Raw genomic sequence first — 56455 nt, forward strand, 5'->3', positions numbered from 1 at the left:
GCGACAGGATTTTTGGCCTGCTGGAAGAGCATCTGCAAGGCCGTGACTGGCTGGCTGGCAAGGCTCCGACAATCGCCGATGTCGCGATCTACAGCTACACAGCCCACGCTCCGGAAGGGAACGTTTCCCTTGAACCCTACAACAACATCCGCAGTTGGCTGCAACGTGTCGAAGCCTTGCCCGGCTTTGTTGGCATGACCGCAAGCAAGGTTGGACTCGCAGCCGAATAAAGCCGCAACACCCCTGTCACAGAGGAGCCGAACCATGAGTGATCGTCACGACAACATCAATCCGGATGTAAAGGCATCCCATCCCTTCCACAGAGGGGAAATCGCCGTCCAGAACAAACTGGGTGTTGACGAGATCCGGCAGTGGGTCGGCGACTTTGTTTATGAAACCATGCCCGAACAACACCATATTTTCTACGGCGGGCTTCCCTTTCTGATCGCGGCCCTGCGGGACCAGAAAGGCCTGCCGTGGGTTACAATGCTGAGCGGACCTCCCGGCTTTGCGGCCACACCTGATCCGAAGCATCTCTCCATTCAAAGCCTTCCCAATGAGGGAGATGCTCTGGGGCAGGCCTTTTTTGAAGGCAATCCGGTCGGCCTGCTGGGCATTGAACCGGCCACACGGCGACGCAACCGCGTGAACGGTGTCATTGCGCGGAACCTGAAAGACAGCTTCCTTTTTGAGGTCACACAGGCCTTTGGTAACTGCCCCAAGTATATCCGTCCCAGAAACTGGACCTTCACAGCCGATCATGCCCCACACCCTGCCCAGCGTGAGACACGGTTAAACGACAAACAGGCCCGGTGGATTTCCGAGGCAGACACCTTCTTTATCGGGACCGGGACGCCTCCGGCCGAAGAGGAAGCTTTTGGCGGAATGGATGCTTCCCACAGAGGTGGGCCAAAAGGATTTGTCGAGGTCATGTCCGACAAGCTGATCCGCTTTCCCGACTATAGCGGCAACAATTTCTACAACACCATCGGCAACCTGATGCTCGACAACAGGGCCGGGCTGCTGTTTGCGGACTTTGAGACCGGCAGTCTTCTGCAGCTGTCCGGTCGCGTGTCCATTGACTGGGATTCCCCCGCCGTGGAGAAAACACCCGGTGCACTGAAGCTCCTGATCTTTCACATTGACCATGTCGTGGAACAGCCCGGTGCCGTTGCCCTGCGCTGGAAAGAGGAAGAGGAGGCACTTCTGTCCCTGAAACTTCTCGCCAAAAGGAAAGAAAGCGAGCAGGTCACATCCTTTTATCTCGGGTCACAGAGCGGCGCGCCCCTGCCACCGTTCAAGCCGGGACAGCACCTGCCGCTGGAACTGAAAATTCCCGGGACAACCCTGTCCCTTTCCCGCGAGTACAGCCTCTCCGGCCCGCAGGATCTCGGATGCTATCGCATTTCTGTCAAACGCGAGGAAGGCGGGGTTGGGTCAAACTATCTGCATGACCATTTCGAGCCCGGACAGAGCCTGCAAAGCTACAAACCCTCAGGCGATTTCACCCTGCCGGAAACAGGCCCTGTTACACTGATCTCGGCCGGGGTCGGAATCACACCGATGATGGCCGCGCTCCATACACTGATCCGCGATCCTCTCCAGCGCCCGGTCCACTTTATCCACATTGCACGAAACGGACGGTCCTACCCCTTCAGGGAAGAAATTGAAAAGCTCGCCACACTGCGTGATGATGTTCGCACAACAACAGTCCTGACCCGGCCGGACGAGGAAGACACGGCCACAGCAAAGCATGATTTCAGCGGACGCCTCAGCGCCCCGGAACTGGCAGACCTTGTCGGGAACAGAAACTCGAAAATCATGCTCTGCGGACCAGCAGCTTTCATGCAACAGCTCCGCGCAGCCCTTCAGAACAGGGGCTTTGCGGACAGCGCTGTCCTGACAGAAAACTTCGGTTCCTCCTGAAGCTCCGGGAGGAACCCCACGGAACCAGCAGGTCTAGTACTCGATCCCGCGCTGGGCCTTGATGTTCTGCTCACGGAACGGGTGCTTGATCAGCGTCATCTCGGTCACAAGATCAGCGATTTCGATCATTTCATCCTTGGCATTTCGTCCTGTCACAATGATGTGAAGATCATGAGGCTTGTTTTTGAAGGTCTCGATCACTTCATCCAGCGGCAGGTGTTCATAGCGCAGTGAGATATTCAATTCATCCAGAACCAGCACATCAAAGGCAGGGTCTTCACCGCGACAGGATTCGATCATGGCCTTGGTTTGGCTCCAGGCCCGTTCCGCAGCAGCGATATCGCGAGCACGGTCCTGCGTTTCCCAGGTAAAACCCTCACCCAGAGTATGGATCTCGCACAGCTCCGGGAACTTCTCCAGTACGTAGCGTTCACCCGTCTCCCAGGCTCCCTTGACATACTGGACAACGCCCACGCGCATCCCGTTGCCAATGGCCCGGACAGCAACGCCGAACGCAGCAGTGGATTTGCCCTTGCCCTTGCCGGTGTGCACCATGATCAGGCCCTTGCCGGTGGTCTTTTCAGCCAGCATTTTGTCGCGTGCAGCCTTGCGTTTCTTGGATTTTTCGTTGGCTTTCGCGAACTCTTCACCATCCTGCGCTGTCACATTGTTTGTCTCTTCAGACATGCCGGGCCTCCTTGTTGTGTCCTGTAATCGTCTTGATGAATTATGTCTGTGGTTTTGCCATCATTTCAAGCTGATAACGTGCGGAATTCGATCGGGCACGCCACATATCACGTTCCTGCGCCTCGATCAGACGCTCTGCGATCTCCCTGGCAGCAGCCGGATTGTTCTCCTCCAGAAACTCACGCACCCTGTCATCCTCGATGAAGGCTTCATAAACAGCATCGAAATGATGGTCCTGCACCACCTTTGCCGTGGCGGAAAAGGCGAAGAGATAATCGACCGTTGCCGCCATCTCGAAAGCCCCCTTGTAACCGTGTCGCATAACCCCTGCGATCCACTTCGGATTGACCACGCGCGCCCGTACAACCCGCCCGATTTCCTCTTCCAAAGTCCGGATTTGCGGACTTTCAGGGCGGGAATGGTCATTGTGATAGATCGTTGGCTGTTCACCGGACAGATGGCGAACGGCAGCCGTTATACCGCCTTCAAACTGATAGTAGTCATCTGAATCCAGCAGGTCATGCTCGCGATTGTCCTGATTGTGCAAGACAACCTGAACATCCTTGAGGCGGGTCTCGAACAGACCGTGCTGGGCCTCTCCGCCACTGCCAGCGCCATAGGCATAGCCCCCCCAGGCAACATAGGCACGGGCAAGATCGCTTTCGTTTTCCCAGCCCTTTTCATCAATCAGTGCCTGCAAACCGGCACCATAGGCCCCCGGCTTCGAGCCAAAGACGCGGAAGCCCGAGCGTTTCTTCGCATCAGCCTCACTGACACCGCCATCAACGAGCATCCGGGTTTCCTCTTTCACCCGCGCCGCAAGCGGGTTCATTTTCTCCGGTTCATCCAGTTCAGCCACAGCACGCACAGCAGAATCAAACAGATCAATCTGGGCGGGGAAAGCATCCCGGAAAAAGCCTGAAACGCGCAGGGTCACATCAACACGGGGACGGTCCAGCACGGAAAGCGGCAGAATCTCAAACCCGACGACGCGCCGGGATGTCGGCTCCCACTTGGGCTGCACCCCCATCAGGGCCAGCCCCTGCGCGAGATCATCTCCACCGGTTCGCATGTTCGCAGTACCCCAGGCAGAAAGCGCCATACGCTTCGGCCAACCCCCGTTTTCCTGACGATAGCGTTCAATCAGAAGGTTTGCGGATTTCCAGCCCAGCGACCAGGCCGCCGGCGTCGGAACCGTCCTGCTGTCCACAGAATAGAAGTTCCGTCCGGTTGGCAGGGTGTCAAGACGCCCACGCGTCGGCGCACCGGAAGACCCCGGCTCGACAAAGCGACCGGCCAGACCTTTCAGTGCGCCCTCGATTTCACCAGCCCCACAGGCAACAACAGTCGGGCGGACACTCTGCTCAATCCTTTCAAGAACGGCTCTCGTCGCGGTCCATTCCCGCTCGGGCTCCCTCTCGCCCGAAACGAGGGCAGCAGCCAGTTCTTCCAGACGCTCGACCGTATCCCCGCAGGACCGCCAGCGCCCCTCGGAAGAGACAGAACCTGAGGCATCCTCTCGATCTGCACCAAAGCCTCTGAGTGCTTCCGGTTTTGGCCCCTCCCAGAGATCGCCAAACCGGCAGTCCAGCGGATCAAAACCGGTTCCGATTCCAAGATCAGCGGCAAGCGAGCGAATGAGCGAGGCATCTCCTTCCTTGCCTTCCCCTCTTGGGAGACGCGTCAGAGCCACCAGCAAATCGGTCAGCAGACGATCGCGGGGAGACTGCCCGAAAATGTGCAGTCCATCCCTGATCTGCATTTCCTTCAGTTCGCAAAGATAATTGTCCAGCTTTGACAGCGCTGTGTCTTCGTCATCGTCCTGTCCGATACCGCAGTCCTTATCCAGTCCGATGCGCTGCGTCAGTTTCAGGATGTCATCCCGCAGAACTTTCAAACGGCGCGGGTCAACTCCTGCGGCCTCGTAGTATTCATCACAGAGCTGTTCCAGATCAGCAAGGGAACCATAGCTCTCCGCACGTGTCAGAGGAGGCGTCAGGTGATCAATGATAACAGCCTGGGCCCGCCGCTTGGCCTGCGTCCCCTCACCGGGATCATTCACAATAAAGGGATAGAGATGCGGCATCGGACCGAAGACAGCTTCCGGGTAGCATTCTTCGGACAGTGCAATGGATTTGCCCGGCAGCCATTCCATGTTGCCATGCTTGCCCATGTGAACAATGACATGAACCTTCTGCACCTCGCGCAACCAGGCATAGAAGGCAAGATAGCCATGAGGCGGCACCAGATCGGGACTGTGGTAGGTCTCGGTCGGATCGATGTTGTATCCCCGCGCCGGTTGCAGGCCAATAACAGCCGTGCCACAGCGATAGGCCGAAACCGCAAAGGCTTCGCGTTCCGGCATGAAGAAGGGATCGCTTTGAGGCGCACCCCAGCGTTCTGTAATCCCTGTCCGGACCGCTTCCGGAAGCCTGTCCCAGAAGTCCATGTAGTCAGACAGGGAAATGGTTTCCCGAATGACACGACCATCGACAGCCGCATTGGTCGGACCTTCCATGATCCGGTCAACAAGCGCGTTGCCATCGGCGGGAAGATCATTCAGGGCATAGCCTTCAGACCTCATGGCCTGCAGAAGCTCGATTGTTCCTGCAGGCGTATCCAGACCGACGCCATTGCCCATCCGTCCATCGCGGTTCGGATAGTTCGCCAGAACCAGTGCCACACGGCGTTCATTAACAGGGGTCTGCTGCAGCGCCAGCCATCTGGCTGTCAGGGCCGCGACAAAATCAACCCGGTCCGGAACCGGTTCATAGGTCACCAGCGAGCACTGGGCCGCTTCATCATAGAGCGCTTCCGACTTGAAAGAGACAGCGCGGGACAGCACACGGCCATCAACTTCCGGCAAGGCGACGTTCATGGCAATGTCACGCGCGGAAAGCCCGTTCAGCCCCTCGCGCCAGCCCGCCTCGTTCCCGCCAGAGAAGATCACCTGCAAAACCGGACCATCCACACCGTCAAAAGGTGTTTCCTTGCGTTCTGCCCCCGGTGTGGAAATCGCAAAACCTGTCGCATTGAGCACCAGTCCCGCTTTTGATTCAGACAGGAACTGTCGCACCAGAGAGGCCGAAAGCTCTTCTTTCAGGGAGGCACAATAAAGTGGCAGGGCATTCACACCCTGCGCCTGCAGCGATTTGATCAGCGCATCAACCGGCGCAAGATTGGCGGCCTGCACCAGTGCTCTGTAAAAGACAATTGCCGCAACGGGAGCCCCCTCGATCCATTGCCCTCTCAGAGCATCAAGGTCGGGCTGGTTCAACCCCGGCCAATAGAGCCCGGCTCTCAACAGGGGTTTTGGCTCAATCCACCGGGTCTCATAGCCAATCGTCTCTGCCAGAAAGGCCAGCAGGTTGCGGGAATTGTCCGGACCACCCTGGATCAGATATTGCCAGATCCTGTGATAGGCCTCCTGCGAGACTGTGCTGTGTGCAGCAAGCTCTGCATCCGGCTGGTCATCACCGGGCAGGAGAATCAGGGGAATTCCCCTGGACTTGCAGGTCGCGGCAATCTGTTCAACACCGTAGGGCCAGTAGCCCGCACCACCCAGAATGCGGGCCACGACAATGCGCGCTTCTGAAACAATATCATCGACATAAAGATCGACAGACATGTTGTGGGACAGCTGCATCAGGTTCGCCAGCCGCAGACTTGGACCACCCTCATCCCCGAACAGAGCCTGTCTGGCCTGGGCCAGAGACGCAATTTCCGTATCCGCAGCACTCAGAACAACGATCTCACCGGGGGTTTGCCCCAGATCAATCGCTTCCGATCCATCCGCAATCGCACCGGGTTGGGCCTGAAGGAGGTGCATGGTCTTGTCCTGTTCTGCAAAAACGTTTGAAAGGCGGGGCACTTCCCAGCACGCCCGCCTTTTTCAAAAGAGTCGATACCTCAGGCAGCAACCGCCTGACGAATAGCCGCCTGATCCATGTGATGATCCCCGATGATCACCAGACGTGTCGAACGGAACGAACCTTCATCCCACTCCTGATCGTAATACTGCTGGAACCGGCTTCCGACACCCTGGATCACCAGACGCATGTCCTTTTCGGCAACAGCGGCAAAACCCTTGATGCGGAAAACAGGGTGCTGAGCAACAACGGCCTGAAGCTTTTCAATCAGGGCATTCGGGTCCGTGATTTCCCCCAGTTCGACAGCAAAGGAATCAAAATCGTCATGATCGTGGTCATGCGGCGTGTCGTGGTGGGACGGACGCGCATCCAGATCATCCTCTGCTGCAGCTTCCAGGCCCAGCAAGACAGACGGATCAATCTCACCATGGGAAGCACGGACAATTTTGACTTCGCGTTTCAGATGCGCACGAACGTCTGCTTCAACCTTTTCGATCTCGTCTGCGCCCAGAAGATCGGACTTGTTCATAACAACCATATCCGCACAGAGCAGTTGCTCTTCAAAGAGCTCCTCCAGCGCAGATTCATGATCCAGATTTTCATCCGCCGCACGTTGCGCTTCGACAGCATGGGGATCGTGTGCAAAAAGGCCATCCGCCACGGCGCGACCATCGATCAGGGTCACAACACCGTCGACTGTGACACGGGTGCGGATTTCCGGCCAGTTGAAAGCCTTGACCAGAGGCTTTGGCAGCGCCAGCCCGGATGTTTCGATGACAATGTGATCCGGAGGCGTTTCGCGATTCAGCAGAGCCTCCATGGTCGGCACGAAATCGTCAGCGACAGTACAACAGATACAGCCGTTTGCCAGCTCCATCACGTCGTCATCGTTGCAGCCCTCGATACCGCAACCCTTAACAATGTCGCTGTCGACACCAAGATCGCCAAATTCGTTGATAATCAGGGCAATGCGCTTGCCGTTTGCAGATTTCAGCAGATGCTGAATTGTGCTGGTTTTACCCGCACCGAGAAACCCAGTGATAACTGTGGCAGGAATCTTGCTCATTTTCGTTCTCTTCTTGAAGGCGTTGTAGACAGAATACGATGGGATTCTCTCTTCTCTGTTTCAAGTCATAGCTATTTTTGCGGGTACTGGAAATAGCAATAGCGCCACTTTTTGCTCTCGGAGAACATCTTGTCGCGCTCACACCTGAAAAGGCGCCTTCAGGATCATCGGCAAACCGGCTGCCACAAAACTCACAGTCGGCACCGCCTCACCCAGCATCTGGTGCAGACGACCGGCATGATCCCTGAAATCACGGGACATTCTGTCCATGGGCACGATACCCAGACCGACCTCGTTGGACACGAAGACAACCGGCCCGGAAAGCTCCTGCAAAACCTCAACCAGACGCCGACTTTCCTGCAGGACATCCCTCTCAGCCATCATCAGATTGGTAACCCAGAGCGTCAGGCAATCAACCAGCACAGCAGCATCCGGACGGGCTGTGTTCCGAAGCAGGTCAACAAGCTCAAGCGGTTCCTCAAAGGTTGTCCAGCGCTCTCCACGCCTTTGCTGATGGTGCAGGATCCGCTCGTCCATCTCACCATCCCTGCTGCTCCATTCCGGATTGGCCGTCGCCACATAAAGACAATCGCCACCCTGTCTTTCAACCAGGGCCTCTGCCAGAGATGATTTGCCGGATCGCGCGCCCCCGAGAATCAGACTGTGTGTCAGGGGAGCGGACAGAAGTTTCTCTCGAACCATAATTGTGCATTTCCCTGTTATCTGTTGCTTCGGAGAGTGGGGATTTCAGGCGCGTCAATCAAGCTTATTATTGAACTCGACAGAAACCGGTCTCCGTGCCATGAATCTTCCCCAGGGTCTATCGACAGCGAATCAGGCGACACAAAGCGAAATGAACGATATCCAGAAACCAGACTTTGACCAGAGCTTTCAGGACAAACTTCAGCAACTGCTGGAATGGCGCCGGGATGTCCGTCACTTCAAAACCGATGCCCTGCCGGACGGTTTGCTGGACCACCTGCTGGACCTGACCTGTCTTTCCCCCTCTGTCGGCAATTCACAGCCCTGGCGCTTTGTCTCTGTTGACGATCCCGAACGCAGAGCCGCCATCCGCAGCAATTTTGAAACGGCCAACACTGATGCGCTACAGGGATATGATGGAGAAAAAGCCCAGCTTTATGCAAAGCTGAAGCTCTCCGGAATGGATCGCGCTCCCGTTCAGATGGCTGTTTTCTGTCACGAGGAAACCTCGCAGGGACATGGTCTGGGGCACAAAACCATGCCGGAGATGCTGCGTTATTCCTCGGTACTTGCCGTTCACACACTCTGGCTCGCAGCCCGCGCTCACGGTGTCGGACTGGGATGGGTGTCCATCATTGATCCGGAAAAGGCCGCCGCCACACTGGAGGTTCCGGAGGACTGGCGTCTGGTTGCCTACCTTTGCATTGGCTATCCGGAAGAGGAACAGGTGACACCCGAACTGGTCCAGCTTGGCTGGCAGGACCGGCAGGATGATTGCCGCAAGGTTCTCAGGAGATAACAAAAAAGCCCGCTTCAGATGCGGGCTTTTCCTTTCGACGCAGGGAAGAGCAATCAGTCCCGGCCAAGGGCCTTTGAGGCCACCTCATAAACATCGCGGGACAGGTTTTCACGCTCCAGAATGCGTTCCAGCTCCTGCTTCATCAAACCCTGACGCTCTGTGTCCACACGACGCCAGGTTCCCAAAGGTGCCAGAATACGTGCCGCCACCTGCGGGTTGATGTCATTGAGCTTCAGCACCGCATCAGCAAGTATCCTGTATCCCCTGCCGGACAGGTCGTGGAAATAGCGCGGGTTGTTCATGGCAAAGGCCCCGATCAACGAACGCACGCGGTTCGGATTCGTCCAGCTGAAAGCCGGATGTTGCTGCAGTTCCTCCACCTGATCCAGAACAGCAGGGTGCTGCGACATGGCCTGCAGGGCCAGCCATTTGTCCATGACCAACAGGTTGTCGGAGAACCGCTGCTCAAAACGATCCAGCATCTGCTGCCTTTCAGGGCAGTCCTCATCGATCACTGCTGTCAGAGCCGCCATTCGATCCGTCATGTTACCGGCATCCCCGTAAAGGTCCGCGGCCAGTTTCCTGCCATCTGCAAGACCCGAAAGATACCCCAGGGCAACAGCACGCAAGGCCCGGGACCCCGCCTGATGCCCCGAAGCCGGATCAAAGCTCTCCTCCAGCGCAGCCGATCGGTAAAGCGCCTGCCATTCCGTTTCCAGCACGCCTGCCAGACAATCCTTCACGCCCTTGCGAACCATTGAAAGACACTCGTAATCGGCAACGATCATCTGGTCTGCCACATAGGACAGCGCCGGCAAGGTCAGAAGCAGAGCCTTGAAGGCAGGATCAATCGCTCTATCCTGCATGTTCACCCTGAAGGCTTCGATCAGGTCGGCAGGAATATCGTCCCGGGTCACATCGGATTTCCTCTGCTCAACAAGTTTGAGCAGCACCCGCGTGAGGTAACTCTGTGAAGCCTCCCAACGGTTAAAGGCATCGCTGTCATACGCCATGAGGAAAGCCAGGTCGGCCTCGCTGTGATGGGCCTCCAGCTTGACAGGGACAGAGAACCCCCGATTGATGGATGGCACCACGGCCTCGGAAATATTTTCAAACCTGAAGGTCTTGCTGGCCTTGTCCAGAATCAGGAAATCCTGTTCCTGCCCTGTCAGAACATCCTGACCGGACGCATTCAGGAGGCCGAAACGCACAGGCATCTGCAAGGAGCGCTTTTCTGTCTGCCCCGGTGTTGCGCGGGTGTGCTGGCTCAGAGTGATTTCGAAGGACCCCGCTTCAGGATTCTGTGTCCAGCTGGCCATCAAAACCGGCGTTCCTGACTGGGAATACCACAGGCGGAAATGTGAAAGATCGGCCCCGTTGGCCTCTTCCATCGCCCGGATCCAGTCTTCACAGGTCACAGCCTGCCCGTCGTGGCGTTCGAAATAAAGATCTGCCCCCTTTCGGAACCCTTCCCAGCCCAGAAGTGTCTTGAGCATGCGGATGATCTCTGCGCCCTTTTCATAAACAGTCGCAGTGTAGAAATTGTTGATCTCGATGTAGGATTCCGGGCGGATCGGATGCGCAAGCGGCCCCGCATCCTCGGGGAACTGACGTGCCCGAAGCATTTTGACATCCTGAATGCGCTTCACCGCTTCAGAACGCATGTCCGCTGAAAACTCCTGATCCCTGAAAACAGTCAATCCTTCCTTGAGGCTCAACTGGAACCAGTCGCGACAGGTCACCCTGTTGCCCGACCAGTTGTGGAAATATTCATGCGCCACAATGGCTTCAATAAAGCCGAAATCCGCGTCGGTTGCAGTGTCTGCATCCGCCAGAATGTACTTGGAGTTGAAGATATTCAGCCCCTTGTTTTCCATCGCGCCCATGTTGAAGTCTCCAACGGCAACGATGTTGAAACAATCCAGGTCATAGTTCAGACCGAAACGCTCCTCATCCCAGCGCATGGAGCGCTTCAGGGCATCCATGGCATAGCTGCAGCGCTCGACATTGCCGGGCTCGACGTAGATCCGCAGCTTGACAGCGCGTCCGGAGGCTGTTGTGTAATCCGCTTCCAGATGTTCCAGCTTGCCGGCAACCAGAGCAAAGAGATAACAGGGCTTGGGGTGGGGATCTTCCCATTCCGCCCAGTGCGTGCCATCAGGATTGCTTCCCTCTTCCAGCAGATTTCCGTTGGAGAGCAGAACCGGACAGTCCTCCTGCGTGGCTGTCATCCGGACACGATAGGTCGCCATCACATCCGGACGGTCTAGATAATAGGTGATCCGTCTGAAACCTTCAGCCTCACACTGCGTACAGAAAATTCCGGAAGACCTGTACAGCCCCTCAAGCCGGGTGTTGGCAGAAGGATTAACCTCCGTTTCAATCTCCAGAACCCCGCTTTCAGGCAGATCGAAAACGTGGAGATGATCCGCCGTGACCTGATAGCGGTCCTCACGCAAGGGAGCCCCGTCAAGCGCAAGCCCCCGCAGGATCAGGTCCTCCCCATCCAGAATCAGCGTTGACTGCTCCTGATCTTCTGAAGGGAGGTTTTCATTTTTTCGAAAATGCAGCTGGCTTTTGACGAAGGTCTTTTCAGCCTGCAACTCAAAGTCAAGATTAACGTGGTCGATCCAGTAAAGGGGTTCTTTGTAATCCCGCAAATAAATCGTGTTCGGGAATTTCTTCGATGCAGTTTGTGACATCCATCAATCCAGCAATGAGGCATGAGGCGAAACAGGTGACATCCTCTCAACACACGGCAAGTCTTTGGATTCAGTAATCGAACGTCCCTGTTTTTTATGTTGTGAAGATTATCGCAAAAACACTCCACTGCACAAGTCACTGCACAGCAAAGAAAGTCCGGTTCATGATTTCAGAAGAAAAGCTATTCCGCCGCCAGCTTGAAGTCGACCTCTTCAAGAGCGCTTTTTTCCAGCACCGAGCGGATGTCACATTTGCATTTCCCGCATTGCGGCTTGCAGTTCATAGCCTTGTAGACAGAACCAACAGTTCTGGCACCATTGTCATAGGCCGTGCGCACGTCACGCTGATTGAAAGCATTGCAAATACAAACGTACATTGGTCCAAACCTGTAAAATACCGGTCCGGACAAAACCGAACGAACCGATAGAATGCGACTTAATCGCAATGTAGTTTCGTTGAGAATGAATTTCAATATATTTTGCGCTTGAAGTTCAACCAGCCAGTCGCAATCTTAGTAACCAGAACTTCCATCAGGCCCAGTGCTGCCTCTGCAAGGCAGAAGCCGGGCTTTCTTCCTCCCGCCAAAAGGAGTGCTGCTACAGTGTCTTACCTGCTTTCCCGCAAATCCATTGTTCCCCAATGGCTCATCGCACCTGGTCCAGATGATGAAGATCTTGATTACATGTTGCAGGCCGCTGTACGCGCTCCGGATCACGGCTGGATTCGGCCATGGCGCTTTATTGTGATCCAGGGCGAAGCCAAGGAGAAAATGGCTGACCTCTTTGAAAAGGCCCTGCTTGCACGCAAACCGGATGCAACTGCGGAAGAGATCGAGAAAGAGCGCGGCAAGCCCCTTCGTGCCCCGCTGCTGGTCACAGTCGCAGTCAAAAAGACAGATGACAAACCGGACATTCCGATGAATGAACGCGTACTTTCCGGAGGAGCCGCCGCGCAAAACATCCTGCTGGCCGCCCATGAAAAGGGCTACGGCGCCATGTGGGTCACGGGCACACCGGCCTATGACCCCGTTATCAAGGCCGGATTAAACCTCGGGGAAGAAGATCAGATTGTCGGCTTCATCTACATCGGCACTCCCGACCGTGAAGGCAAGGAGCGCAACCGGCCAGATCCGGCCGAGTACACAATCCACTGGAACGGATAATAAAAGGGGGCCTTCAAGGGCCCCTTTTTCTGTTTCATCAAGACAGCAGCACTCACATATAGCTCATGCCAAAAATACCGGCGACCCCGACAGCAATCATCACAACAATAGTCACGACAAGAAGGGTAAAAAGAGACATCTCTTTCTTGGGTGGAGGAGCCGGGCGCTTTCTGAGCGGGCGCCGTTCCGAACGCTGGGACAGGGCTTCCCTTTTGTTTTTCAGATCCCGTTTCTGGGCATCAGCGTTGCTCTTCTCAACATTCGAGCATTTGTGAACGACGCGTTCGACACTTTCCATGGTCTCCGGATTGTAACTCTCCTGAAGAACCCGCACGGCCGAAAACCGTTTTGTGGCAAAAAGGCGCTCGGCTGTCGCAATCGCCATTTCCCTGTCGTCAAAAACGCTTTCCAGAATCCAGCGATTGTTTTGATAGCTGTCAACCTCGTAGGAGACTTCCCTGGCCATCTAACCACTCTCCCCGTCGCTTGCGCGAAAACGAAAATTAACTCCGCCCCAAAGAGCATCCATAAACACACCATCAGAACTGATCGGCATCAGGGTGCTTCTGTACAGAATCCCCTGACCATCCAGCTCTGCCTCTCCACCTTTGGAAACAGGCACTCCTGTCTCCATCACCTTGTCCAGATGCCTCAGCGCAAGCGCAACAAGGCTCTCATCTGCGAGAGTCCCCAAAGCATCACCGATCTGCGGACAGCCCGTACTGCCTGCAAGCTCTTCACCAATATAAAGAAACTCTGACTGCTCCAGGTCTTCCTTGACCTTGAAAACAAAGCAGTGCCTGAAATCCTCGGAATCCTTTTGGGCCATGACCTCGAAAAGCTGGGGATAACGCTCCCCCTCTTTCAGGTCATGCCATTGATCCAGCAGGCGGAAAGCAAGGCGACGTTCTATTCCCTTATGTGGCATGCGCGCAATCTTCCTGAAAAAATGATACTGGAATCATACAGTTAGATTGGTAAACAAAAAGATAACCATTTCAGAAAATGGTTAAGCCACAGAAAGACAATCCTTGCCTGTAAAAACCAGCTCGGAATCACTGTAGATGGTCAGGCCGCTCGAAAGAGCGTAAACCTTCAGCCCCGTAACATCGAAGCCACCTGCTGTTGTATAGCTTCCGGCAACCCCTGTTTGCACAGGTTCTGTCGCTCCGCCGATCATCAGCGCGGTTTCACCGCCGCCATGCAGGACCACCTCTCCCCTTTCATCAGGCAGCAGATCCTGCAGATGAAGGCAGACAGGTTCAGCCCAGACCGAATCAACCGGTTCATCCGGGAGGAACACGCGCACTTCAGGTTCATCATGAAGCGACGCAGCAACAGGAAGATCTTTTAGGGCACAGGAAAAATCTGTCTTTGCCATAGGTCGTTTTTTCCACTCCATCTAACGCACGATACAGTGATATATCGTTTTTTGAATGTATGGCAAATAACAATTCAAGAAGCTTGCCAACAAAGGCAAAGAAAAAGCCCCTTCCACCAGGAAGGGGCTTTTTTCAAGGAATTTCTAAAGCGCGATTGCTTACTGGAACAGACCCTCGGCCCAGCCATGGTCCTCAAAGGCAGCCTGATCAGGGGCTGCAACATCAAGAGTCCCCAGCAGGTCACCGGACAGAGCCAGAACACGATAGGCAGCAAGCTGCTCGTTGACCATTGCTGTAACCAGCTGACCACGGTTCACGAAGAGTTCGTTTTCCGCATCCAGAACATCCAGAAGCGTCCGTTGGGCAACTTCAAACTGCTCACGGTAGGCATCACGTGTTTCTGTGTTGAACTGAACCGCTGCAGCCAGATCGCTGACAGACTGGCGTGCTGCTTCAAGAGCAAACCAGGACTGACGCATTTCACGCTGGGCGTTTACAACAGAAGCGTAACGGTTGTTCTTGCTTTCAGCCAGACGGGCCAGAGCTTCCTGACGGTTGGCTGTATCAATACCACCGCGGAACAGGTTCCAGTTCAGTTCCAGACCAACAGAGTAGTTCTCTGTGTAGTTGCCACGTGTAGAGGACACCTGATCTTCATAGTCGGAACGCGCCACGATATCCACGCTTGGGTAGAACGGAACGTCTGTCAGCTCCACTTCAGCCTCGGCTGTTTCAACGTTTGCCTTGGAAATCTGGACAGTCGGGTTGTCGTTTACAGCCGCATCAACCGCTGCATCCAGGGTGTCCGGAAGCGTTGTCACAACGGTTTCCGGCTGAACAAGCTCGTCCGGGAAGTGACCAATGATACGTGCATAGTCCGCTTCGGCATCGCGAAGGGCGTTGTATGTTTCTGTCAGGGTATTGCGCGCGCTTGCGGCACGGGCTTCGGCCTGGGCAACATCGGCAGTGCTACCGCCGCCGGCTTCCAGACGCTCCTGAAGGGAGTTGATGATTTCAACGTGAATTGCAACGTTTTCCTGCGCAAGGGCCAGAAGGTCGCGCTGACGCAGCACTTCAACGTAGGCGCCAATGGCATCAAGGCTCAGGAACTCGGCATTTTCACGAACAGTGTTTGCAGCAGCTTTCACACGCGCCAGTTCACGGTCAGTTGTGGAGCTTGCTTCAAAGCCGTCAAACAGACGTTGCTGAACAACCAGAGAAGCGTTGCTTGGCTCAAAACCTTCACTGCCGCTGCTACGTGCGCGGGTCGTGGAATCGTCTGTTCGCTCCAGACCGATACCTGCGTTGATATCAATCTGGGGAAGATAGAGACCTCGAGCCTGACGCAGTTCCTGGTCGATGGCTTCACGGTTGTTGGCAATCGCACCGATATCCGGGTTGGTTGCAAGTGCCTGTTGAACAGCTTCCTGAAGCGTCTCTGCATGAGCCTGAAGGCTCAAAGGCAGGGCAACAACTGAACCGAGCAGAAACGTTTTCAATGCTCCGGCAACTTTGTTTTTCTTCAGACCCATGGAATTAAATTCCCCCAATTCAGAACTCTATATAGCGTTAACTTTATAAAACCACGCTATCATTACAGAAACAGGCGCTCTACCTGCTTCACTATTAGACTTGCGATGAGTTTTACCTTTTTTAGCCGCAATGGTCAAACCCCAAAACACTAAAAAAGCGACGTTTTCCCTAACCGGAGATCATTTTTCCATACGCTCCCCGTATGAAAAGCCTTTCAAGCCATCGCCACAATCGTTAACAAAAATTAACCTTTGGTCGTGTTTTGATGCTACGCGAAAAAAGTTAAGAAATTATCGCCGGGCAAAACAGGGCAGGGAATCGCTTTTTCCGAAAGGTTTCTCGCCTTTGCCGAGACAGAATAAAATCATACAGATCAATTAATTAGATAGAAAAAACTGATCAGGGCGAATTCAACAAAACAGAGTTATATTTATAATTTTCTACTTTAAGATGGAAAAGTTCCCAAAAAGAACCCATGCTCTCCCCCTGCGAAAAGCAGAAGAAATCGCAGGTGCTTTTCGCAACAGTCCATTAGTGTTTTTTCTCTTCCTGTTCTCTATCCTCAGTAAGTAAAAAGAGAGAATCGATGACAACTCAATACATTGACTCGACACATCGTATGAGCAGAATCGTCAAGAACAATGGCACAGTCTACCTCTGTGGACAGACTGCCGGCGACCCATCCTGGGACATTCAGGAGCAAACCCGGAGATGTCTGGAAAAGGTCGACGGTCTTCTCGCCGAAGCAGGCAGCAGCCGTAACGAGATCCTCTCAACAACAATCTATGTTCGCGACATGAAAGACTTCGCTGGCATGAACGAAGTCTGGGATGCCTGGATTGCCGACCACAACAAACCGGCACGCGCCTGCGTTGAAGCCCGCATGGCCCGCGATGATATCCTCGTCGAATTGACTGTTGTTGCCTCCTACAACGACTGACCGGAAAACCGGGAAAAGGCGTAGCAGAAAAGAACCGGCTACGCCTTTTTTCTGTCTTCAACGGTCTGCGGTCCGGACAGGTCAGTCTGAAATCGCCGGCAGGACAAAGTCCAGAACAACCCGCACCGGGATCTTCCAGTCTTCAGGAGCATTGTAGTTTCCTGCAAAAATCACCACGACCAGCTCGTTTGCGGGATCGATGCTCAAGCGCTGTCCGCCATTTCCGAACGCCGCTGCCCAGCGCGGCTTTTCAGACATGCCATCAAGCCACCAGAGGTATCCATAACGGATACCGTCAAAGGCATCCGCGCGGGGTGCGAAAGACTCAGCAAGCCACGCCTCCGAAACAATCCGTTGCCCTTTGTATTGTCCGCCGTCCAGGATCATGCGGCCAATTCTGGCAAGCCCGGGTGCCGTCAGACGCAGCCCGGAAGCCGGAGAATCCACACTATCTCCGCCCTTGAGCCAGCCAAAATCCCGAATGGCAAGAGGCTCAAAAAGCCTTTCCTGTGCATAGGCTTCCAGTGTCCGGCCTGTGCCGTCCTCAATCAGCTTGCCGATCAGCGCAACAGCCCCGCCATTGTAGCGCCAGACCTCACCAGGAGCCTCCAGCATGTCCTTTTCCAGGACATAGCGATAGCGATCATTGGCAAACTCCATCCCGACCTCGTCATTGCTCCTGTCGACATAGCCTCCGGCTTCGTTCCACTCAATGCCCATTTTCATTGTCAGAAGATCCGCAACAGTGATCGTCTTCTTGCGCGCGTCTTTGGAAAAAACATCCGCATAATCCGGAAGATGCCTGTAGATGGGCGCTGAAAGCGGAGGAACCTTCCCCTCCTCCAGCGCAATACCGTAAAGCAAACCGGCAATGGACTTGGTCACAGAACGCAAGTCATGAAGTTCTTCCGGACCGAACTGTCTTACACCGAGGTCCTCCGCCCAGCTCCAGTCCTGCCCCTCAAAGTAAAGCTCTGCAATACGCTCCCCTCTGTGTTCGACCAGAACCGCGTGAAGACCGGGCAATTCGCCCTGGTCAAAGGCAGACCGGAGCCTTTCCTCCAAAGCCGTTCCACCAGCCCCTGCCTGCACTGTCATCATGGAAAACACCCCCGCAGCCAAAAGGCCTTTCAATGCCTGTCTCAAAATCTTTCTCCAACGCTGAAGTCCACTGAACCACACTCCTTTCGGGCGCAGCATCCTGTGAAATGAAGAAAGTTTCAAGTCCCGCATCCCCTGTTCAGCCCTTGCAATACCAGCAATCATACATACCTCAAGTTCTGGGGCTTCACGAGCCGACAACACGATTGAAGGAACTTTTGCCATGGATGTGAACGCGATACTGAACAGTTTGATGGGGTCTGCAGGCGGCGGCATTGACAAGGTCACCAAAGAGGTCAAATCCGGTGGCTTTGGATCCGGCATGGTCGGCGGAGCCGCGGCTGGAGGTCTCGCAGCGCTGTTGCTGAGCAACAAGAAAGCCCGCAAGATGGGCAAGAAGGCCTTCACCTATGGCGGCATGGCGGCAATCGGTGGTCTGGCCTACAAGGCCTGGAACGATCACAACGCCAAAAAACAGACCAGTCCGCAAGCAGCACCTGCATCTGCTGCATCGGCCAGCCCCTCTGCCACGATTGCCATGCCTCCCTCAGGCAGCATCTTTGATCTGGCCCAGCCACAGGCCGATCCGGCCCTTCCCGACATGCGCCTTGTGCTTGTGCGCGCCATGATCAGCGCTGCGAAGGCAGACGGTCACATTGACGGTGATGAACGCGGACGTATTGAAAGCCAGATCACCACACTGCAAATCGGTCAGGAAGAACAGCATTTCCTTGTCGATCAGCTCAATGCCCCAAGCGATCCGATCGCCATAGCCCGCCTCTCCACAGGCCCCGAGCAGGCCGCAGAAATCTATGCAGCATCACTGCTGGCTGTAGACCTTGATACCGATGAGGAACGTCGCTATCTGGATCGCCTCGCGGATGCCCTGCACCTGCCGGATGACCTGCGCACCCGACTGGAAACGGAAACTGCAGGCTGGTAATCGCGAACGGCAGAGTGTCTGAAGCCCTCTGGCCCTCTGGCCATCCGGGATGAACGAGCCGGACAGGGTTCATCCCCCGTCCACAGACTCCGGGGCACAAACTCCGGCGCACAGCCTCAAGGCATCATTCAAAACCCCGGACACAGAGCCCCCCAAACCGGCAAAAGGAAAACCGGCAGGCGTCGCATTCTCCCGGCAGAAGCTGTCGACGTCTCTCTCTTCCTTGCCCAGAGCAAATCGGGCAAAAACTGCAAAACAGCCCTCCAAGCCTATTCCTGCAATTCGACGTCGGGTCTTGAAGCTTTGCCGGCGGGCACGACCAACTGGATCAAAAAACAGAGGCCCATCCCGGAAATCGAGAAAATCAGCACCGCCTGAATGCCATAGGCCTCCCAGACATAACCGAGCAATGCAAGTCCTGCGGCCAGACAGATCGCGTGCAGAAGATAGAAGGCTCCGAAAGCCGCTCCCTTCTCGCGGGCATCCTTGCTGATCTTCGCCCGGATAGCGTTCAGAAGGACAACATCACTGATACCGAACAGCAGGAAAGCCAAAACCAATGTGTAAGCAGATGAGTCCAGCAAGGCGATCAGGGCCAGTAACCCGAACCCGTAACCAGTGTTCAACAGAAGGGTACTGTCGTATTTGTCCACCAGCTTTCCAACCCGGTAACTCAGCAAAAGCTGAACAGCACGCATGAGAATCAACACCATCAGGATCGAAGTCATTTTGAAATCGCGCTCATTCGCCAGAACGACGTAAAAGGCTTCACTGAACATGAAGAGTGACATGCCACAGTAAACGATGACCGGTTTGCGAAGTTCGCGATCAAGATGAAACCGGACGGAAGGCTTCTTTTTGAGAGGGGACGATCTGTCACGAACAAAGACGGCCAAAATCAAAACGGCAAGAATTCCGGGAATGAGAGCCGCCAGAAAAACGCCGCGAAAGACACTTTCCGAAGTCCCCAGAGCAAACAGGACAATCAGCAGAACAAAAAGACCACAGAACTCACCTGCAACATCAAAGGTTTTGTGAAGACCAAAACTCTTTCCCTCACTCCCCTTCTTTCCCGACAACCCGATGAGCCTGTCTTTCGGCGCAGCGCGCAAGGCCTTGCCCAGCCGTTCTGCTGAGCGGACAAGCGCAACGCCCTGCCACCCGCCAACAAAGGCCAGCAGGGGCTTTGTCAGGGCCGACAGACCGTATCCCGTGATCAGCAAGGGCTTGCTGCTGTCGAACCGGTCACTCAGAGCACCACAGACAAAGCGCAGACCGTAGGAAATCATCGAGGTAATCGCCAAAATCAGGCCGACCTTGTCCACACCTTCCTGCAACACAATCACGAGGAAGAGCGGCACAACGGGATTGATCATCGCACTGGCCAGATCGGTGAAAAAGCTGACCAGACCAAGGTACAGCACATTTTGGGAGGAACCTTCAGGCGAATGCTGCATTTTCAATCCACAAACATGAATAAATATAAATGTTTAAGTCAGAGATAATACAATCCGGTCCTGTCGGCAAAGGGAATAGCAAAAGCAGCCTTCCGGACTTCGGGCTGACCAACAACACAGTCCCGAAACAAAGCGCCTGACGTCCTCTCGGCACCCTGCCATTTCCCGGTGTCAGGACACAAAAAAAGCCGACACCATCCGGTATCGACTGGAACCATTCGGAAGGAATGGTGCCCGGGGGCGGATTTGAACCACCGACACGCGGATTTTCAATCCGCTGCTCTACCAACTGAGCTACCCGGGCCTGTCATTTTTCGCGGTGCAGTCTGTGTTGCCGCGTTGCGATGAGAGGCTTATAGAAAATCGTTCCGGTCCTGTCCAGCCCTTTCACAACAAAAATGCAAAAAAGTTTTCAGGGCTAAAAATCAAGGACTTGCCAGAGGATCATCCGCCCTATTGCAGGGTAGAATCCCCTTCCCCGTCCAGGGCGGCAATAACCTCTTCCAGCTCTTCCGGATCCGCTTCATGCAAAGGCTTTGGAATCCTGTAACTTTCGCTCAGCCAGCGATTCAGATCCACATCCGCACAACGGCTCGAACAGAAGGGTTTGTATTTCGCCTGAACAGGCTTTCCGCACAGCGTGCAGCCCGGCACCGCGGAGTCATTCTTTTTGGCGTCTGCGTTCATTTCAATCCTTCCACAGTCTACAGCGTCAATCTCAGGCCTGTACGGACTTGCAGAGCCTCCCCCAGAGGCGAGTCCAGAATGGCCTTCTTTTTTTCCTCCGGCAAAGCCTGCCATGCCGGGAGGCCTTCGCGCAAGACAGCACGACAGGACCGGTAGTTCAGCGATTCTCCCGACAGTCTGGCGCCCATGCCATCGAGTCCGGCCGGAACAGCCATAAGGTCCCGCAACGCATGTCCCTTGCGGTGACGGGTCAGTTCCAGAAGCCCGGAAAGGTGCAAGGGCAAGAGCTTGACAGAAACGGGATCACAAAGTGCCCAGCGTTTAAGACTGGAAAAGAGTTCACCGATTTCCGCCTTGCCTTTCAAGACCGGGAGATCCACAACAACACGCCCGCCAATATTGCGCAGGCGCAACTGGCGCATCAATTCCCCGACGGCTTCAAGCGAGAGCCTGAGCGCTGCCTTCTTTGCAGAACCTCCCGCAGCCAGTCCCTGCGCGGCGTTCACATCAACGGCACAAAGAGTCCGCGTCTGCTCAATCAGCAGGGAGCCACCGGATGGCAAGGGAACCTCCGGCATCAGCAAGGCATCCAGCTCCTCTTCAATCCTCGCGCGCTCGAACAGTGCTGTCTCCTGCGGACAGTGCTCCGGAACAAGTGTTCCCAGCCCTCCGGGCAGCCCCCTGAAACGCGCAAGCTGATCCGACTGCGTGAAATAAAAAGGCAACCCGGTTTTACGATAGGGCTCCAGCCAGTGCTCCAGAGGATCAGGGCGGGAGATCAGACCTGCCTTTCCATTTTCCCTGATCCGACTCTGAACACTTTCCCGTTCTGCATTGGACAGGCGAGCTGTCAGACGAGGCCCCTTGTTTTCAAAAGCCTCTCTTTGAACCCGGCAGGCCAGCCACTGACCTTCTGCCACTGTTCCGTTCTGGCTGAGGTCCTTTTCCTCGACCTGATTCAAAGGCAGGAGACCATCCGGAACACCCCTGCCAAGATCGACAAAGGCTGCATCCAGCTCCGCCTGCACCTTGCGAACACGCCCGGCAAAGAGTGCGCCATTGAGGACAGGACGGGAGGAACGCTCCAGACAATAATCCTCCAGCCGTCCGTTCTTCATCAGGGCCAGGCGAAGTTCGCCGGGCCAGCTGTCCAGATAGAGACCGTCTCCGTAATCACGCTGCGTCATCTTTCCAGCCCCCTTCTCAGAAGCCATTGCCCTTCAAAAGCGCCAGGATTTCCGGCAGGGACAGACCAACCACATTGCTGTAGGAACCATTGATTGCCGGGATGAAGCCAACGGCATTGCCCTGAATGGCATAGCCCCCGGCCTTGCCTTCCCAGTCGCGGCTGTCGATATAGGCGTCGATCTCGATTTTTTCGAGGCGCTTGAAGCGCACAACAGTCTGCACCAGTCGTTCACAGATACGACCATCCGGCAAGACAAGCGCATGCCCGCCCATAACGCGATGACGACGGCCGGACAACATTTCCAGACAGTGACGCGCTGTCCTTTCGTCCTCGGCCTTGGGCAGAATGCGACGCCCGAGCGCCACAACAGTATCCGCCGCCAGCACAAAGGAACCCGGATGTCGCGCAGCCACAGCTTCAGCCTTTTCCCGCGCCATGCGCTTCGCATAGGGGATTGGCTGCTCGAGCCTGCCCGGCGTTTCGTCAATATCAGCAGGATCGATGACATCGGCTGCAATCCCCACCTGTCCCAGCAGCTCCTTGCGGCGCGGAGAAGCAGAGGCCAGCACGAAAGGTACTGAGGAATGACGGGTAAAAGTCATGGTCATGAAAAGGGTCCTTCGCATTCAGACCTTCTCTTTAACAGCAGGAACGCGCTTGCGAAAGCCGCAAAACCCTATTTGTCAAAAAGCATAAAGCGTTCACGCAGCTTCAAATGCAGGGAGTCCCGCACCTGCCTGAAGGCCGCAAGCCGTGTCTCGCGGCTTCCCTCCACATAGGTCGGATCAAAAGTCATCCAGAATTCCAGTTCGCAGGCCATGGTCCGCGTCATCTCGACAGCCGAGTGCTGGGCTTCCGGAGAAAGGGAAATGATCAGATCGAAATAGCTGTCATCAAGTTCTTCAAAGGTTTTGGCCTCGTGAGCCGACATATCGATCCCGATTTCTGCCATAACCTCAATCATGAAGCCGTCCGGATCACCTGCGCGCACCCCGACAGATTCAACATAGACGCGGTTGTCCGTCAGCTGACGCAACAGGGCAGCCGCCATCGGAGAGCGGACAGAGTTAAAGCTGCAGGCAAAAAGTATGGCCTCGGGCATGAAGAGCATGGAGATCAGGTCCTCACATGCAGGGCGCAAATCAGGGTAAAGAGACGCCGGGCCGTATCGAAATCCATCTCCAGCTTGCCTTGCAGGCGCTGCTTGAGAATATCAGCCCCGTCATTGTGCAAACCGCGCCGTCCCATATCAATGGCCTCGATCATCGAGGGTGAAGCCGTCTTGATCGCCTCGTAATAGCTGTCACAGACCTCGAAATATTCCCGCATGACCCGGCGAAGGGGAGACAGGGAAAAGATATGCTCGCACAAGGGGGCTCCATCCTCGCGCTGGACATTGAAGCGCAGGCGGCGTTCGATCAGTGACAGGGTCAGCAAATAGGGCCCATGATCCGATCCGACAGGCAGGAAGGAATTTTCCTCCAGAAGATCATAGGTCGCAATGGCCCGTTCCTTTTCGATATCAGGATTACGCCGCCCCACTGTTGTTTCATCCAGAACAACGTGCGCCAGATAATGATGGCGATCAGGCGGAATGACGATGTCATCCTGTCCATGAGGCTTGGTTTCGTCTTTTTCTTCTGACATCTCGGCAGCTTGAGGTTCCTGGCAACAGAAAGTCCGGATCGGTAACAACAGAATACAAAAAGGGCTGCCACAATCAATCCCGGAGGATCACTATGGCAGCCCTTTGGATTTCAGAAAAGGCCTTGCTGAAAAATCAGCACCTTAATCTTCGGCATCCAGACTGTCGAGACGCAGGGACACAGACAGGGCGTGCGCCGTCAGGCTTTCAGCCTTTGCCAGTGTTACAGCCGCCGGACCGATGGCCCGCAAACCCTGTTCGGAACAGGACATCATGGAAGACCGCTTCATGAAATCAAGCACGGACAGGCCGGAAGAGAAACGCGCTGATCGCGCTGTCGGAAGAACGTGGTTGGGACCGGCAACATAATCACCAATGGCTTCCGCCGTATGACGCCCCAGGAAAATGGCCCCGGCGTTGCGGATCTTTCCGGCCAGTTCATCCGGATCGTCAACAGCCAGCTCAAGGTGCTCCGGTGCCAGACGATCTGTCAGACGCGCCGCCTCGTCCATGTCCTCGACAAGGATAACCGCTCCGTTGTCTTTCCAGGACTGCCCTGCAATCTCGCTGCGCGAAAGGCTCTGCAAATGCACCTGGACAGCCCGCTCAACCTCTTCGGCAAAGGCTGCATCATCCGTGATCAGAATGGACTGCGCAGAGGCATCATGCTCGGCCTGGGCCAGAAGATCGGCAGCCACCCAGCGCGGATCGTTCTTGCCATCAGCCACCACCAGCACCTCGGACGGCCCCGCAATCATGTCGATACCAACCGTTCCGAAAACCTGGCGCTTGGCAGCAGCAACATAGGCATTACCCGGGCCAACAATCACATCGACAGGTGCAATGGTCTCTGTCCCGTAGGCCAGTGCCGCCACAGCCTGCGCGCCACCAACACGGTAAATCTCGGTCACACCTGCTTCACGCGCTGCAGCCAGAACCAGCGGGTTCAAAATCCCGTCGGGAGCAGGCACAACCATCACAATGCGATCCACCCCTGCCACTCTGGCGGGAAGTGCGTTCATGAGAACAGAGGACGGGTAGTTCGCCAGCCCGCCCGGCACATAGATGCCCGCGGCCTGGACAGCTGTCCAGCGGTGCCCCAGACGCACACCAACCTCGTCCGTGTAGGACAAATCTTCGGGTTTCTGACGCGCATGGAAGGCCGCAATACGCTCTGCCGCAAGGCGCAGGGCTGCAAGGTCTTCTTCCCTGCACTCGGCAACAGCACGGTCAATCTCCTCTGCCGTAATCCGCAGGGTTTGAGGCGTCAGATCGATGCGATCGAACTTCTTGCTGAGTTCGATCAGGGCTGCATCACCCTGTTCCCGAACCTGCGTGAGGATCGCTTCAACGGCTTCGTTTACGTCAACGGAACTCTCGCGCTTGGCATTCATGAGCCGGCCAAAATCCTGCTCGAAGCCCTGATCGCGGGTAGAAAGCTGCATGGTCATAACGGTCGCATCCTCCCCCTAGGCGTTTTTCTTGGCATCAACAGCCGACTGGAAGCGGGCAATCCATTCATTGATCACTTCAGGCTGGGTTTTCTGGGTTGCACGGTTGACGATAAAGCGCGAGGAAATCTCGGCAATGTTTTCGATCTCGACCAGATCATTGGCCTTCAGGGTTGCACCGGAAGACACCAGATCAACAATGCGACGGCACAGCCCCAGATTGGGGGCCAGTTCCATCGCACCGTTCAGCTTGATGCATTCGGCCTGAACTCCCCGCGCCTCGAAATGGGTCTGCGTGATATGCGGATACTTTGTCGCCACACGGATATGGCTCCACTGACTCGGGTCATCCTTCTCGGCCAGCTTGCGCGGGGCGGCAACCGCAATGCGGCAATGCCCGATATCCAGATCGACCGGGGCATAGATTTCCGGGTAGTCGAACTCCATGATCACATCGCTGCCAGCCACGCCGAAATGTGCTGCGCCAAAGGCAACAAAGGTCGCAACATCAAAGCTGCGCACACGGATGATTTCCACATCCGCATGGTTTGTTGCAAAGCGAAGCTGACGACACTTGTCATCAAAGAAAGCATCTTCCGGGATCAGATCAGCCGCCTTCATCAAGGGCAGAAGCTCCTTGAGAATGCGACCTTTGGGAACGGCAAGAATCAGAGGATCGCTGTTGGGCATAACATCAAGTCTTTGTTCGAGGTGGCATTCCTCCCGCGCCTGCAGGAGGGTTTCATGAAAGGCTTGTAGGACAGTTCAGGGAAAATGAACAGTCTTGCGCGCCAAAAAAACGGGAAAAAACGCTCTGTGCTTCAGGATGAAGCAGGGTCCTGTTCGGCCTCGCCAGAGCCCTTCACATCATGTCGTGGCTGATTGAGGGAGGGCCAGGGCTCGGAAATATCGTCCAGATGGCAATGAATGCCCGAGGTTTTAAGGCGCACGGCACCGCCACCGGAAAAATGCAGAACAACAGTGCTCTTGCTGTCAGGATCACTCGCAATGGTCAGAAGATTGAGGATCTGATCCTTGTCGGACAGGTCAATATCCTTCGCCTGCACCCCGACAACCCGGTCAAAACAGATCCCCGTGTTCACGCGATAGAAATTCGGCAGATCCTCAACATCGGTAAAGCTGGCGTCCTCTCCGCCCTGATCGGGCGCAGTGGATGCACGCTCGCGGATTTCAGCAGGCAGTTTTTCCCAGCAGAAACGATTGACCACCATCACAAAACGGCGTTCGGTCGGCAGCCAGGCAACATCACGCAACGGCACAAGGGCATCCTGAAGCAGACTTGCCATGGAACGCAGATCCTCGTGATCGCCCACCCGGATTTTCAAACCTTTGACTTCGCCGTTCATGCTCTGCTGATCGTTCACAGGATTATTCTCCGTTCTGCTGAACCCTTATAATTTCCGCACCGCACGCTGCAAGTTTCTCTTCGACGCGTTCATAACCGCGGTCCAGATGATAGACACGATTTAACACGGTCTCGCCTTTTGCCACAAGCCCGGCAAGGATCAGGCTGAAGCTCGCGCGCAGATCGGTTGCCATGACTTCGGCCCCCATCAGCTCCGGCTGGCCACGCACCAGGGCAGAGGAACCGTGCACCGTAATGTTTGCGCCCATGCGGCAAAGCTCGGGAACGTGCATGAAACGGTTTTCAAAGATTGTTTCCGTGATCATGGACGCGCCCTGGGCCGTCGTCATCAGTGCCATGGTCTGGGCTTGCAGGTCGGTCGGATAACCCGGGAAGGGCTCTGTCATGATATCGACACCCTCGATAATCCCGTTGGCCCGGCTGGCCCGCAGGCCGCCCTCGATCTCCTCGATACGCAGACCACAGGGTGCAAGCTGGTCGATCATCGCCCGCAGGTGATCCGCCCGCGCGCCCATCAGTTCAAGCGTACCCCCCGTTGCAGCGGCAGCCATTGCATAGGTTCCCGCCTCGATACGATCCGCAACGACCGTGTGAGTGTGACCGTGAAGCCTGTCGACACCCTCGATGGTGATAACGTCCTGCCCGGCGCCCTCGATCTGCGCGCCCATACCGATCAGACACTCTGCAAGATCGACGACCTCGGGTTCGCGCGCAGCATTGGCCAGCGTCGTTTTGCCCTTCGCAAGGCAGGCCGCCATCATCAGATTTTCCGTCGCTCCGACAGAGACCTTCGGGAAAAGCACATGGCCACCGACAAGTCCCCCGGGAGCACGCGCGTGGACATAGCCTTCCTTCAACTCGATTTCCGCACCAAGCGCCTGAAGGCCCTGCAGGTGAAGATCCACAGGACGCGTTCCAATCGCGCAGCCGCCCGGCAGGGAAACCTCGGCATGGCCTTCGCGGGCAAGCAGTGGTCCCAGCACAAGAACGGATGCACGCATCTTGCGCACCAGATCATAGGGGGCACGTGTCGAGGTAATGGTTCCCGCCTTCATCTCCATCACACGTCCACTGCAGGCTTCAGCAGAATCATGTCCGTTCAGGTGCAGATCGACCCCGTGCTGAACCAGAAGGTTGGCCAGGGTTGTAATATCCGCCAGATGGGGAAGATTGCGCAGGGTCAGTGTTTCGTCCGTCAGGAGGCTCGCTGTCATCAGGGGCAGCGCAGCATTCTTGGCACCGCTGATGTGAATTTTACCGTTCAGCGGATTGCCACCGCGAATTCGAATTTGATCCATAATAGTTTCCCGAAAAAGCAAGATCACTGCGCTGGGACAGAACGAAGGCCCAAAATAGTCGTTCTTTTTTTAACAGGCAGCGGCCTTAGTGCAAGGAGAGAATTCGGCCACCAAACAGGCCGATCCCCTGCAGTCTCTCCGCAAAATGCGTTCGAAGCAGGTCCGGACTTTGGCAAAAGGGACCCATTTTCTGCAAGGTTTGCCCACAAAGGAAAACAGGCCTCCCGATCAGGTAAGGCCTGTTTTTGATTACATGTGGAACAGTCTAGAGACGCGGCAGGGTAACACCGCGCTGTCCCATGTACTTTCCGGAGCGATCCGCATAGGAAACATCGCAGGGCTGATCGCCTTTCAGGAAGAGGAATTGACAGACACCTTCATTGGCATAGATCTTGGCTGGCAACGGGGTTGTGTTGGAGAACTCAAGCGTTACATGTCCCTCCCACTCCGGCTCCAGCGGAGTGACGTTCACAATGATACCGCAGCGGGCATAGGTGGATTTGCCGAGGCAGATCACCAGCACATCCCGCGGGATACGGAAATATTCAACCGTGCGCGCCAGGGCAAAGGAGTTCGGTGGGATAATACAGACGTCCCCCTTGTGTTCAACAAAGCTGCGATCATCGAAATTCTTCGGATCCACAATGGCATTGTGAACATTGGTGAAGATCTTGAACTCGTCGGCAACCCGGGCATCATAGCCATAGGAGCTTACACCGTAGGAAATCACCCCTTCGCGACGCTGCCCCTCGACATAGGGTTCAATCATCTGATGATTTTCAGCCTGCTTACGAATCCATTTGTCCGAAAGAATAGACATACTTCCGTTTCTCCGCTTTCCCTAATAGTCCACCAGCCCTGTGGCCAGCCGTCCCCCCTTGCGGGACCTTATTCCTTATCCATCCGCTCGCGCATCTGGGATTTTCTTCGTTTCAGATTGGCGCGCAAGGCCTGCGCCTGTCGCTCCATTCGCTCCTCCTGGCTGCTTTTGCCATTCGGTCCCTTTTTTTCACCCGGTTTCTGAAGGGGAGCGCGTTCTTTTTCACTCACAGCCCGTATCTCCTGCATCCGGTAAATTCATCTGTGACTTTTATGCCTGATGCCCGGCCTCACCAAAAGGTTTTTTCTTGTCTTTTTTGCATTTTGATCTTGCAATGAAACCATCAACGGGGCATATACGGCCCCGTCAGATGTGCCGCGGTAGCTCAGTGGTAGAGCACGTCATTGGTAATGACGGGGTCGACAGTTCAATTCTGTCTCGCGGCACCATTTTCCCCGACGCTTCATTCCGGGGAAGCGGCTCTCCAAGATTGACACAGAACGCATGTCCTCAAAGAGCCAGTCCGACGCGCCGCGGTAGCTCAGTGGTAGAGCACGTCATTGGTAATGACGGGGTCGACAGTTCAATTCTGTCTCGCGGCACCATCTTCCTGACAGTCTTTCACCTTGAAACAGATCAGCCCCGAAAAGCTTTCTTCTCGTCATTCGAGCCCAATGGAAACGCGACACAGGCTCCGCGCATCAAATCCGGACCCGGAACGTCGCATACCGTTGCCATTCCCGGGAACTGCGCGCACTGCCATCAGCCATTCTGCTCCTGTTCCCGGATCCGACATGCCCTGGCAACAATCACCGTTCTGACCTGCACAACAGTTGACGCTGCCATAACGCTGCCTCTTTATTGTCCGCTCCATTACGGGGTATCCTTCCCCTGTTCCCTCTCAAAACACCGGATTTCTTTCATGCAGCTGGAAAACCTCTGGAAAGACCATCAGAACAGCATCAGGGGATTCCTGCATGCCAGGATATCCAATCCTTCCGACGTTGAGGACCTGCTGCAGGAAATCCTGATCAAGGCTTACAAAAATCTGGACAGCCTGTCTGACTCCGACAAGGTCAAACCCTGGCTGTTCAGAATAGCCAGCAACACCGTCATTGATTTTTACAGACGCAGGAAAGCGGTTCATGAACCACTGAATCCGGATCAGCTTCAGATTTCCGAAGAGGTTTTGACACAGGCAGAGCTGAGCCATTGCATCACGCCCTTTATCAGGGCACTGCCCCGCGAGAACGCGGAACTGCTGCTTGCCACTGATATAGAGGGCCAGAGCCAGAAAGAGTTCGCAGAACGCAGGGGCATCCCCTACAGCACCCTGAAATCCCGCCTCGGGAAAAGCCGCCGTATGCTGCGCAAGCTCTACGAAGACTGTTGCCAGTTTTCCCTTGATCGCTTTGGCCAGGTCATCGATTACCAGCCCAAAGATCCTCAGCGCTACAAGTGCTGAAACTTTTTTTCGTCTTTTTTGGCACCTCCACGTCTTAGGGGATGAACCCGTTGGAACAGACTGGAGACCAAACAAGATGTTCAAAGTAATCAGTTTTAAAATCTGTCCTTTTGTACAAAGGATTACCGCACTTCTCGAAGCCAAGGAAATACCCTATGAGGTCGAATTCATCAGCCTTCGTGACAAACCGCAGTGGTTTCTGGAGCTCTCTCCAACCGGGCAGGTTCCCGTCCTGATCACACCAGACGGCCATGCCCTTTTTGAATCAGATGCCATTGCCGAGTATCTCGACGAGGTCACACCACCTCTCGAACAAAACATCACACCGGAACAACGTGCCCTTGATCGCGCCTGGAACTATCAGGCCACCAAGCATTACCTGACACAGTGCTCCGCGCAGCGCAGTCCTGATCCGGAAACCCTCGGCGAACGGTCTGCCAAACTGGAAAAAGCCTTTCAAAAGGCTGAAGCGGCCCTAACCGACGGCCCCTTTTTCAAAGGCAAACAGCTCAGCAACATTGACCTCGCCTGGCTGCCGCTTCTGCACCGCGCAGCTGTTATTCAGAAGCACAGCAGATACAACTTTCTTGCAGGCTATCCCAAAGTGAAGGCATGGCAGGAAGCCCTCCTCGAAACCGGCCTGGCAGAGGCGTCTGTCGCTCCGGACTTTGAAGAGGCCTTTACGGACTTCTATCTGTCCGCAGAAACCTATCTCGGACAAAAGCCCGTCAAACACAAACAATCCTGTTGCTGAAAAACAAAAGCGCACTCCAATCGGGTGCGCTTTTGACTTGCTGTCATTTTTTTCGCAATCAGTGCGCCGTATCACCACCCTTGGTTCCGATCTTGCGGGTGTCCATTTCAAAGAGCTTGCCGCCACGCATGACCACACGCCCTTCCGGAGCCGGGGCATCCAGCTTCTGACGCCAGTTGGCAACAGTCTGGGGAGAAGCCCCGACCTGGCGGGCAATCTCCCGGTCCGACCATTTGGCGCGTTCCGGATCCATCAGAAAGCTGGTGATGGCGATCCGCTTTTCCGCGTTGCTGAGCGACGGTTTCCCCTCATCCTCTGCGCGGTTCAAACGCTCCTCCAGCGCATCAATACGGTCCCGCAGGGCAGAAATCTCGGCATCGCGCGCCTGAAGCATTTCCTTTGCCCACCCTGTCCACTTCTCCATGTCGGAAGCGGATCTGGACAAGGTTTCCTGTAGTTGATGCAACCCTCGAACAAAGCCTTCGTGATCAGCGGCGTTCCGGGGCTTTTTTGCTCCATCTCCCGCCATGATCAGTTGTCTCTCCGCCCACCTTTTGACCGGTCAACCGACAGAGCTTCATCCTCAAAACCGAAGAGATCTGCATTCCAGAATTCACCCTGTCTGCCCTCTTCCTTCTTTCCGGCCTTGAGTGCCGGATGCCCAAGCTGCCCCTCCGAAACAAGGGCTCCGGTCTCAGGATCACGCAAGGGAGCAAAAGGCAGGTTCACAGCCTGTTCGCCAACGAAACACACAGGCTTTACGCGCTTCCCCTCTGCCTCCACAGGTCGTTCAAAACTTTCATAGGCCTGCAAGGCATCCAGATGATTTCTGTTCCCGGGCTTTCGTTGCGTCAGCAATTCAGACAGTCTCGCCTTGAGCTTTTCCAGCTCCTGCTGCAACTGCCAGACCTGACGATTGGCCTGCTGCGCAATCCTTTTCCAGGATCGAAGCTCCTGCTCCTTGCGTTCCAGCGCCCAGTTCCGTCCCTGCAGGTCAGCCTGATACTGCTGAATGGAAGACTGGCGGTCTCTGGAGACAGAAGCCTGCAGCTCCAGTGCCTTCTTCAGGCCTTCGGACTCACGCTGTAACGCAAGACTGCCCTCGAGCAGGGCTTCGTATTCCCGCTGTCTCTGCTCGACGGTTTCATTCAGAGCGGAAATGACCATTTCCTGTCTGGCGTGCTGGAGCCTCAGGCTATCCAGATCCCCCTCAAGGCCCGCCAGCCTTTGCTGGCATCTGTTTTCTGACTCAAGCAAAAGATCGGAAAGCGTCACACCCTCTGTTGCCAGAAGACTGCGCAGCTTCGTCAGGGCCGCCAGGGACTCTCCCTCCACACTTGAGTCCACCAGTGCCAAAATCTTTTTCAAACGCGTTCGCTGCTTGGCGCTCACAATCAGAGCGCCTTCATTTACCCCACCCATTCTGTCCCCTTTTTCAACGCGTCTTTTCCCGCCTTTTGCGGTTTCTGTTTCTCTGTCCTGCATCGCGAGCCACCACCGTTGTGTGATCTCATGTCTGCCTAATTATTTAGATAAAGTACATTTTCTTTAATTTTCTATCAACTACAAAAATAGATAGTTAAAAAATCCCCACCCACTTTCGGATAACAGAAGACAACGACTCCTGCTCAAAGCACGGTTTTCCCCGCGGTTTCCCGCAGAATTCCAACAAAAAAGCGACTGTCCATTTTGGACAGTCGCCTTGTCGAAAAAACCTTGTGTCGCCAGAAATTATCGGCTTTAGCCATCCGCTTCCTGCAAAGGTCGGGAAGCTTTTGCAGGTTCCTCAATCAGAATGGGGGTCCGGTCCTGCGGGCGTTCCGGCACCTCATAACACTCCCTGACAGCAAGGCTTCGATAGCAATACAGCGTCTTGTCATGGCCTGCCGCCTTGACCTGATGTACAGGTTCATCGCTCTGTTTCTGATAGGAACTGCAGGCAGAAAACAGCAAAACAGACAGGACAAGACCCGCTCCCCGGAAAACGCGAGTTCCCTGCAATCTGACTGTAGAGAAATCCTTAACCATCTCTGCCCTATCCTTTTTTCATGATCAGTCACATCTTTCCTAGCCGGAATTCTGTAGCAAGGATCGTGCTAAAGCTATCTGATCATAGCGTGCGTTGATCATCATGAGCAAAACACAATCGCGTTTTGCTCCTTTGCGGAGGACGCATTATGGCATCTGTCAGCAAGACCGGCTCCGGGCATGAAGAGGACCTGTTCGACGAACGGGGTATTCCCTATGACGAGCCCAGCAAACTCGACGACCTCACTCACAGGGAAGTCCTGACGCTCTATCAGGAATCAGGTCAAAACCTCCTTTTTGCCAAACAGCAACAGTGGCACACCCTCGGGGCCTTCACCATCATCAGTGCTCTTATCTATGGGCTCACACGGCTCAATGTTGATGATGACAAGTTTGTCGACTTCCTCTTTTTCGGCTCCATGCTCTTTGCGATCTTCGCCGTCACCCTGTTGATTTTCCTCCAGTTCTGGCAAATCAACGAGAAGAAGAAGATGCAGGCCATGGTCCAGGATTTCTCTCCCCGGACCCAGTGGTTCAGGAAACAGAAGTCCAGAACAGAATCAGATGTGCACCGCTATATCATTCTCTTCATGTTTATGGCTTACGTCGCCTTTGTGGAAATCGCACTGCTCAGAAGCCTGTGGAACATTCCCGAACTGTCCTAGCCGATACGCCTTTCTTCTGCCTCCGCTCAGAGAGCCTCCAGAACAGAAACGCAATTGGCAACTGCGGCTCCTCCCATATTGAAGACACCGGCAAAACGGGGCCGGGGCAATTGGTGACAAACAGCCTCTCCTGACAGTTGGCGTGCCGCCATGATGTGCATGGAAACCCCCGTTGCGCCAACCGGATGTCCCTTGGCCTTGAGTCCACCGGACAGATTGACAGGCAGCTTGCCGTCCCTGAAAACCCAGCCTTCCTCTATCGCCCTGGCTCCCTGTCCTTCGGGAGCCAGCCCCATGGCTTCATATTCCATCAGCTCTGCAATGGTAAAACAGTCATGTGTTTCGACCAGCGACAGGTCACCGAGCTGAAGCTCTGCCTCTGACAGCGCCTTTTTCCAGGCACGGCTCGCCCCTTCGAACCGGACGACATCCCGTCGGGACATGGGAAGAAAATCGTTCACCTGAACAGCAGAACGAAATCCGACAGCCCGTTTTTTCCCCTTCGCCAGATCACGCCGCATCAGAACCAGGGCTGCAGCTCCGTCAGAAACAGGTGAACAGTCTGTCCGCTTCAGGGGACCCGCCAGCAAGGGATTGGAATTGCCTGTCCTGAGACAGAACTCATAGTCCAGTTCCTTGCGAAAATGCGCCAGTGGATTATCAACCCCATTGGCATGGTTCTTTACGGCAATTTTTGCCAGCGCTTCTGTCTGGTCCCCAAAACGCGCAAAGTAGGCCTCGGCAATCTGACCAAAGACACCCGCAAAACCACCGGGAATATGTCCTTCTTCGCGAACATAAGCAGCTTTCAGAAGTGTAGAGGCAATGCCATCGCGATCAAGGCCCGTCATCTTTTCGACACCGGCAACCAGCACGACGTCAGCCTTGCCCGCCTCGATGGCCATCAATCCCTGGTAGAGAGCCGCTGTTCCGGTGGCACAGGCATTTTCAACCCGTGTTGCAGGTTTGAAGCGCAGCTCCGGCTGCTGCTGAAAAACCAGCGAGGCCGGAAAGCCCTGTTCCGAAAAGCCTTCGTTGAACTGTCCGACAAAGATCTGGTCAATCTGATCCGGCGGGACATCGGCCTCAAAGAGGGCTTCTTCGATTGCAAGCCCCAGAAGCTCCTCGACATCCAGCTCCTCGTGCTTGCCGAAGGCTGTGTGCCCCCAGCCCACAATCGCTCCACGCCAGTTCTGCGCCATATCCTTGCCTCCTTCAGACAGGTTGATCAACCACACTGAGATGAGTTCAGGCTTTAAATATGGCGCGGAAACGCAGCTCTTTCAATGCTTGCCTGCCCGCCGGGCAGCTCAGTCTTCCCGACCGGTCGGAACAATCGTGTCCTCGAAACGGACAGGCTGACCAATCGGATCACCAACAAGTTCACCATCGCGCATGACAATGTTGCCGCGAATGATCGTGCTGACGGGCCATCCCTTGACCTCAACACCCTCGAACGGTGACCAGCCACACTTGGACGCCAGCCAGTCCTTGCTGATCACTTCCCTGCGCTCCAGATCAACAACGGTGAAATCAGCATCGTATCCGCAGACAATACGTCCCTTGGACGCAATGTTGTAGATGCGCGCCGGCCCATGTGCCGTCAGATCGACAAAACGCTCCAGCGTCAGGTTGCCCTTGTTGACGTGATCGAGCATGACAGGAACCAGCGTCTGCACACCCGGCATTCCGGACGGGGACTGCGGGTAAGGCTTGCCTTTTTCCTCGAGTGTATGGGGGGCATGATCGGACCCGAGCACATCAATGATACCACGACGGACACCCTCCCAGAGACCAAGGCGATGCTCTTCGGAGCGAACGGGCGGGTTCATCTGCGCCAGCGTTCCAAGACGCTCGTAGCAATCGGGCGCAGAAAGGGTCAGATGCTGGGGTGTTGTCTCACAGGTGATCAGTTCCTTGTTGGCCTCCAGAATGGGCAACTCATCCCTGGTCGAGATGTGAAGCACGTGGACCCGGCGTCCTGTCTCGCGTGCCAGGGCACAAATCCGTGTCGTGGCCAGAACCGCGGCCTCGGCATCGCGCCATTCCGGATGCATTTTAGGGTGTGCACCATCGCGGACCATCTCGAACCGCTCCCTGAGGCGCTGTTCATCCTCGGCATGAACCGGGCTGCGACGCGTTCCGTTTGTCAGCACTGCGCGCAGGGCTTCGGGCTGTTCGACAAGCAGACTGCCTGTGGAAGACCCCATAAAGATCTTGATCCCCGCGCAACCCGGCAGGCGCTCCAGCTCCGCCAGGTCATCCATGTTTTCATCAGATGCACCGATAAAGAAGGCGTGGTCCGTCCAGGCACGGTTTTCACAGCGGGACAGCTTGTCGTTCAGGTCTTCCTCAAAAAGGGTATTGGGCTGCGTGTTCGGCATTTCGAAGATACCGGTCACACCGCCAAGCGCAGCGGCTGCCGTTCCACAGGCCAGATCTTCCTTGTGCTCGAGACCCGGCTCACGGAAGTGAACCTGCGAATCAATAACCCCCGGCAGAATATGCAGCCCCCCGGCATCGAAGGTTTCCGCTGCTTCTGCAGAAGAAAGATCGCCAATCTCCGCGATCTTGCCCTTGATCACACCGATATCCACCCGCTCCTGTCCGGCGGGCGTTACAACAGTTCCACCCAGAAGAACAAGATCGAAAACCTGAGAATTTGACATCGGAGCACTCCCTTGTAGCAGGCGATTCCGCCCGGCAGCCTAAACAATTTAACCAACTGCATGAGTCATACATCAGCCGGAGGAAACAGAAAACCTCTATCCTGTGCAAAGATAAACATGGCTCTTGCAGGTTCAAGGCAGTATAGAAAGGAAAGCCTTCGGATTTTCTGTGAAACACCCTGTTCATGCCTGATCAAACGCTCAACAAAATCCTGATCATCAAGCTTTCGGCCTTTGGAGACTTCGTGCTCTCCATCCGTTCCTTTCAGGCCATAAGAGCACACCATCCGCGGGCTCACATCACGCTTCTGACCACCACGCCTTTTGTCAGGCTGGCGCAATCAAGCGGTCTGTTTGATAAGATTGAAGTGGATGAACGCCCCCGCGGCCTTCAGATCGGAAAGTGGTTGCGCCTGAGAAAATGGCTGAACAACAACCGCTTTGATCGGGTCTATGACCTCCAGCGCAACGACAGAAGCGCCAGCTATTTCCGCCTTCTCTCTCCCAGGCCGGAATGGGTCGGCAAGGTCAAGGGCTGTTCCCACTGCCAGATGATTCCGGATGGAACGGTCATCAAGGTAACAGTGCGCGAGGACCAGCAACTTGCTCTCGCCGGAATTCAGAACAATCCCCTGCCGGACATGTCCTTCATCACCGCCGATATCTCCGGCCTGAACCTGCCGGAACGTTTTGCTGTGCTTGTTCCCGGAGGCGCCCCGCATCGTCCGGACAAGCGATGGCCTGCAGAACACTTCGCCGCGTTGGCCCGCTCCATCACACAGCTCGCCGCCAGGGACATCACGCCTGTCCTTCTCGGCACCAAAGCCGAAAGAGCGGAATGCGACGCCATTGCCTCGACCTGCCCCCAGGCACTCAATCTTTGTGGACAGACATCGCTGGAACAGATTGCCGTCCTCGCCAGACGTGCTCTCTTTGCCGTTGGTAACGACACCGGCCCCATGCACATGCTGTCGACCAATGGCTGCCCGGTTCTGGTCCTCTATTCAAAGGCCTCTGATCCCCGGAAAATTCATCCCATCGGCCCGGATGTCCACTGTCATCAGGTGGATGATCTCGCACAGCTGGGCCCGGAAGAGGTTCTCGAACGACTGCCCTTTTCAACCGTCTGATCGTCAGGACTTCCGGCTGCTCTCGATTTTCGCTCTGATGGCTTCTTCCTCATAAAGAGCCTTGAGATGGGAAACCATCGGATAGAGCGCTGCAAAGGTTGCAATCAAAAAGCCGTAGCCACCTTCCCTGTAGCCCTTGCGGGACACAAAGCAGCGCCAGAAGCGACTGACAATCCTGCGGGTGTTGTTCAAGGTGGACCCCACCTTGCCACTTTCAACCAGATCCATCGCCCTTGCCGTCGTGTAGGAATCAAAACGGCGGATCATATCGGAAATGTTGGTGTCAACAAAATGGGTGATCCTGTGGGTCAAACGCCGCCCCTTGCGCGCACCATCAGCCCAGATCAGGCTGGGGTGAACACGTTCGCTCCCCCAGGTTTTGATCCCCTTCCTGCAGAGTCTGGAAACAGAAGCCGTTCCAAACTGGGCTCCCCATCCATAGCGAACGCAACGCTCGCCAATATAGTTGTCAACAGGCAGAAGATAGTAATCGGCATCCGGGTTCGCGATGGTTTCCCGGATTTCCACAGCCAGTTCGGCAGACAGCCACTCATCAGCATCCATTTCGAGAATCCACTCGCCCCTGCACAGTGCATTGCCTGCGTTGCGCCTGTCCCCTTCAATGGGCCAGCCTCCCTCCAGAAGACGGCATCCGAATTCTTCCGCAATGGCTCTGGTCCCGTCAGTACAGCGATCCAGAACCACGACAATTTCGTCGCAGAAGGTCAGTCGCTCCAGACAGGGCCTCAACCTTTTTTCCTCGTTGTGCACAACCAGAAGCGCAGAGAGCTGAACAGGAGTATCGGACATGTTGCTCATTCCATCTCGTCAGGATTTGCTGTGTCTGGAAATCATGCTGCGCGCCGCTTCCAGAACCTTTTCAAGGGTCAGGTTCACCATATAGCTCACAGGCTTGTGGCGATCATAATCGGGCGCAGAAACAATTTCATCAAAGCTTTCAGGCGTTCTGACCCACTGGGCCTTCTCACCCCAGGGATGATACCGCACTTCAGAGCTGGGCCCGAAGAGGCCGAGCGTCGGGATATCACAGGCTGCAGCCAGATGCATCAGACCGGAATCATTCCCGATATAATAGGCGCATCGCTTGAGGCAGGCGGCCGCTTCTCCGAGATCGGTCTTTCCAACCAGGTCAATCAATTGCTCTTCAGGAAAGGCTTCGAGAACATTCTCGATCTGTTCGCGCTCCCCCGCCGCTGCAAAGACAGCAATCCTCGCCCCGGCAAGAGGGCCGGCCTCCTCTGTCAAAGCTCTGGCAAGGGCAACAAAACGTTCCGACGGCCATTGCTTTCCATGCCAGTTGGCAGCAGGCCCCAAAGCCAGAACAGTTTCACCCTCCGCAATCCACTGCGCCGATTTGCTTTCATCCTCTTTCGAGAACCAGGCCACAGGATCCGGCATTTTTCCTCCCGGCATGAGATCAGCCAGTTCGGCGACCCTGTGACGGCTCCTGTCCTTGTATGGAGCAACCAAATGTTTCCTGGTCCAGAGAACGTGCCCAATCACTGTCCTGCGCATGTCCACGACAACATCCCACCGCTGCCAGCCAACCTGCTTCCACAGCCTGAACCAGTGCGCGTGACAACGTTCCTTTTTCAGGACAATCAGTTTTCTGAGACCGGGAACAGCCTTGTAGAGGCTGGATGACGCGCGCCCGGCGACCACAGTCACCTCGGGATTGTCGCTTTGCGCAATCAGGTGAGCCAGCAGGCCATTGTTCAAAACGGCATCGCCCACGTTGTTCGAGGTAATAAAAAGAATACGCATGGGCCTGAAAGCCCCTTTGGCTCTATGAAAAGAATATCTTCACAAGGCTTATAAGGCTTGGGACTTTGATTTCCAAGCCTCAAGCCTTATATAGTTAAAAACTCTGTACTTTTCCCAGGAAGCGTATCCATGTCTGCAAGCGCCCCCTCTACCCCCGTGATCATTGAGCTGCCGGATCGCGGCGCCCTGAAAATATCCGGAGCAGACGCAGAAGACTTTCTTCAGGGACTGGTCTCGCAGGATGTGCAAAAGGTTACAGAATCCCGAAGTCTCTGGTCCGCATTCCTGACACCACAGGGGAAGTATCTGCATGATTTTTTCCTGATTCGCGCAACAGATGGTGCTTTCCTTCTTGAAGGAGAAGCAGACCGTCTGCCCGATCTGCTCAAACGCCTGAAACTTTACAAACTGCGCAGCAAGGTTGAACTGGAAAACCTTTCCGGGACTCACACTGTACTGGCCCTTGTCGGGCAGGGCATCCCGGAACAGCTGGAACTTTCTCCCGACGTCGGAGCCACCCGCCATGACAGCAGCAGTGAAGCCACAGTCCTGATCGACCCCCGTCACAGGGACATGGGGGCCCGTGTGTTGCTCCCCAGTGAAAAGGCAGAGGATTTTCGGAACCGGCTCGGACTTCCGGCTGGTTCCCGCGAGGACTATGACAGAGTGCGCATTGCACTCGCCCTGCCTGACGGACGCCGTGATCTCCAGCCCGACAAGGCGCTCCTGCTGGAAAACGGGTTCGACGAGCTCGGGGGCGTGGACTGGAAAAAGGGATGTTTTATCGGACAGGAACTGACCGCGCGGACAAAGTACCGCGCCCTGCTCAAGAAGCGCCTCGTCACGGTTCAATCCCTTGACGGAAGCGATCTGGAAAGCGGTTCAACGGTCACGCTGAACGAAAAGAATGTCGGCGAGGTCATGAGCGTTGCCGGACCGGCAGGTTTGGCCCTGATGCGCCTGAATGCCATTGAAGCACCGGAAGCGGAACTCTCCTCCAATGGTCATCCCGTCAGAATCTGCGTTCCGGACTGGCTTGTATTGCCAGCCTGATCTAGTGGGAGCCCATGTTCGAAAAGCCGTTCAGAATCACCACTCCGCCAATGATCATGCCCATTCCTGCAATACCGGGCCAGTCGAGCTTCTGATCAAAAAGCACCACTCCGGCCAGGGCAACCAGGGTGATCCCCACCCCTGACCAGACGGCATAAACCAGCCCGATGGGCAGGTGTCGCACCAGCAGGGACAGCAGATAAAAGGCGCAACCATAGCCCAAAACGACAATCACGCTCGGCCAGAAGCGCGTGAACCCGTCAGCATATTTGAGGGCCATTGTGCCAACAAGCTCACACAAAATGGCAAGTGCCAGCATCACATAAACGTTCATTGCTCACATTCCCGCCTTGCCATTCAAGGATGACACAGGTTTACATCACTCAAGGATAATCTGGTGCGTCAGTTCACGACCGTTGGAAATTGTGACCTGCTCAAACCCCATCAGTTTCATCAGGTCCAGAAAGGTAAAGATCTCTTCGGCTCCCAGTTCCTGAACAACAGGCAGGGTCCTGATCAGGGAGGTCATGTTGGCCAGAATGGCGCGCATGCGAAACAGTGTATCGAAACGACCATCAACCAGCCCGATAATAATCAGTTTCTGCCCGTCCGCACCCTTCGCAAACATGGCTGCCTGGGGAGGATAGGCGTTCTCGCTGTTGGCCTGGGCAACAGAGCTGACAAAAGCCAGACGGGATTTGCGGTTGGCTGCAGGGTGCGATCCGGTTCTGGCCTTGTAAATCTCGATCGTCTTCGCTTCGGGATAGTAGTATCCCGAATGTCCCAGCTTTTCGACCTTCACCAGTGTCGGGCTCAGATCGGAGGAATGCGCCGGCGTCCCGAAGACCAGAAAGACCAGGGAAAGAGCCATCAGCACCAGCATGCCAAAGGCCTTCTCTCTGACAGCCATAACCTGTATCCCGGCGGAAGAATTTTGACGCACAGTTTTGCTCCCCTTTGAGAAAATCAAACGAACCAACGTTTTTTGGTTTCCAAACACCTTTACACGTCAAAGCAAAATGAGCAATGCTTTCAAGGTCATCCACTTCAAAGCCTGTCCAGTTCGTTCAGAAAGCCCGTTTCATGCAAGAGAGCCTTCACGCAGAAGACACCTTTTCACTTGGCGCCTCGCCCAAACTGGCTTTTGTTGCGTCCGACAGTGAAAAGGCCGAACTTGCCCTGGACGAGCTCTCAACCACCTACGATGCCGTTCCTCCCGAAGAGGCTGACGTGATCGTTGCACTGGGGGGCGACGGCTTCATGCTGGAAACCCTCCACCGCTATATGACACTGGATACTCCCATCTACGGCATGAACAGGGGAAGTGTCGGCTTTCTGCTCAACCAGTTCAATCCGACCGGTTTGCTGGATCGCCTGTCCTCCGCACAGCACATTGTTCTCCATCCGCTGGAAACAAAGGTCACAACACTGGATGGACAGGAACACAGTGCCCTGGCCATCAACGAGGTCTCTGTCCACCGCGAGGTTCGACAGGCTGCAAAGGTCAGTGTCCACGTTGACGGCGTCCTGAGAATGGAAGAACTCGTCTGTGACGGGGTCATTCTGGCCACACCCGCAGGCAGCACAGCCTACAACCTCTCCGCCCATGGTCCTATCGTTCCGCTTGGCGCGAAACTTCTGGCTCTCACACCGATCTCCGCCTTCCGCCCGAGACGATGGAGAGGCGCCCTTCTTCCGGACAGGGCAATTGTTCGCCTGAAGGTTCTGGAAGCAGACAAGCGTCCGGTTTCTGCTGCGGCCGATTTCACGGAAATCCGCGGGGTCTCCGAAGTGACCATCCGCGAGGCAAGCGATCTCAGACTGCGCCTGCTTTTTGACCCGGAACACAATCTGGAAGAACGCATTATCCGCGAGCAGTTCCTGCCATAAAAAAAGCCCGGCTTGAAGCCGGGCGTAGGGTACCATCGTTCAGACAAAAAACGATCGGTATAAGCAGAGAAAACAACCTGTTCCTAACCCAGGGGGGAATGAGGCTACTGACCGGGCTGTTTATGTGTGCGCACCGTCCCACCAAGGATAAGTGCGCACAACATTCCTTAAGCGCAGAAACCGACGTCGCGCTTGATGTGACGTTCCATGGCAGCCATGTCATCCGCCATACGAATACGTTTCTCCCACACCCACAGGGCGTTGAATGGCAGCATGATAAGCTGAAGAACCGCTGTCCGCGCCGTTTCAAGGAGTTCACGCTCTGGTGTAAAAGCTGCTTGAATGGTGGCGAAGTCAGATGGGCGTTTGTCCACATGAATCATGGTCATGATCTTTCCTCCGTACCTTTAAACATTTCGAATCAGAGACTTAGTCCTAAGACAATTTGTCCTGTCCCTGTGATTAAGAAGTTAGGATCAATTGCGCGCATCTACAAACGATGATATTTCATTTGTTTGATTAGTTATTTTTATGCGAAAGCAAAAAACGCCCCGGAAAGGACCCCTTCCGTGCTCAGACCCCTCCCTCCTCTGAACGCTCTCAGAGCCTTTGAAGCTGCGGCGCGTCATCTGTCCTTTACCCGGGCTGCCGAAGAGCTTTTTGTGACCCAGGCTGCGGTGAGCCACCAGATCAAGACGCTTGAGGAGCATCTGGGGATCACGCTTTTCAAGCGTTTCAACAGAAAGCTGCAACTCACCAACGAAGGCGAAGCCCTTCTTCCCGCAGTCAGCGAAGCCTTTGACATCATCAAGCAGACCACACAGAAACTCTATGACGGCGGGGCTCTGGGACCTCTCAAGGTTTCGGTCATGCCATCCTTTGCCTCGTCCTGGCTGCTTCCACGCCTGCCGAATTTCCGCAAGAAGCATCCGGATATCGACGTGCATGTTCTGGCCCAGGATGAACTGGTCCGGTTCTACAGGGATGACGTCGATATCGCAGTCCGTTTTGGCACCGGTGACTATCCCGGCCTTCGCGTTGACTGGATGATGGGCGACAGCTATCGTGTCCTCTGCAGTCCCGAACTGGCCGACAGCGCCAACCCCATTCGCGTCCCGGAGGATTTGAAACATCACACCCTGTTACACGATGATGTCGGGGATGAACCGGCAGCCAATGACTGGAAACGCTGGGCTTCGCTGGCAAAAGCGGAGCAGATTCGCCCGGAACGCGGGCCCGGTTACAGTCATTCCAACCTGATTCTGGAAGCAGCCATCTTCGGACAGGGCGTTGCCCTGGGACGAACCTCCCTGGCCTATGACCATCTCAGGGCAGGACGACTGATCTGCCCGTTTGGACCGGAGCTGCCTTCCACCTATTCCTACTACGTGGTCTCCCCGATCAGCACATCCGAGCTGACAAAGATTCGCCTTTTCCGCGAATGGCTTCTGGAAGAAGCCACACTCTGTCGTGAAAATGACCCCATGCCCGTAAGCAAGTAAACCTGCTGCAACAAAGCTCACGAAGCGGCTTGCAAAGCGTTTTCTTTTGGGGCAAAAGTCAGAAATCAAAAGCCTTTATGCCTGTGCGGGCGTGGTGAAATTGGTAGACACAAGGGACTTAAAATCCCTCGACTTCGGTCATGCCGGTTCAAGTCCGGCCGCCCGCACCAATATTAGTCACTCAAAATCCAAATACCTCTTGGAAACTCTGTAGCAAGCATAATCTTTTTCTGCTTTCTCAAAGCAGTTGCTGCCCAACGCATGTCATATTGCCAAGAATAAAATAATTCATCTTTTTCTGTGAGATTCTTGGAAACCTGTTTTCCCCAGATCTTTTTCGCGACTTGAGAAATCGTCGCCTTACCATTCAATTCATTTAAAGCTTCAACAACCCAATCAATTAAAACTTCTCTTCCAGACATCAATTCAGCTCCCAAAAAACAAGAGGTAGCATTTTGATTGCATCGTCAGGAAAATCAACCTTTATGAGAATAACATTAAGCGTGCAGGCTTCTCATGTTTTCGGCATCAAGCAGGCGGGACAAACGCTGGGCGACCTGTTCCGGTTCAACCTTGAAGCGCAAACCGACGCGTTTGTTGTGACGCCAGACCACTTCTCCGCCAAAATGGACAGACCCCGGCAGGATCAGGGTGACCTTGCTGTTCAGAGGCACAGTATCCTTGAGCAACACACGCACACCGGAAATGGACACATCCAGCACATCGCAGGATGTCTGAAGATCCGGTCCGAATTTCAACATACCTTCCAGCGTTGTTTCCAAACGCTTGTAGCCCCGTCGTTCACTCAGGGCGGCCTCTGCCGTCATACCCACTACTCCCCAATCAACCTGTGCCCCAACACGCAAGACAAAATCATGTCTTCGAAAGGTTTTATGCCTCATCTTTGTCACAAAGATTGTGGAAGATTTAACTCAATTTATCAACAAATGAAATAAAATTCGCTATTCGCGGGTCTTAATATTTCTATAGCGATTTATATTGTGCAGTAATCCGGTGATGTATTTCATGCAAACAGGCTGACAATTCCTGTCCTTTTGAAGAACGAACAACAATACGAACAGCAAAGCCACTGTCCGTGGCAGAGGGGTAACTGCCGATCGAAACATCCGGGAATTTTTCGGCAATCTCCCCCAGCAGTCCGGCAATCTGACCTTCCCCAACCGGAAGGGTAACCGTTTCACTCAAAACCGGAGCACCCCCCGTCAGACGCGGAGAAAGCTCTGCGAACAGGGCCTGCATGATTTTGGGAACCCCGGCCAGAACGAAAACATTTTCCATGGAAAAACCCGGGGCCGCCGTCAGCGGGTTTGGAATCAGCTCTGCACCCTTTGGCACAGAGGCCATACGCAAACGCGCACTGTTCAGCTTTTCTTCCCCGTAATAGTCCAGCAGCACGGCATAGGCATCGGGATGCTGCCACAGCTCCACCCCGAAGGCTTCAGCCACGGACTCTGCTGTAATATCGTCATGGGTCGGCCCGATCCCACCTGTCGTGAACAGAAAGTCGTATCTGTCCTTCAGGGCCAGAACAGCAGCAACGATCTCTTCCTTTTCATCGGGAACAATCCGCACCTCCGAAAGACGGATACCCCGTTCGTTCAGGGCCTGCCCCAGATAGGCCGTGTTGGCATCACGTGTCCGCCCGGACAGGATCTCGTCCCCGATGATCAGCAAGGCCGCTCTGACAACAGCCTGCTCTGAAGGGATTTCCGTTTTCTGCATGACAGCCTCTCTTCAATTCTTCCCGTACTTTTACAGAAAATGATCCGCTTTGGACCTGAAGACTGAAAAGAAAAAAGTTTCTGCTTCCGGATCAGGAGCCGTAACCCTTGCTCTCCATACAGCGGCGGAAGTGCCGTTCGCGAATGGAGTCCTCTTCCGCCCTGTCCACTTCACGCGAAAAGCTGTTAAAGCCCAAGCCACCGCCGCCGACGTTGTCAAAAACACCGGAGCGGTCATCCGCGATCCGGTTGTCATGCTCAATCAGGGCACGTGCGAAGGCATCACAGGCCGCAATGTTTTCCTGGCGCGCCTGTTCCTCTTCCGTTTTGGGAGTCAGCTGGCTGGGCAACTGATAGCTTGGTTGAGGCTCGGATGTCGCAGTTCCGCTCCCTTCCTGAATACGGTACAGATCCGGGCTGTTTGTGATCACGGCATTGTCGTCAACAGCAGGAGTACCCTGCGCGAAGGCCCCTGTTACAAAAGCCAGTGCAAAAACCGCACTCATGGAAAAAAGAGATTTCGGATGTCTGGACATAATTTGTTCTCGCTTTATTTTGTGCCCTGTCAAACTACCAAAGCAGTCCTTGTCTATTCATGTCAAAACTGTGTGAAGGAAAAACAAGAGCTTCCTGAAAAAAATCTGTCAGGCCCCTTCGACAACACCATGACGCGGTATGCGAATATCCCTGTGAACCCAGGCCGACATCACCAAGCCTATGCCAATCAGAATTGTCAGCATCACCGTTCCGCCGTATGAAATCAATGGCAAAGGCACACCGACAACCGGAACCAGCCCCATCACCATCGCCATATTGATAAAGACATAGAGGAAAAGGTTTGTCGTCAATCCCAGAGCCAGCAGGCGTGCATACTGGTTTCTGGCACGGGCAGAGATCGCCATTCCGTAGATCAGCACCAGAATATAAATCCCCAGCAGCGCAAGGGCACCGATCATCCCGAATTCCTCGGCCAGCATTGTGAAGATAAAATCGGTCTGCTTCTCCGGCAGAAAGTTCAAATGGCTCTGCGTGCCCTGCAGGAATCCCTTGCCCGAGACACCGCCAGAGCCCAGAGCAATCTTCGACTGGATGATATTGTACCCGGTTCCCAGCGGATCCTTTTCGGGATCAAGGAAGGTCAGAACCCTGTTTTGCTGGTAGGGCTTGAGGAACTGCCAGCCCACAGGGATGGCTGCCATCCCGGCCACAGCAACCAGTACGAACTTCCAGAGACGCACTCCGGCACAGAAAAAGACGGCGCCGGATGCCATGATCAACAGGACAGTCGTGCCCAGATCAGGCTGTTTCAGCACAAGCACCGAAGGCGCAGCAACCATCAACAGGGGCACAATCAGCATCAGCGGCCTGCGGATATTTTCAGCAGACACTCCATGGAAATAGCGGGCCAGAGCCATCACGATGGCAATTTTCATCAGTTCCGAAGGCTGTAACTGAATCACCCCCAGATTGATCCAGCGCTTGGCCCCCATGCCGACAGACCCCATGACCTCCACACCAATCAGCAGGATCAGGGCCCCAAAGTAGAACAGATAGCTGCATTTGAACCAGAAACGGATGTCCACAAGCGCCACAACAAGCATGATGATGCATCCTCCTGCCAGCCTGACAGCCTGACGGGACGCCCAGGGATCAAAATTGCCGTTTGCAGCAGAATAAAGCATTCCAAGACCGATCCCCGACAGGGTCAGCACCAGCAGAACCAGCCCCCAGTTGATCTGCAAAAGCTTTTGCAGAAGGCTCATGTTCTCGTGCTTGTGTCCGACGATGGCACCACGGCTTCCGGGATGAACTTTGACCGGCATCAGGCTTCCTCCCCGTCATTGTCATCCTCACGGGGCGATGCATCTTCATTCAGCGGGAAAGGCTGCAACTCAGCAGAGCGCCGCCGCTGAACCTCGCGCAGGATGTCACTGCAGATCGGTCCGGCAACTTTCGAACCACTCCCCCCGTGCTCGACAATAACAGCGCAGGCATAGCGGGGTTTGTGCATGGGCGCGAAACCGACGAAGAGCGCATGATCCCGTCGACGCCACGGCAGGTCCTCGTTGCGGAAAACTCCGGCCTGACGTTCTGCCAGAGTGATTCTGCGAACCTGGGATGTGCCTGTCTTTCCGGCCATTTCCCATCCCTCTTCACGAATTCTGGCTCTGTAGGCTGTCCCCCGGGGATTGTTTACAACTTCGTCCATTCCCTGGAAGACCATGCGCAGGTGCTCCGGATTCAGACCAAGGTCCTCGAATTCCGGGACCGGATAGGCAACACGCCTGTTGCCCTCACGATAGCCACGCGCCAGACGGGGCACCACCTTCTTGCCACCGGACGCCAGTCTCGCCGTCATGACAGCAAGCTGCAGAGGTGTCGCAAGAACGTACCCCTGGCCGATTGAAGCAATCAGTGTTTCGCCAACCTGCCAGGGTTCGCCAATGTTTGCTTCCTTCCAGGCCCGTGTCGGGATCACGCCACCCTTTTCGCCTGGCAGATCAAGTCCGACAGGCTGTCCCAGGCCCAGCCTGTTTGCCATGGCGGCAATCTTGTTGATACCGATCCGGCGCGAAACATCATAGTAATAGATGTCACAGGAGTGCTGCAGCGACTCAATCAGGTTCATGCGCCCATGGCCGCCCCGTTTCCAGCAGTGGAAACGGGCATTGCCAAGGCGGGTGAAACCATTGCAATAGACCGTGTGACTGTGTGCACCGATCCCTTCTTCCATCGCAGCCAGTGCCACCAGCATCTTAAAGGTTGAGCCCGGCGCATAGAGCCCCGCAATCGCCTTGTTGGTCAACGGGAACATCGGATTGTTGATCAGCGAGCTCCACTGTTTGGAACTCAAGCCAAGATTAAAGGCGGCAGGATCAAAGGAAGGGATCGAGCCCAAAGCCAGCACGTCACCATTTTCAATGTCCATCACAACCGCTGCTGCTGACTGTTCACTCAACAAACGCTGGTGCACGAAGGTTTGCAATCCGGCATCCAGTGTCAGGATGATTTCCTTGCCGGAGGTCCCCTCCTGCCTTCGCAGTTCGCGGATTTCACGCCCATAGGCATTGATCTCGACTTCCTTGGTCCCGGCACTGCCGCGCAGGGCATCATCGTGCAGCTTCTCGATACCGTTCTTGCCAATACGGAAGCCCGGAAGCTCCAGGAGCGGATCCCCATTGAGATCCTTTTCTGAAACGGACGCCACATAGCCCAGAACATGCGCCATATCAGCACCGTAAGGGTAATCACGCGTGTTCCCGCGATCAATGGAAATACCTGGCAGATCACCAATCAGGGCTTCAATGGAGGCCACCTGCGACCAGCTCAGATTTTCCTTCACCGTGACAGGAACAAAGGCTCTCTTGCGCTTCATATCCCGTTCGATCCGGCGACGGTCAGACCCGGTGATGGGGATAAGCTGCCCCAGCCGTCTCAGGGTTTCTGCAATGTCCGGCGTCTGTTCCCGCACGATAACCACACGATAGTTGTCCCGGTTGTCCGCAAGGGGCGTTCCGAAACGATCCAGAATCTTTCCACGCTCCGGCGGAAGAAGGCGCAGGGAAATCCTGTTGTCCTCAGCAAGGGTCTTGTACTTTTCCCCTTCGATGACCTGCAGATAATAAAGGCGCCCGACCAGGGTGCTCAAAAGGGCAATCTTCGCACACCCCAGCATCAGCGCCCGGCGCCCGAATACCTTGTGACGATCCTGATCTTCATTGATCATGGACATGCGGAGATCACCTCAGACTTTCAAAACAGTGCGCTGAACCAGAACAAAGATCCAGGTCACAAAAGGATAAAAGGCTGTTGTGACCAGAACACGGAAGGCCGCTGAAGAATACTCCAGAACGCCATCCGTCAAAAGCCACACCAGCACCCACTCGAGCGCAATGGCAAACCCGATCAGGATCGAAAACGCCAGCCAGAGAACCCAGAAGGACCCCGCCAGCAAAAACCGTCTCTGACTGTCGACAACCAGCTGGAAAATCAGAATGACCAGGGCACCAACACCGACAAAACCGCCGGTAATGATGTCTGCAATCACAGCAAGGGCAAAGGATCCCCACACCGGCATCAGATCCGGCCTGTGCAAAACCCAGTAGAAGACAGCAATCAGCAGAAAAGACGGAGAAATCGGGGCAAAATGCGGAACATGAAAGGGGATTGCACCAAACACCACCAGAAGCAGTGTCAGCACAAAGGGGCACACCCCGCGCCCCCAGTTATCCATCCGTTGCCAAAAAGAAAGTCTCACTGTTCAGATGAACCCGTTCGTTCCGAAGCCCTGGCTTCATTCATTCTGCGGATGAGACCTGATTCTGCCTTTCCACTGCAGGATTCAGAACATCCAGACGAAGAGCCAGACCATAGTCCTCAATTCGCAGGAAGTCCATTTTATCCCACTCGGCAAATGGTTTTACACGAATAATTCCGTTCACAATGCCGGAAACGGTTCCGATCGGCAGCCCCGGTTCGAAAACACCACCATGTCCGGAGGTGTAAACCAGATCACCCTTTCTGAGCGAAACAGTCCGGTCCAGATGACGCAACCCCGGCGCAGGAGAGTTGTCACCAGCCAGAATCGCACGATGGCGTTCCGTACCGACCAGCACCGGAATACGGCTGCTGATATCCGTGATCAAAACAACCCGTGATGAACTGCGCCCCACTTCGCTGACACGACCAGCCAGACCATGCCCTGTCATGGCAATCTGCCCTTTGCGAACACCGTCATTCTGGCCTGCACTGACAACCACAGAACGGACAAAGCTGCCCCCCTGATCTGCAACAACGCGTGCAGCAACAGATCTGGGAGCCGCATCGCCTGACATGTTCAGCAAGGTCCGCAGTGCTTCGTTCTCGCCCTCAAGCCGGGCTGCAGCAATCTGCCAGCTGCGCAGAGCCTCGTTCTGGCGGCGCAGTTCGGCGTTTTCCGATTTCAGCGCAACATAGTTCTGGGCGGTTTCGATTGCATCATTGAAAACGATAACCGGGCGGGACAGACCTTCCATGACAGGCGTGACAGAATCAACAATCGCCACACGCACAGCCATCAGGGACGGGTTGCCCACCTTGGTCAGGGCAATCAAAACAATTGAAAAAAGCAGCAGAATCAAAAAGGCAAAACGCTGGAGCCAGGCACGCAAGGGGGTTTCTGCAAAGTTGAATGAACCAACTCTTTTATTCACACGATGTCCCCTTTTCCATTTCGGCTGCGTGCCGGGCCAAGTAAATCTTCCCGAAACAGATCAGTGCAGACTGTTCAGGGGCCGCCCCTTCACTTCAGCTGATCTGAATCTTAACGTAATGACAGTGTTTTTTAACCTATAAAAAGAAAAAAAACCATTAACAAATTCACCAAAAAACACTGATAATCCAAGATATTTTTATGAAATTGTCTCTATATAGGAACACATAAATATCACAGGTTTTACCTTGCGGGGCGTAAAGGTTAACAAAAAACTCACCCTTTTTTCCGGACAGATCCCCAAGCAAAAAGGCTTCCCCGAAGAGAAGCCTTTCAAAACCTTTGGTCATTCCGGAGAATGAAATTAGTACATCTGAATCAAAACGTTATTCAAAGTACGCATCTCTTCAAGGCAGCGCCCTGTTCCCAGTGCCACACAGCTCAGAGCGTCGTCTGCGATAGAAACCGGCAGACCTGTTGAGGCCCGCAGAACAAAGTCGAGATTGTTCAGCAAACCACCGCCACCGGTCAGAACAATACCCTTGTCGACGATATCCGCAGCCAGTTCAGGCGCCGTGTGCTCAAGAGCGACCTTGACGGCTTCAACGATTGCACCGACGGGCTCTGCCAGAGCCTCTGCAATCTGGCGCTCGGAAATAACCAGTTCCTTGGGAACGCCGTTCATCAGGTCGCGACCCTTTATTTCCATGATTTTGCCTTCGCCGTCTTCAGGCGGACAGGCAGAACCGATTTCCTTTTTGATGCGTTCGGCAGACCCTTCACCAACAAGCAGGTTATGGTTGCGACGGATATAGGCAATGATCGCCTCATCCATCTTGTCACCGCCCACACGAACGGAGCGGGAATAAACAATGCCACCCAGAGAAAGGACAGCAACCTCTGTTGTACCGCCACCGATATCGACAACCATGGAGCCTGTCGGTTCTGTCACAGGCAGACCGGCACCAATTGCGGCAGCCATCGGCTCCTCAACCAGGAAAACCTGACGCGCACCGGCACTTTCAGCAGATTCCTGAATGGCACGACGTTCAACAGCGGTTGAGCCGGACGGAACACAGATAATGATCTGCGGGCGCGCAAAGGATCCGCGACCATGCACCTTGCGGATAAAGTGCTTGATCATTTCCTCGGCAACTTCAAAGTCTGCAATAACACCATCACGCAAAGGGCGAATGGCCTGAATGTTCCCCGGGGTACGCCCCAGCATCAACTTGGCTTCATCACCGACCGCGAGAACCTGTTTCTTGCCACGGTTCTCGTGAATGGCAACAACAGATGGTTCGTTCAGAACAATCCCGCGCCCTTTCACATAAACCAGCGTGTTGGCCGTTCCAAGGTCAATGGCCATATCGGCCGAAAACATTCCAAGTAAAGAAAACATTTAAAAGCAAACCCCTAGTCGAAGGATAGGTCACACACCCTCAATGCAGATAGATCAATTCAACCCTTCTGACCAATGGCATCTCTGTGACACATACAAAGACAACAGGCCTTCAGGCAGATTTAAAACAGGATCAGAAAATCAATGATGCCCCGGCAAAGTACCCGGCAAGACGAAACAAAGACATTTCCCCCTCATTTCGCTTACCATACCCATCTTTCCGAATGGTTAAAAGGCAGAAAATAGACGAATTTAGGCAAAGATTCCGCTTTTCTCCCCGCCTCTTCATCCAATTTGAAAACAAAAAGGCGGCACCTGTTTTCACAGCCACCGCCTTTTGCAATTTCCATCAGCGCTGTTCCGGATGAACAGCAGCCCCGGAATTCCTAGTTTTTGGACTTGTCCACCAGTTTGTTGGACGCAATCCATGGCATCATCGCACGCAGGCTTGTACCCACTTCTTCAATCGGGTGTTCTGCGTTCAGGCGACGTGTTGCTTTCAGCTCAGGCTGGCCCGCCTTGTAGTCTGTCACAAACTTCTGAACAAAACGACCGGACTGGATGTCAGCAAGAACGCGCTTCATCTCGGCCTTTGTTTCTTCGGTTACGATACGCGGACCAGTTACGTAGTCGCCGTACTCAGCAGTGTTGGAGATGGAATAACGCATGTTCGCCATACCACCCTCGTACATCAGGTCAACGATCAGCTTCACTTCGTGCAGACACTCGAAGTACGCCATTTCAGGAGCATAACCTGCTTCGGTCAGTGTTTCGAAACCGGCCTTGATCAGCTCGCACAGACCACCACAGAGAACAGCCTGCTCACCGAAGAGATCGGTTTCGCACTCTTCACGGAAGGTTGTCTCGATGACACCGGAACGGCCGCCACCAATGGCAGAAGCGTAGGACAGCGCGATGTCCTTCGCGTTGCCGGAAGCGTCCTGGTAGATCGCGATCAGACAGGGAACACCACCACCCTTGACGTACTCACCACGAACAGTGTGGCCAGGGCCCTTCGGAGCAACCATGAACACGTCCAGATCCTTGCGTGGCTCGATCAGACCGAAGTGAACGTTCAGACCGTGGGCGAAAACCAGGGAAGAACCTTCCTTCAGGTTTGCAGCCAGTTCGGTTGCGTAGATCTCTGCCTGGTTTTCATCAGGAGTCAGGATCATTGTCACGTCAGCCCATGCAGCAGCTTCTGCAGGTGTCATGACTGTGAAGCCGGCACCTTCGGCCTTTGCTGCAGAACCGGAACCGGCACGCAGGGCAACACGAACGTCAGCAACACCGCTGTCTTTCAGGTTTTGAGCATGAGCGTGGCCCTGGCTACCATAGCCAACGATCACAACTTTTTTGCCTTTGATCAGATTGACGTCTGCATCACGGTCGTAATAGACACGCATTTTCTTGTCCTTCCTTAAGCTGCGCTTTTGCGCTTGCATAGTTTTCGGCCGGAGCCGAAGTGAACCATTTTTCATAGAACCCAGAACCACCGGAATGGCAGCCCCGTTTTATAAAGATGCCTGCACGCGGTTTCAGGAGATTTTCCTGCCCGGAGTACGGCATATGTAAAGACAGCAGCAACCCTGCCCGAAAAACTGCTGACGAGAAACAGATAAATAATCTGTCTGAATTAAAGCGGCTTTGCCCCGCGTGAAATCGCAACAACACCGGTCCGGCTAACATCAATCAGCCCAAGCGGTTGCATCAGATCCACAAAGACGTCCAGCTTGTCGCTCTTGCCGGTCACTTCAAAGACAAAGTGATCATGGCTGGAGTCGACAACGCTCGCGCGGAAGATATCGGCGATACGCAGAGCTTCTACACGCTTGTCACCAGTGCCTGCAACCTTCACAAGCGCCAGCTCACGCTCGACGGCCTGACCTTCCTCGCTGAGATCGCTGACCTTGCGCACAGGAACAAGTCGCGCCAGCTGTGCCTTGATCTGCGTAATGATCTGAACGGTACCGGAGGTCACGATTGTAATGCGCGAGAGGTGAGCAGAGGCCTCCACCTCGGTGACCGTCAGGCTCTCGATATTGTAGCCACGACCGGAAAAGAGGCCAATCACACGTGCCAGAACGCCCGGTTCGTTATCAACCAGAACGGCAATCGTCCGTGTCACAATCTGTGTATCTTGCGGTGTCATGTCTTTAATCCGCGCTTTCGCTAAGTTTCGTATCGTTTCTTGTCATTGTTTCCCGTTTGCTCCGGGAAAGGCACTGTCCCCTAAACCAGAACCATACCCTTTTCAGAAATTGGCTTGGCAGCCTGATCTTCCGGCCCCAGCAGCATTTCATAGTGGGCTGCACCGGACGGGATCATCGGGAAACAGTTTTCCTCCTGCGCCACACAGCAGTCAAAGAGGACAGGCTCAGGGGAATCAATCATTTCCTGGATCATGCTGTCGAGGTCTTCCAGGCGCTCGCAACGCATCCCCTTCAGGCCGAAGGAATCCGCCAGCTTGATAAAGTCCGGCAATGAATCGCTGTAGCTTTCGGAATAGCGGGAACCATGCAGCAGTTCCTGCCACTGACGCACCATCCCCATCCACTGGTTGTTCACAATGAAGATCTTCACAGGAAGCTTGTACTGGGCAATGGTTCCCAGCTCCTGCATGTTCATCATGAAGGAAGCCTCACCGGAAATATCGATAACCAGCTCGTCCCGATGCGCCCACTGGACCCCCATGGCAGCCGGGAGGCCATAGCCCATTGTTCCAAGACCACCGGACGTCATCCATTTCTTGGGTTCCTCGAAACGGAAATACTGGGCCGCCCACATCTGGTGCTGACCAACCTCTGTCGTGATGTAGGGACGGCGATCCCGTGTCAGTTCGTAGAGGCGCTTGATCGCATGCTGCGGCTTGATAATGGAATCTGTCTGACTGTAAGCCAGACAGTCACGCGCCTGCCATTCGCGGATGCGGTTCCACCAGGACTTCAGGGATGTTTCATCCAGCTTGTAACTTTTCTCTTTCCAGATCTCGAGCATGCGCTTCACGATGGAGCCCGCATCGCCAATAATCGGCAGATCAACAATGATGTTCTTGTTGACGGAGCTGGCATCAATATCGACATGGATCTTGAATGAGTCAGGCGAGAAACCGTCAACACGACCGGTCACACGATCATCAAAACGCGCACCGATGTTTACCATGACATCACAGTTGTACATGGCCAGGTTCGCTTCGTAGGTTCCGTGCATCCCCAGCATGCCAAGGAACAGCTCGTCACTGCCGGGATAGGCACCCAGTCCCATCAGCGTGTTGGTGATCGGCGCACCGGTCAGGCGAACCAGCTCGATCAGATCATCTGTCGCCGGCTGACCGGAATTGATCACCCCGCCGCCGACGTAGAAAACAGGACGCTTGGCATTGGCCAGCATTTCCATTGCCTTTTCAATCGCAGCTTCATCACCGTCGACGCGCGGCTGATAGGTCGGATGGGAAAAATCGCTCAGATCCAGATAGGTATCATCCTTGATCTGGAGAACGTCCTTCGGAAGATCGATCACCACAGGTCCCGGACGGCCTGTTGAGGCCACATGGAAGGCTTCGTGAACCACGCGGGAGAGATCGGAGGTCTCGCGGACCAGATAGTTGTGCTTGGTACAAGGGCGTGTGATGCCTGTGGTATCCGCCTCCTGAAAGGCATCATTTCCAATCAGATGTGTCGGCACCTGGCCTGTCAGACAAATCAGTGGAATTGAGTCCATGATGGCATCTGTCAGACCTGTAACGGCATTGGTGGCTCCAGGACCGGAAGTCACCAGAACAACACCGACCTTGCCGGTCGAACGCGCATAACCCTCGGCAGCATGAACAGCACCACCTTCCTGACGCACAAGAACGTGTCTGATATCATTTTGCTTGAAGAGTTCGTCATAAATCGGAAGTACAGCGCCGCCCGGATATCCGAATACGGTGTCCACGCCCTGTTCCTTCAGGGCCTTGATCAGGATGGCTGCGCCGGTCATCAATTCCGATGCCATGTAACGTTTCCTTTTCACTAAAAACTGATTCAGGTTCTGCACCAGTGCGAAGATTACCGCGTGGCAGGCAGGTGGCAACCCGAAATGTCGCATTTGAGAAATTTTCTCGCCATTGCCGCTTTGGCAACAGTCCGGCTTCAGGCGGCTGTTTTTCGACCATTCGAAAACCCCCCGCTTCTCAAAGCGCCAAATTCCGGTAAAACACCACAGAGACCTGCACCCTGCAATGCGAGCGCAAGCTACCCTCTCCAAAATGAGTGGTCAAGCACTTTGGCGAATAAAATTAAAAATTTCAGGCAAAAAACTTTCCGAAAGTTGCTCAGAAATCCATTTTGACGAAGAAAACTGGTTTCTGATCCAGGTCATCTGCCTTTTTGCATAGCGCCGGGTGTTTTGCTGGGCCAGAGGCCTGGCCTCTTCCAGGCTCAGATTCCCT

59 protein-coding genes and 4 tRNA genes (2 of these 63 only partly in view) are annotated in these 56455 nt (G+C 54.8%); 16 read left to right on the forward strand and 47 right to left on the reverse strand.

Annotated elements, in window-relative coordinates; all coding sequences use genetic code 11:
- Positions 1–230, forward strand: partial view of a glutathione S-transferase gene (locus AAAH10_RS01980; protein ID WP_343560028.1) — the 3' end only. The gene continues 394 nt to the left of window position 1, outside the view; the window shows 230 of its 624 coding nt (coding positions 395–624); its start codon lies beyond the left edge, outside the window; its stop codon occupies positions 228–230.
- A gap of 34 nt (positions 231–264) precedes the next feature.
- Complete coding sequence (locus tag AAAH10_RS01985) at positions 265–1926, forward strand: FAD-binding oxidoreductase (RefSeq protein WP_343560029.1); 1662 nt, start codon at positions 265–267, stop codon at positions 1924–1926.
- 33 nt (positions 1927–1959) lie between these two features.
- Here the strand turns inward: AAAH10_RS01985 and cobO are convergent, their stop codons facing one another.
- The 4 genes from cobO to cobU form a co-directional block, all read right to left on the reverse strand.
- Entirely contained in the window at positions 1960–2613 is a 654-nt protein-coding gene (gene cobO / locus AAAH10_RS01990; protein ID WP_343560030.1) for a cob(I)yrinic acid a,c-diamide adenosyltransferase, read from the reverse strand.
- 40 nt (positions 2614–2653) lie between these two features.
- Positions 2654–6442 carry a cobaltochelatase subunit CobN gene (cobN, locus tag AAAH10_RS01995; protein ID WP_343560032.1) on the reverse strand — a complete coding sequence of 1263 codons (3789 nt, stop codon included), beginning with the start codon at positions 6440–6442 and terminating at the stop codon, positions 2654–2656.
- Between the two features lie 80 nt (positions 6443–6522).
- The gene (gene cobW, locus AAAH10_RS02000) at positions 6523–7548 is read right to left on the reverse strand and encodes a cobalamin biosynthesis protein CobW (RefSeq protein ID WP_343560033.1); all 1026 of its coding nucleotides are present in this window, start codon (positions 7546–7548) and stop codon (positions 6523–6525) included.
- A 138-nt stretch (positions 7549–7686) separates the two neighbouring features.
- Entirely contained in the window at positions 7687–8250 is a 564-nt protein-coding gene (cobU, locus tag AAAH10_RS02005; protein ID WP_343560034.1) for a bifunctional adenosylcobinamide kinase/adenosylcobinamide-phosphate guanylyltransferase, read from the reverse strand.
- 151 nt (positions 8251–8401) lie between these two features.
- Here cobU and bluB point away from each other — a divergent pair, with 151 nt between their 5' ends.
- Positions 8402–9049, forward strand: coding sequence for a 5,6-dimethylbenzimidazole synthase (gene bluB, locus AAAH10_RS02010; RefSeq protein ID WP_343560036.1), 648 nt, complete (start codon positions 8402–8404; stop codon positions 9047–9049).
- Between the two features lie 53 nt (positions 9050–9102).
- Here the strand turns inward: bluB and pepN are convergent, their stop codons facing one another.
- A complete protein-coding gene (gene pepN / locus AAAH10_RS02015; RefSeq protein WP_343560038.1) occupies positions 9103–11751 on the reverse strand; it encodes an aminopeptidase N in 2649 nt (882 codons plus the stop codon).
- Between the two features lie 182 nt (positions 11752–11933).
- Positions 11934–12128, reverse strand: a complete 195-nt coding sequence (locus tag AAAH10_RS02020; protein WP_343560040.1) for a (2Fe-2S)-binding protein — start codon at positions 12126–12128, stop codon at positions 11934–11936.
- A gap of 225 nt (positions 12129–12353) precedes the next feature.
- On the opposite strand from AAAH10_RS02020, the gene AAAH10_RS02025 reads away from it, so the two are divergent.
- Positions 12354–12914 (forward strand): nitroreductase family protein, encoded by a 561-nt coding sequence (locus AAAH10_RS02025; protein WP_343560041.1) that lies wholly within the window; start codon positions 12354–12356, stop codon positions 12912–12914.
- A gap of 52 nt (positions 12915–12966) precedes the next feature.
- On the opposite strand, the gene AAAH10_RS02030 is transcribed toward AAAH10_RS02025, so the two are convergent.
- From AAAH10_RS02030 to AAAH10_RS02045, 4 genes are all read right to left on the reverse strand, one after another.
- Entirely contained in the window at positions 12967–13380 is a 414-nt protein-coding gene (locus AAAH10_RS02030; protein ID WP_343560043.1) for a hypothetical protein, read from the reverse strand.
- Positions 13381–13842 (reverse strand): hypothetical protein, encoded by a 462-nt coding sequence (locus tag AAAH10_RS02035; protein WP_343560044.1) that lies wholly within the window; start codon positions 13840–13842, stop codon positions 13381–13383.
- 81 nt (positions 13843–13923) lie between these two features.
- On the reverse strand, positions 13924–14295 hold the full coding sequence (locus tag AAAH10_RS02040) for a hypothetical protein (RefSeq protein WP_343560045.1): 372 nt from the start codon (positions 14293–14295) through the stop codon (positions 13924–13926).
- A 159-nt stretch (positions 14296–14454) separates the two neighbouring features.
- Entirely contained in the window at positions 14455–15828 is a 1374-nt protein-coding gene (locus AAAH10_RS02045; RefSeq protein ID WP_343560047.1) for a TolC family outer membrane protein, read from the reverse strand.
- A 587-nt stretch (positions 15829–16415) separates the two neighbouring features.
- Here AAAH10_RS02045 and AAAH10_RS02050 point away from each other — a divergent pair.
- Positions 16416–16769 (forward strand): RidA family protein, encoded by a 354-nt coding sequence (locus AAAH10_RS02050; RefSeq protein WP_343560051.1) that lies wholly within the window; start codon positions 16416–16418, stop codon positions 16767–16769.
- Positions 16770–16850: 81 nt separating this feature from the next.
- Here AAAH10_RS02050 and AAAH10_RS02055 read toward each other — a convergent pair whose 3' ends face one another.
- A complete protein-coding gene (locus AAAH10_RS02055; RefSeq protein WP_343560053.1) occupies positions 16851–17870 on the reverse strand; it encodes a serine hydrolase domain-containing protein in 1020 nt (339 codons plus the stop codon).
- A 223-nt stretch (positions 17871–18093) separates the two neighbouring features.
- On the opposite strand from AAAH10_RS02055, the gene AAAH10_RS02060 reads away from it, so the two are divergent.
- Positions 18094–18813 (forward strand): tellurite resistance TerB family protein, encoded by a 720-nt coding sequence (locus tag AAAH10_RS02060; protein WP_343560055.1) that lies wholly within the window; start codon positions 18094–18096, stop codon positions 18811–18813.
- Between the two features lie 269 nt (positions 18814–19082).
- Here AAAH10_RS02060 and AAAH10_RS02065 read toward each other — a convergent pair whose 3' ends face one another.
- The 13 genes from AAAH10_RS02065 to AAAH10_RS02125 form a co-directional block, all read right to left on the reverse strand.
- Positions 19083–20270, reverse strand: coding sequence for an MFS transporter (locus tag AAAH10_RS02065; protein WP_343560057.1), 1188 nt, complete (start codon positions 20268–20270; stop codon positions 19083–19085).
- A 228-nt stretch (positions 20271–20498) separates the two neighbouring features.
- Positions 20499–20574: transfer RNA gene (locus AAAH10_RS02070), tRNA-Phe, on the reverse strand.
- Between the two features lie 149 nt (positions 20575–20723).
- Positions 20724–20957, reverse strand: coding sequence for a DNA gyrase inhibitor YacG (locus AAAH10_RS02075; RefSeq protein ID WP_343560059.1), 234 nt, complete (start codon positions 20955–20957; stop codon positions 20724–20726).
- Positions 20958–20974: 17 nt separating this feature from the next.
- Positions 20975–22144 carry a ribonuclease E/G gene (locus tag AAAH10_RS02080; protein WP_343560061.1) on the reverse strand — a complete coding sequence of 390 codons (1170 nt, stop codon included), beginning with the start codon at positions 22142–22144 and terminating at the stop codon, positions 20975–20977.
- A gap of 16 nt (positions 22145–22160) precedes the next feature.
- Positions 22161–22754 carry a Maf family protein gene (locus AAAH10_RS02085; protein ID WP_343560062.1) on the reverse strand — a complete coding sequence of 198 codons (594 nt, stop codon included), beginning with the start codon at positions 22752–22754 and terminating at the stop codon, positions 22161–22163.
- Positions 22755–22822: 68 nt separating this feature from the next.
- Entirely contained in the window at positions 22823–23257 is a 435-nt protein-coding gene (locus AAAH10_RS02090; RefSeq protein ID WP_343560064.1) for an arsenate-mycothiol transferase ArsC, read from the reverse strand.
- A gap of 5 nt (positions 23258–23262) precedes the next feature.
- The gene (locus AAAH10_RS02095; RefSeq protein ID WP_343560066.1) at positions 23263–23793 is read right to left on the reverse strand and encodes a UPF0262 family protein; all 531 of its coding nucleotides are present in this window, start codon (positions 23791–23793) and stop codon (positions 23263–23265) included.
- Positions 23794–23934: 141 nt separating this feature from the next.
- On the reverse strand, positions 23935–25242 hold the full coding sequence (hisD, locus tag AAAH10_RS02100; RefSeq protein WP_343560068.1) for a histidinol dehydrogenase: 1308 nt from the start codon (positions 25240–25242) through the stop codon (positions 23935–23937).
- An 18-nt stretch (positions 25243–25260) separates the two neighbouring features.
- Entirely contained in the window at positions 25261–25932 is a 672-nt protein-coding gene (gene hisG, locus AAAH10_RS02105; protein ID WP_343560070.1) for an ATP phosphoribosyltransferase, read from the reverse strand.
- Positions 25933–26063: 131 nt separating this feature from the next.
- On the reverse strand, positions 26064–26627 hold the full coding sequence (locus tag AAAH10_RS02110) for a DUF2948 family protein (protein WP_343560072.1): 564 nt from the start codon (positions 26625–26627) through the stop codon (positions 26064–26066).
- 4 nt (positions 26628–26631) lie between these two features.
- A complete protein-coding gene (murA, locus tag AAAH10_RS02115; RefSeq protein ID WP_343560075.1) occupies positions 26632–27927 on the reverse strand; it encodes a UDP-N-acetylglucosamine 1-carboxyvinyltransferase in 1296 nt (431 codons plus the stop codon).
- 265 nt (positions 27928–28192) lie between these two features.
- On the reverse strand, positions 28193–28747 hold the full coding sequence (dcd, locus tag AAAH10_RS02120; protein ID WP_343560077.1) for a dCTP deaminase: 555 nt from the start codon (positions 28745–28747) through the stop codon (positions 28193–28195).
- A gap of 68 nt (positions 28748–28815) precedes the next feature.
- A complete protein-coding gene (locus tag AAAH10_RS02125) occupies positions 28816–28977 on the reverse strand; it encodes a hypothetical protein (RefSeq protein WP_343560079.1) in 162 nt (53 codons plus the stop codon).
- Positions 28978–29121: 144 nt separating this feature from the next.
- Between AAAH10_RS02125 and AAAH10_RS02130 the strand changes: the two genes are divergently transcribed.
- The 4 genes from AAAH10_RS02130 to AAAH10_RS02145 all read left to right on the forward strand — a co-directional run bounded on the left by AAAH10_RS02130 (position 29122) and on the right by AAAH10_RS02145 (position 30966).
- Positions 29122–29196: transfer RNA gene (locus AAAH10_RS02130), tRNA-Thr, on the forward strand.
- An 81-nt stretch (positions 29197–29277) separates the two neighbouring features.
- Positions 29278–29352 (forward strand) — tRNA-Thr (locus tag AAAH10_RS02135).
- A 317-nt stretch (positions 29353–29669) separates the two neighbouring features.
- Positions 29670–30212, forward strand: a complete 543-nt coding sequence (gene sigZ / locus AAAH10_RS02140) for an RNA polymerase sigma factor SigZ (RefSeq protein ID WP_343560081.1) — start codon at positions 29670–29672, stop codon at positions 30210–30212.
- Between the two features lie 76 nt (positions 30213–30288).
- Positions 30289–30966: a glutathione S-transferase family protein gene (locus tag AAAH10_RS02145; RefSeq protein ID WP_343560082.1), complete on the forward strand. Its 678-nt coding sequence runs from the start codon at positions 30289–30291 to the stop codon at positions 30964–30966.
- Positions 30967–31024: 58 nt separating this feature from the next.
- Here AAAH10_RS02145 and AAAH10_RS02150 read toward each other — a convergent pair whose 3' ends face one another.
- The 3 genes from AAAH10_RS02150 to AAAH10_RS02160 form a co-directional block, all read right to left on the reverse strand.
- Positions 31025–31390, reverse strand: a complete 366-nt coding sequence (locus AAAH10_RS02150) for a helix-turn-helix domain-containing protein (protein WP_343560083.1) — start codon at positions 31388–31390, stop codon at positions 31025–31027.
- 107 nt (positions 31391–31497) lie between these two features.
- Complete coding sequence (locus AAAH10_RS02155; protein ID WP_343560084.1) at positions 31498–32388, reverse strand: hypothetical protein; 891 nt, start codon at positions 32386–32388, stop codon at positions 31498–31500.
- Between the two features lie 318 nt (positions 32389–32706).
- Positions 32707–32994 (reverse strand): hypothetical protein, encoded by a 288-nt coding sequence (locus tag AAAH10_RS02160; RefSeq protein WP_343560085.1) that lies wholly within the window; start codon positions 32992–32994, stop codon positions 32707–32709.
- Between the two features lie 149 nt (positions 32995–33143).
- Between AAAH10_RS02160 and AAAH10_RS02165 the strand changes: the two genes are divergently transcribed.
- On the forward strand, positions 33144–33659 hold the full coding sequence (locus AAAH10_RS02165) for a hypothetical protein (RefSeq protein ID WP_343560087.1): 516 nt from the start codon (positions 33144–33146) through the stop codon (positions 33657–33659).
- A 26-nt stretch (positions 33660–33685) separates the two neighbouring features.
- On the opposite strand, the gene AAAH10_RS02170 is transcribed toward AAAH10_RS02165, so the two are convergent.
- Together AAAH10_RS02170 and AAAH10_RS02175 are read right to left on the reverse strand one after the other, a co-directional pair.
- Entirely contained in the window at positions 33686–34861 is a 1176-nt protein-coding gene (locus AAAH10_RS02170) for an acetyl-CoA acetyltransferase (protein WP_343560089.1), read from the reverse strand.
- A gap of 108 nt (positions 34862–34969) precedes the next feature.
- Complete coding sequence (locus tag AAAH10_RS02175; RefSeq protein WP_343560091.1) at positions 34970–36328, reverse strand: dihydroorotase; 1359 nt, start codon at positions 36326–36328, stop codon at positions 34970–34972.
- 185 nt (positions 36329–36513) lie between these two features.
- Here AAAH10_RS02175 and AAAH10_RS02180 point away from each other — a divergent pair, with 185 nt between their 5' ends.
- Positions 36514–37458, forward strand: coding sequence for a glycosyltransferase family 9 protein (locus AAAH10_RS02180; RefSeq protein WP_343560093.1), 945 nt, complete (start codon positions 36514–36516; stop codon positions 37456–37458).
- A gap of 3 nt (positions 37459–37461) precedes the next feature.
- Here AAAH10_RS02180 and AAAH10_RS02185 read toward each other — a convergent pair whose 3' ends face one another.
- Positions 37462–38268, reverse strand: coding sequence for a glycosyltransferase family 2 protein (locus AAAH10_RS02185; RefSeq protein WP_343560095.1), 807 nt, complete (start codon positions 38266–38268; stop codon positions 37462–37464).
- Positions 38269–38286: 18 nt separating this feature from the next.
- Entirely contained in the window at positions 38287–39243 is a 957-nt protein-coding gene (locus AAAH10_RS02190) for a glycosyltransferase family 9 protein (protein WP_343560097.1), read from the reverse strand.
- 129 nt (positions 39244–39372) lie between these two features.
- Here AAAH10_RS02190 and ygfZ point away from each other — a divergent pair, with 129 nt between their 5' ends.
- Positions 39373–40296 (forward strand): CAF17-like 4Fe-4S cluster assembly/insertion protein YgfZ, encoded by a 924-nt coding sequence (ygfZ, locus tag AAAH10_RS02195; protein ID WP_343560099.1) that lies wholly within the window; start codon positions 39373–39375, stop codon positions 40294–40296.
- Between the two features lies 1 nt (position 40297).
- On the opposite strand, the gene AAAH10_RS02200 is transcribed toward ygfZ, so the two are convergent.
- Complete coding sequence (locus tag AAAH10_RS02200; RefSeq protein ID WP_343560101.1) at positions 40298–40630, reverse strand: DMT family transporter; 333 nt, start codon at positions 40628–40630, stop codon at positions 40298–40300.
- Positions 40631–40675: 45 nt separating this feature from the next.
- Positions 40676–41206, reverse strand: a complete 531-nt coding sequence (locus tag AAAH10_RS02205; RefSeq protein ID WP_343560104.1) for a molybdopterin-guanine dinucleotide biosynthesis protein A — start codon at positions 41204–41206, stop codon at positions 40676–40678.
- A 173-nt stretch (positions 41207–41379) separates the two neighbouring features.
- Between AAAH10_RS02205 and AAAH10_RS02210 the strand changes: the two genes are divergently transcribed.
- Complete coding sequence (locus AAAH10_RS02210) at positions 41380–42186, forward strand: NAD kinase (protein WP_343560106.1); 807 nt, start codon at positions 41380–41382, stop codon at positions 42184–42186.
- A 167-nt stretch (positions 42187–42353) separates the two neighbouring features.
- Here the strand turns inward: AAAH10_RS02210 and AAAH10_RS02215 are convergent, their stop codons facing one another.
- Entirely contained in the window at positions 42354–42575 is a 222-nt protein-coding gene (locus AAAH10_RS02215; protein ID WP_343560108.1) for a hypothetical protein, read from the reverse strand.
- A gap of 180 nt (positions 42576–42755) precedes the next feature.
- On the opposite strand from AAAH10_RS02215, the gene AAAH10_RS02220 reads away from it, so the two are divergent.
- Both AAAH10_RS02220 and AAAH10_RS02225 read left to right on the forward strand, forming a co-directional pair.
- Positions 42756–43688 (forward strand): transcriptional regulator GcvA, encoded by a 933-nt coding sequence (locus AAAH10_RS02220; protein WP_343560110.1) that lies wholly within the window; start codon positions 42756–42758, stop codon positions 43686–43688.
- An 85-nt stretch (positions 43689–43773) separates the two neighbouring features.
- Positions 43774–43858: transfer RNA gene (locus AAAH10_RS02225), tRNA-Leu, on the forward strand.
- Between the two features lie 3 nt (positions 43859–43861).
- On the opposite strand, the gene AAAH10_RS02230 is transcribed toward AAAH10_RS02225, so the two are convergent.
- The 13 genes from AAAH10_RS02230 to miaA all read right to left on the reverse strand — a co-directional run.
- The gene (locus AAAH10_RS02230) at positions 43862–44110 is read right to left on the reverse strand and encodes a hypothetical protein (protein WP_343560112.1); all 249 of its coding nucleotides are present in this window, start codon (positions 44108–44110) and stop codon (positions 43862–43864) included.
- A gap of 75 nt (positions 44111–44185) precedes the next feature.
- Positions 44186–44515: a PilZ domain-containing protein gene (locus AAAH10_RS02235; protein ID WP_343560114.1), complete on the reverse strand. Its 330-nt coding sequence runs from the start codon at positions 44513–44515 to the stop codon at positions 44186–44188.
- A 157-nt stretch (positions 44516–44672) separates the two neighbouring features.
- Entirely contained in the window at positions 44673–45431 is a 759-nt protein-coding gene (locus AAAH10_RS02240; protein WP_343560116.1) for a competence/damage-inducible protein A, read from the reverse strand.
- Between the two features lie 91 nt (positions 45432–45522).
- Entirely contained in the window at positions 45523–45936 is a 414-nt protein-coding gene (locus tag AAAH10_RS02245; RefSeq protein ID WP_343560118.1) for a hypothetical protein, read from the reverse strand.
- Positions 45937–46074: 138 nt separating this feature from the next.
- Positions 46075–47253, reverse strand: coding sequence for a rod shape-determining protein RodA (rodA, locus tag AAAH10_RS02250; protein WP_343560120.1), 1179 nt, complete (start codon positions 47251–47253; stop codon positions 46075–46077).
- Positions 47253–49163: a penicillin-binding protein 2 gene (mrdA, locus tag AAAH10_RS02255; RefSeq protein ID WP_343560122.1), complete on the reverse strand. Its 1911-nt coding sequence runs from the start codon at positions 49161–49163 to the stop codon at positions 47253–47255. Before mrdA ends, rodA begins: the two co-directional genes overlap by 1 nt.
- 12 nt (positions 49164–49175) lie before the next feature.
- On the reverse strand, positions 49176–49688 hold the full coding sequence (gene mreD / locus AAAH10_RS02260; RefSeq protein ID WP_343560124.1) for a rod shape-determining protein MreD: 513 nt from the start codon (positions 49686–49688) through the stop codon (positions 49176–49178).
- A gap of 40 nt (positions 49689–49728) precedes the next feature.
- The gene (gene mreC, locus AAAH10_RS02265; RefSeq protein ID WP_343560126.1) at positions 49729–50622 is read right to left on the reverse strand and encodes a rod shape-determining protein MreC; all 894 of its coding nucleotides are present in this window, start codon (positions 50620–50622) and stop codon (positions 49729–49731) included.
- Between the two features lie 363 nt (positions 50623–50985).
- On the reverse strand, positions 50986–52023 hold the full coding sequence (locus AAAH10_RS02270; protein ID WP_343560128.1) for a rod shape-determining protein: 1038 nt from the start codon (positions 52021–52023) through the stop codon (positions 50986–50988).
- A 386-nt stretch (positions 52024–52409) separates the two neighbouring features.
- Complete coding sequence (gene ilvC / locus AAAH10_RS02275; RefSeq protein WP_343560130.1) at positions 52410–53429, reverse strand: ketol-acid reductoisomerase; 1020 nt, start codon at positions 53427–53429, stop codon at positions 52410–52412.
- A gap of 230 nt (positions 53430–53659) precedes the next feature.
- A complete protein-coding gene (ilvN, locus tag AAAH10_RS02280; protein WP_343560132.1) occupies positions 53660–54175 on the reverse strand; it encodes an acetolactate synthase small subunit in 516 nt (171 codons plus the stop codon).
- Positions 54176–54255: 80 nt separating this feature from the next.
- Positions 54256–56019: an acetolactate synthase 3 large subunit gene (locus AAAH10_RS02285; RefSeq protein WP_343560134.1), complete on the reverse strand. Its 1764-nt coding sequence runs from the start codon at positions 56017–56019 to the stop codon at positions 54256–54258.
- A gap of 261 nt (positions 56020–56280) precedes the next feature.
- Positions 56281–56455 carry the 3' end of a tRNA (adenosine(37)-N6)-dimethylallyltransferase MiaA gene (miaA, locus tag AAAH10_RS02290; RefSeq protein WP_343560136.1) on the reverse strand. The gene runs 773 nt beyond the window's last position, so 175 of the gene's 948 nt are visible here — the last part of the coding sequence; its start codon lies beyond the right edge, outside the window; its stop codon occupies positions 56281–56283.

This window comes from Carbonatibacter coralli (assembly GCF_039592655.1).
GTDB lineage: Bacteria > Pseudomonadota > Alphaproteobacteria > Kiloniellales > Kiloniellaceae > Carbonatibacter > Carbonatibacter coralli.

Bases quoted from the DNA above. Each gene is read 5' to 3' on its own strand.
- AAAH10_RS01985 (WP_343560029.1), top strand. From the start codon at position 265: ATGAGTGATCGTCACGACAACATCAATCCGGATGTAAAGGCATCCCAT.
- cobO (WP_343560030.1), bottom strand. From the start codon at position 2,613: ATGTCTGAAGAGACAAACAATGTGACAGCGCAGGATGGTGAAGAGTTC.
- cobN (WP_343560032.1), bottom strand. From the start codon at position 6,442: ATGCACCTCCTTCAGGCCCAACCCGGTGCGATTGCGGATGGATCGGAA.
- cobW (WP_343560033.1), bottom strand. From the start codon at position 7,548: ATGAGCAAGATTCCTGCCACAGTTATCACTGGGTTTCTCGGTGCGGGT.
- cobU (WP_343560034.1), bottom strand. From the start codon at position 8,250: ATGGTTCGAGAGAAACTTCTGTCCGCTCCCCTGACACACAGTCTGATT.
- bluB (WP_343560036.1), top strand. From the start codon at position 8,402: ATGAACGATATCCAGAAACCAGACTTTGACCAGAGCTTTCAGGACAAA.
- pepN (WP_343560038.1), bottom strand. From the start codon at position 11,751: ATGTCACAAACTGCATCGAAGAAATTCCCGAACACGATTTATTTGCGG.
- AAAH10_RS02020 (WP_343560040.1), bottom strand. From the start codon at position 12,128: ATGTACGTTTGTATTTGCAATGCTTTCAATCAGCGTGACGTGCGCACG.
- AAAH10_RS02030 (WP_343560043.1), bottom strand. From the start codon at position 13,380: ATGGCCAGGGAAGTCTCCTACGAGGTTGACAGCTATCAAAACAATCGC.
- AAAH10_RS02035 (WP_343560044.1), bottom strand. From the start codon at position 13,842: ATGCCACATAAGGGAATAGAACGTCGCCTTGCTTTCCGCCTGCTGGAT.
- AAAH10_RS02040 (WP_343560045.1), bottom strand. From the start codon at position 14,295: ATGGCAAAGACAGATTTTTCCTGTGCCCTAAAAGATCTTCCTGTTGCT.
- AAAH10_RS02045 (WP_343560047.1), bottom strand. From the start codon at position 15,828: ATGGGTCTGAAGAAAAACAAAGTTGCCGGAGCATTGAAAACGTTTCTG.
- AAAH10_RS02050 (WP_343560051.1), top strand. From the start codon at position 16,416: ATGACAACTCAATACATTGACTCGACACATCGTATGAGCAGAATCGTC.
- AAAH10_RS02055 (WP_343560053.1), bottom strand. From the start codon at position 17,870: ATGATGACAGTGCAGGCAGGGGCTGGTGGAACGGCTTTGGAGGAAAGG.
- AAAH10_RS02060 (WP_343560055.1), top strand. From the start codon at position 18,094: ATGGATGTGAACGCGATACTGAACAGTTTGATGGGGTCTGCAGGCGGC.
- AAAH10_RS02065 (WP_343560057.1), bottom strand. From the start codon at position 20,270: ATGCAGCATTCGCCTGAAGGTTCCTCCCAAAATGTGCTGTACCTTGGT.
- AAAH10_RS02075 (WP_343560059.1), bottom strand. From the start codon at position 20,957: ATGAACGCAGACGCCAAAAAGAATGACTCCGCGGTGCCGGGCTGCACG.
- AAAH10_RS02080 (WP_343560061.1), bottom strand. From the start codon at position 22,144: ATGACGCAGCGTGATTACGGAGACGGTCTCTATCTGGACAGCTGGCCC.
- AAAH10_RS02085 (WP_343560062.1), bottom strand. From the start codon at position 22,754: ATGACCATGACTTTTACCCGTCATTCCTCAGTACCTTTCGTGCTGGCC.
- AAAH10_RS02090 (WP_343560064.1), bottom strand. From the start codon at position 23,257: ATGCTCTTCATGCCCGAGGCCATACTTTTTGCCTGCAGCTTTAACTCT.
- AAAH10_RS02095 (WP_343560066.1), bottom strand. From the start codon at position 23,793: ATGTCAGAAGAAAAAGACGAAACCAAGCCTCATGGACAGGATGACATC.
- hisD (WP_343560068.1), bottom strand. From the start codon at position 25,242: ATGACCATGCAGCTTTCTACCCGCGATCAGGGCTTCGAGCAGGATTTT.
- hisG (WP_343560070.1), bottom strand. From the start codon at position 25,932: ATGCCCAACAGCGATCCTCTGATTCTTGCCGTTCCCAAAGGTCGCATT.
- murA (WP_343560075.1), bottom strand. From the start codon at position 27,927: ATGGATCAAATTCGAATTCGCGGTGGCAATCCGCTGAACGGTAAAATT.
- dcd (WP_343560077.1), bottom strand. From the start codon at position 28,747: ATGTCTATTCTTTCGGACAAATGGATTCGTAAGCAGGCTGAAAATCAT.
- sigZ (WP_343560081.1), top strand. From the start codon at position 29,670: ATGCAGCTGGAAAACCTCTGGAAAGACCATCAGAACAGCATCAGGGGA.
- AAAH10_RS02145 (WP_343560082.1), top strand. From the start codon at position 30,289: ATGTTCAAAGTAATCAGTTTTAAAATCTGTCCTTTTGTACAAAGGATT.
- AAAH10_RS02150 (WP_343560083.1), bottom strand. From the start codon at position 31,390: ATGGAGAAGTGGACAGGGTGGGCAAAGGAAATGCTTCAGGCGCGCGAT.
- AAAH10_RS02155 (WP_343560084.1), bottom strand. From the start codon at position 32,388: ATGGGTGGGGTAAATGAAGGCGCTCTGATTGTGAGCGCCAAGCAGCGA.
- AAAH10_RS02160 (WP_343560085.1), bottom strand. From the start codon at position 32,994: ATGGTTAAGGATTTCTCTACAGTCAGATTGCAGGGAACTCGCGTTTTC.
- AAAH10_RS02165 (WP_343560087.1), top strand. From the start codon at position 33,144: ATGGCATCTGTCAGCAAGACCGGCTCCGGGCATGAAGAGGACCTGTTC.
- AAAH10_RS02170 (WP_343560089.1), bottom strand. From the start codon at position 34,861: ATGGCGCAGAACTGGCGTGGAGCGATTGTGGGCTGGGGGCACACAGCC.
- AAAH10_RS02175 (WP_343560091.1), bottom strand. From the start codon at position 36,328: ATGTCAAATTCTCAGGTTTTCGATCTTGTTCTTCTGGGTGGAACTGTT.
- AAAH10_RS02180 (WP_343560093.1), top strand. From the start codon at position 36,514: ATGCCTGATCAAACGCTCAACAAAATCCTGATCATCAAGCTTTCGGCC.
- AAAH10_RS02185 (WP_343560095.1), bottom strand. From the start codon at position 38,268: ATGTCCGATACTCCTGTTCAGCTCTCTGCGCTTCTGGTTGTGCACAAC.
- AAAH10_RS02190 (WP_343560097.1), bottom strand. From the start codon at position 39,243: ATGCGTATTCTTTTTATTACCTCGAACAACGTGGGCGATGCCGTTTTG.
- ygfZ (WP_343560099.1), top strand. From the start codon at position 39,373: ATGTCTGCAAGCGCCCCCTCTACCCCCGTGATCATTGAGCTGCCGGAT.
- AAAH10_RS02200 (WP_343560101.1), bottom strand. From the start codon at position 40,630: ATGAACGTTTATGTGATGCTGGCACTTGCCATTTTGTGTGAGCTTGTT.
- AAAH10_RS02205 (WP_343560104.1), bottom strand. From the start codon at position 41,206: ATGGCTGTCAGAGAGAAGGCCTTTGGCATGCTGGTGCTGATGGCTCTT.
- AAAH10_RS02210 (WP_343560106.1), top strand. From the start codon at position 41,380: ATGCAAGAGAGCCTTCACGCAGAAGACACCTTTTCACTTGGCGCCTCG.
- AAAH10_RS02215 (WP_343560108.1), bottom strand. From the start codon at position 42,575: ATGACCATGATTCATGTGGACAAACGCCCATCTGACTTCGCCACCATT.
- AAAH10_RS02230 (WP_343560112.1), bottom strand. From the start codon at position 44,110: ATGTCTGGAAGAGAAGTTTTAATTGATTGGGTTGTTGAAGCTTTAAAT.
- AAAH10_RS02235 (WP_343560114.1), bottom strand. From the start codon at position 44,515: ATGACGGCAGAGGCCGCCCTGAGTGAACGACGGGGCTACAAGCGTTTG.
- AAAH10_RS02240 (WP_343560116.1), bottom strand. From the start codon at position 45,431: ATGCAGAAAACGGAAATCCCTTCAGAGCAGGCTGTTGTCAGAGCGGCC.
- AAAH10_RS02245 (WP_343560118.1), bottom strand. From the start codon at position 45,936: ATGAGTGCGGTTTTTGCACTGGCTTTTGTAACAGGGGCCTTCGCGCAG.
- rodA (WP_343560120.1), bottom strand. From the start codon at position 47,253: ATGCCGGTCAAAGTTCATCCCGGAAGCCGTGGTGCCATCGTCGGACAC.
- mrdA (WP_343560122.1), bottom strand. From the start codon at position 49,163: ATGTCCATGATCAATGAAGATCAGGATCGTCACAAGGTATTCGGGCGC.
- AAAH10_RS02270 (WP_343560128.1), bottom strand. From the start codon at position 52,023: ATGTTTTCTTTACTTGGAATGTTTTCGGCCGATATGGCCATTGACCTT.
- ilvC (WP_343560130.1), bottom strand. From the start codon at position 53,429: ATGCGTGTCTATTACGACCGTGATGCAGACGTCAATCTGATCAAAGGC.
- ilvN (WP_343560132.1), bottom strand. From the start codon at position 54,175: ATGACACCGCAAGATACACAGATTGTGACACGGACGATTGCCGTTCTG.
- AAAH10_RS02285 (WP_343560134.1), bottom strand. From the start codon at position 56,019: ATGGCATCGGAATTGATGACCGGCGCAGCCATCCTGATCAAGGCCCTG.